Here is a 54,254-nt window from a genome sequence, read left to right on the forward strand (position 1 = left end):
AGTAGAGCGGCCCCGCCAGCGGCGGCGCCGTCTCGATGGCCGCTTTATAGGAGCACCCCCGAGCCCCTGTCAACAACCCAAATGAAAGTTTTTCGACAAAGCCGCTTTTTTTATCCGGCTCGCGATTTCCGGCCGTTCTCCCGGTCTCCCAGCCCTTCCCGATCGCGGCAAACACCGACAGATAGCGGCCGCCCGCAAACAGCCGCAATTTTTCCTCACAGCAACGGCGACCGCGCAGGGCTTCACCGGGACCAGCCCGAGATTGATTCCCACGCGTGACGCAGGCATGCTCGCTCTATATAGGGTGCGTGCTCGTTAACGGCATCGAGCCCGGCGCCCGTCGGGCGTTTCAATGGATTCGCCAGACGCCCGATGAACGCCCCTCCGGATCTCAGAGCGCCGCATGAGCCGCTGACGCCGGAAGCGACGGCGCTGCTCGTCGATCTCGGGATCGAACCGCCGATTTCTCCCGGCGGCGCCACTCCTGCCGGCATGGACCGCCGCGGCGTCTCGCTGCGCTGGCTCGCCGCCTGTCTGCTCGTTGGCTCGTGCGGGGCGGCTCTCCTTGGCGGCGCCATCCTGGTCGCGGTGCGCGGCGACACCAGCTTCGCCGAGCGCCCCGAGCCCGTTACCCCGCATCAGACCACCTCGGCCGGCGGCGGTGCCCGCAAAGGCGACAAGCTCGTCGCCGAACAGCCGATCGCTTCGGCCCGGCACAGCGTGCGCGCGCCGATGTCCCAGCGCATCGGCGACCGCGAAGTCATAAGGGTGCGGCCCTTCGTCCGGCTGTCGACCAATCTGTCGCTGACCAGCGGCGTCTATGCCGCCAACATCCCGCCCTTCAATCCGCTGCGGCTCTTCGCCGAAGGCGCTCCCAGCGGCGAGCGCTATGCCGAGCCGGTCACCGAAATGCCGGATGCGGATGTCTCGATCACCAAGCGCGACCTCGCCGACCTGCCGATCACCCCCGGCAAGGCGAGCCTGACCGACGCCGACGTGGTGAACCAGATGGAGGAGGAGCGAGCCAACCTGGCCGCCGCCGACCGCCGAGCCGCGCTGCCGATCCCGCCGCAGCTGATGCTGAGCCGTACCCTGGCCCAGGGCAACCAGGCCGCCGGCGCCGGCAATCTCCTGTCCTACGCGCCCGCCACGGACACCTCCTTCTCGAACATCGAGGTTCGCGTCGTCCCGGAGAACGTGACGAATGCGCCGAAGACCCCGATCGCGGCCACCCGCGAGCCGCAGGTCGAGGAGAAGCTGCTGATCACCCGCCGCGGCGAGAATTTCGAGACCGTGGTACGCAATGCCGGCGCCAGTCGCGACCAGATCGTCGCGATGATGAAGGCGTTCGACGGCCGCGTGAAGGTCGCCGCCCTGCCCGAGGGCCAGGTGCTGCAGGCGCTGTTCGCGCCCGGCCCGCGCCCGGGCGACCCCCGCCAGATCATGCGTGTCGCCCTGCTCGACAACGGCCGGCCTTCCGCCGCCGTCGCGGTCAACGACAAGGGCCTGTTCGTTCCGGTCGCCCTGCCGAGAAGCGAAACGGTCGGCCCGCAGCAGAGATCGCAAGTCAGCTCGCAGGAGGACGAGGAGGACGAGGACGACGAGGCGGGCACTGGCGCACGGCTCTACGAGAGTCTCTATGAGACCGGGCTGCGCCACGATCTGCCGCGCCCGCTGATCGACGAGCTCGTCCGGATCTTCTCCTATGATCTCGATTTCCAGCAGCGCGTGCGCGGCGGCGACAATCTCGAGGTCATCTTCACCGACGACGACGAGGGCGAGCGTGCGGAAATCCTCTCGGCGAGCCTCACCGTCAACGGCGAGACCCGGCAGGTCTTCCGCTACCAGGCCCCGGAGGACGGGCTGATCGACTATTTCGACAGCGATGGCCGCTCGCTAAAGAAATTCCTGCTTCGCAAACCGATCACCGATGCCGAGATGCGCTCCGGCTTCGGCATGCGCTACCACCCGATCATGCGTTATTCGAAGATGCATACCGGCATCGACTGGGCCAACAAGATCGGCACGCCGATCCTGGCCGCCGGCAACGGCACGATCATCAAGGCGGAATGGGATTCCGGCTATGGCCGACGCATCGAGATCCAGCATGCCAACGGCTATGTCACCACCTATTCGCACCAGTCGGCCTTCGCCAAGGGCATTGCGCCCGGCGTCAAGGTCCGGCAGGGCCAGGTGATCGGCTTCCTCGGCAATACCGGCCTCTCGACCGGGCCGCATCTGCACTACGAGGTCATGGTCAACGGCAACTTCGTCAACCCGATGAAGATCAAGGTGCCGCGCGGCCGCGAGCTCGACGGCCGGGCGCTCGCCGAATTCAAGCGCCAGCGTGACGAGGTCCTGGGCCTGATCGAGAAGGCCGGAGGCCAGACTGCGCAATTGCGCTGAGATTCACCCTCCTGCCCGCGGGCCAATGCTGTCCTCCCTCATCATCGTTCTTCCCGTCTTCGGCCTGATCGCCATCGGCTACGGCACGCGCTGGCTGAAGCTGTTGCGGGAAACGACGGGCGAGGGTCTCTCCGACTTCGTCTTCGTCCTCGCCATCCCCTGCCTATTGTTCAAGACGCTGGCGACGGCCACGATCCCTCCCGACCAGCCCTGGGGCTACTGGATCTCCTATTTCGCCGGCCTCGCCGTTGTCTGGCTGATCGCCCAGTTCGTCGCGCGACGCTTTTTTGCCCGTAAAGGTCCTGAGCTCGTCGTGTCCGGCTTCGCCGCAGCGCAGTCGAATACCGTGTTCGTCGGCATCCCGATGATCCTGAAGGCTTACGGCGACGCGGGCGCGGTCCCGCTCAGCCTGCTCCTCGCGGTGCATCTGCCGGTGACCATGACGGCTGCGACCCTGCTCGCCGAAGGCCGCGGCACCTCGCCTCTCCTGCTGCTCCGGCGCTTGTTCACCCATCCGATCGTCGTCGGCATCCTGCTCGGCAGCGCCGTGCGCCCCTTCGTCGGCATGATCCCGGCGCCGCTCTGGTCGATCGTCGACCTGATCGCCGGCGCCGCCGTCCCTTGCGCGCTGGTCAGCCTCGGCATCGCGCTGCGGCGCTACGGCCTCGCGTCGGGGATCGGACTGCCGGCGATCCTCAGCTTCCTCAAGCTCATCCTGCACCCTCTGATCGTCTTCCTGCTGGCGACCAAGGTGTTCGCCATGCCGGTGGCCTGGGCCGGCGTCGCCGTGCTCTTCGCCGCCTGTCCCTGCGGCATCAACGCCTATCTCTTCGCCGAGCGCTACAAGCAGGGCGTCGCCGACGCCTCCAGCGCGATCGCGCTCTCGACCGGGCTGTCGCTCTTCACCACGATCGGCTGGCTGACGTTTTTGGGTGTCGGCTGATCGGGATCGAACGATTTTACGTGAAACCGAGCTGCTGCCGGATCGCCTCGGGCGTCACCCCCTCCGCCCGCAAATCGGCTAGGGCCCGGGACAGCCGGCTTTTCGCCAGCTTCTGCCCGGTCTCGTCGCTGAGCAGCCGGTGAAAATGATAGCGCGGCACGGCCAAGCCGAGCAGGTGCTGCAGCAGGAGATGGATGTCGGTCGCCGCCTCCAGGTCCTTGCCGCGCACGACATGGCTGACATTCTGTAGAGCGTCGTCCACGACCACGGAGAGATGATAGCTCGTCGGCACGTCCTTGCGCGCCAGTACGACATCGCCCCAGCGCGCGGGATCGACGCGAATGTCGCGCTCCTCGCCCGCTTCGTCGAACAGGCGATAGGAGAGCCTTTCGCCGGCCGCTCGCGCCAAGGCCCGGTCCATGGCCAGGCGCAGCACATGCGGCTCGCCCGCCTCCCGGCGTCGGCGAAGCTCGGCTTCGCCCAGGGAGCGGCATGTCCCCGGATAGAGTGGCGCGCCATCGGGATCGCGCGGCCAGCGCTTTCCGGCCTCGGCTTCGCACCGACGCACGTCGTCTTTCACCTCCTGGCGCGAGCAGAAACAGGGATAGACCAGCCCCATCGCATCGAGCCGGTCCAACGCGCGGCGATAATCGTCGAAATGCAGGGATTGCCGCCGCACCTGCGGCTTAAAGCCGATGCCGAGCCAGGCGAGGTCGTCACGAATGCCCTGCTCGAACTCCGGCCGACAGCGGGCGAGGTCGATATCCTCGATCCGCAGCAGGAGCGTGCCGCCCAAGCGCTTCGCCAGGCGCTCGTTCATCAGCGCCGAATAGGCATGGCCGAGATGCAGGCGCCCGTTCGGGCTCGGCGCGAACCGGAAGATCGGAGAAGACGATGCCATCGACTCCTGTCTATGGTCCCGCGCCCCCCTCGCAAAGCCCGGACTCCTGACAGGACCGGAACCGACGATCGGCATAGACCGAACCAGCATGACCACGATCACCTGCAACGCCGATCTCGAAGAAGGCATGGCCGCCCTCGCCACGCTCGATCCCGTCTGGGGGCGGATCATCGCCCGCACCGGCATTCCGCCTCTGCGCCGGCGCGACAGCGGCTTCGTCAGCCTCGCCTCGATCATCGTCTCGCAGCAGCTCTCGGTGGCGAGCGCCCACGCGGTCTGGGCCCGGGTCGAGAGCGTGCTCAGTCCCTTGACGCCGGACCGTGTCCTCGTTGCCAGCGACGAGGAGATGCGGCTGTCGGGGCTGTCGCGGCCGAAGCAGAAGACCCTGCGCGCCGTCGCCGCGGCGATCACCGAGAACCGGCTTGACCTCACTTCGCTGGAGACCGCGACACCGGAGTTCGTCCACGCACATATGACCGCCGTCTCCGGCATCGGTCCGTGGACGGCGGACGTCTATCTGCTGTTCTGCCTCGGCCATCGCGACGGCTTCGCCGCCGGCGACCTTGCCGTGCAGGAGGCGGCGAAGGTCGCTTTCGATCTGCCGCTGCGGCCGAAGCCGGCCGAGCTGACCGAGCTGGCCGAAGCCTGGCGGCCCTGGCGAGGCGTTGCCGCACGCCTGCTCTGGGCCTATTACGCCGCGCTGAAATCGCGCGAGGGCATCAGCGCCTGAAGCGTCAGCCGCGCGCGATCCTCAGCGCAGCCTGCGCCGCGTGACGCAGGAAGCCCGTATCGCTCATCACGGTGACCAAACGGGCGCCGAGTGCGACACCTTCCGCGGCCCGTTCGGCGCTCGCAGCATAGAAGGCGACCGGCTTCTTCACGGCATTGGCCCGCGCCACGATGTGGCGCAGCGCATCGTCGACCTCCTTGGCCGAGGCATTGACGGACGCGCCGCCCGACAGCGCGATCGAGAGATCGGACGGACCGACGAAGAGCGCATCGATCCCGTCGATGGCAAGGATGTCGTCGACGATCGCCATCGCCTCGCGGGTCTCGATCATCGCGAAGGTCAGCGAGAAATCATTGGCCTGATTGAGATAGCCGTTCTGGTCGAGGCCGGAGGCGCCGAGCCCGCCATAGCTGCCCCAGCTGCGCTCGCCGAGCGGCGGATACTTGGCATAGGCCGCGAGCCGGCGGGCATCCTCCATGGTGTTGATCATCGGCGCGATCACGCCGGAGGCGCCGGAATCGAGCAGCTTCGAGACGTTCTGGAACTCGCCGACCGGTATGCGCGCGATCGCCGGCTTGCCGGCGGCGTTGATCAGCGGGATCGCCCGGATCACTTCGGCGAGCGTGATCGGCCCGTGCTGCATGTCGAGCGTGACCGCGTCGAAATCCTCCTGCGCCAGGATCGCGGCGATGCTCGGATCGGGCAGTCCGCACCAGGCGGAGAGCAGCGTCTCGCCCTTGGCGAGACGATCGGCGAGCGAGGACAGCACGGTCATGAGCGCATTCTTCCGGTTGCCCGCTCTTCACCAACGGCGGGTCCATGAATCCTGGACCGAACCGGCGGCGAAAGGCAAACGATGCGGCATGCGCCATGCTCAAGGGCGCAATGCGGCAAGAGCCGCATTGCGCCCGAAGCTCGTTTAGCGGCCGGCCTGGATCTCGTCGGCGGCCTTGATCAGGAGCTCGGTCATCGTGCGGCGGATCTCGTCGTCCGCGACCGTGACGCCGCCGGCGGCGAAATCGGCCTTGACCTTGCGCAACACGTCGTCGTCGCCCGCCTCTTCGAAATCGGCGAGCACGACCGACTTGGCATAGGCATCGGCGTCGGCGCCGCCCTTGCCGAGCTTGTCGGCCGCCCACAGGCCGAGCAGCTTGTTGCGCCGGGCCGTCGCCTTGAAGCGCAACTCCTCGTCATGCGCGAACTTGTTCTCGTAGGCGTCCTTGCGCTGGTCGAAGGTGGTCATCTGGCTCTTATCCTCTTCGGAGCGGCAATCTTGCTGCGGCGCGATATCAGCTTCGCCATATAGCAATGTGATGGCGGTGCGGGCTAGAGGCCAGGCACTCCTCAACCGAAGACGCCAGGAAAGCGGCAGACCGCGCCGCTTTTCCGGCCTTTGTTGCGTTTGCGGCGCGAAAGGGCCATATAGCGCCAAGCGTGGAAGGCCCGATCGGGCTCCTCCCGCATGAACCAGCCAGACCGGCGCGCCAAGATCGAACTCGACAGAGCAACGGGATTGCGCGAGAGCGTGCTGAACAAGGCCATGATCCCGCCGCGGGCGACCGCGACCAGAGAGAGGCCGACCCTTTGGATTTCCTCAAGCCACGGTATATCCCGATGAACCGCCGCCGTCGCATTTACGAAGGCAAGGCGAAGGTCCTCTATGAGGGACCGGAGCCTGGAACGCTGATCCAGCATTTCAAGGACGACGCGACCGCCTTCAACGCCAAGAAGCACGAAGTGATCGACGGCAAGGGCGTGCTCAACAACCGCATCTCCGAGCACATCTTCAGCAATCTCAACGATATCGGCGTGCCCACGCACTTCATCCGTCGGCTGAACATGCGCGAGCAGCTGATTCGCGAGGTCGAGATCATCCCGCTCGAGGTCGTGGTCCGCAATGTCGCGGCCGGCTCGCTCTCGACCAAGCTCGGCATCGAGGAAGGCACGCAGCTGCCGCGCTCGATCATCGAGTTCTACTACAAGAACGATGCGCTCGGTGACCCGATGGTCTCCGAAGAGCACATCACCGCCTTTGGCTGGGCGACGCCGCAGGAAATCGACGACATCATGGCGCTCGCCATCCGCGTCAACGATTTCCTCTCCGGCCTGTTCCTCGGCGCCGGCATCCGCCTGGTCGACTTCAAGATGGAGTGCGGCCGGCTCTGGGAAGGCGACATGATGCGTATCGTCGTCGCCGACGAGATCAGCCCCGATTCCTGTCGTCTCTGGGACATCCGCTCCAAGGACAAGATGGACAAGGATCGCTTCCGCCGCGACCTCGGCGGTCTGATCGAGGCCTATACCGAAGTGGCGCGCCGCCTCGGCATCCTCGGCGAGAACGAAAAGCCGGGCCCGACCGGGCCGCGCCTCGTGCAGTGAGCGTGACGGCTACCGGAACTCCGACGACCGCACGGGAGCGCTTGCGCTCCCGTTTGCGTTTCGGCGCGCTCGCGCTCGGCCTGCTGCTGGTCTCCGGCTGCGCCGACCATTTCGGGCCGGGCCTGGTCCAGCTCGCTGCCGGGCGCGGCTGGGAGCCGCTGCCGATCCAGAACTGGGTCGTGAACGACGGCATCAACCCGAAAGCGATGGTCTTCTGCACGCCACAGGACTGCGCCCGTCCGGGCGTCGCCGCGTTGCTGAGCTTTGACGGCCGCGAGGCCGCCGACATGGCGAGGGTGCTCGCGCTCGACCCGACCCGGCTGGCGCGGGAGTTCTCGAAGCGCCCCAAGGCGAAGCAGGCGCAGAAGCCGAAGAGCACCACCACCGTCTCGCGCTTCAAGCAGGACGGCACAGACGGCATTCTGGTCGAGATTCGCGCCAACGATGGCGGCCGCTTGGCTGCGACCGCGATCCTCTACGCGCGCAAGGACAATGCGCTATCCATGGCGATCGCGGTCACCGACGATTCGCAGGCCGCCCAGGATTTCGCCCGCGCCACCTGGGCGAGTCGCTGAAGTGGTTGAGCCGGCATCGATTCACCGTTAAGCGAACCGACAAGCGCCCTGTTCCGGAGATCACGATGAAAGCCCGCGTCACCGTCACCCTCAAGACCGGCGTGCTCGACCCGCAGGGCAAGGCGATCGAGGGCGCGCTGAAATCCCTCGGCATCGACGGCGTCGGCTCGGTCCGCCAGGGCAAAGTCTTCGACATCGAGCTCGACGGCTCGGACAAGACCGCGGCGGAAGCCGCCCTCAAGGCCGCCTGCGAGAAGCTCCTCGCCAACACCGTGATCGAGAACTACCGCGTCGAGATCGGAGCCTGATCGATGCGCGCCGCCGTCATCACCTTCCCCGGCTCGAACCGCAACGGCGACGTCGCCAAGGCCCTGCGCCAAGCCGGCGCTCATGTCGACCACGTTTGGCATGGCGACCATGAGCTGCCCGCCGGAACCGATCTCGTCGTGCTGCCGGGCGGCTTCTCCTATGGCGATTATCTGCGCTGCGGCGCCATCGCCGGCCGCGCCCACATCATGGACGCGACGCGGGCCCATGCGGCGCGCGGCGGCCTCGTGCTCGGCATCTGCAACGGCTTCCAGATCGCTTGCGAGGCTGGTCTCCTGCCGGGTATCCTCGTCCGCAACGCCAATCTGAAATTCGTCTGCAAGCGCCAGCACCTCAAGGTCGAGCGCAACGACACCGCCTTCACCTCGGCTTATGCCAAGGGTCAGGTGATCGACGTCTGCATCGCCCATGGCGAAGGCAACTATATCTGCGATCCCGAGACCCTCGCCCGGCTCGAAGGCGAGGGCCTCGTCGCCTTCCGCTATTGCGACGCCGAAGGCCAGATCACGGCCGAGGCCAATCCGAACGGCTCGCTCAACGGCATCGCCGGCATCTACTCAGCCGGCCGCAACGTGCTCGGCCTGATGCCGCATCCGGAGAATCTGATCGACGGCCTCGTCGGCGGCACCGACGGCCGCGGCATGTTCGAAAGCCTGGTCGGCGGCAAGAAGGCAGCGTGAGCGAGGCGCCCCCGCTCGTCGAGGGCCGCCAGCCACTCGTTCCGGACTGGAGTCTGGTGCTGCCTTTCCCGATGGCCCGCCGCGTCGAGGATGGCTCACTGGTCTTCTGGCATAGTCCGCGCGGCCTGACCTTCTGGCTCAACGCTTACGATGCCGGCGAGCCGGACGACGCACTCGCCGAATGGCAGGAAATTCATGCCTCCGCCGCCTTCGATCTGATCGAGGAGCGTGAGACCGACTTCATCCGTTTCGCTTACCGCCTTGATGAGGGCGAGGAAGACGGACGCCAGCCGGCATTCTACGGTTTCGCCTGCGCCCGCGATGGCGGACAGATCCACATCGCCGCCTATTTTGATGATCCGGGCCTGCTCGATGCCGTGCTCGCGACTTGGCGCAGCCTGCGCTTCGGCCCGGCCCTGCAGTAAAGCGATCTCAGCTGCCCTTTTGCGCCCGCGCCAGCATGCGTGACGCAGCCGCACCGTCGAGCGGGCCGACATGCTTCTCCAGAATGCGCCCGTCCGGACCGATCAGGAAAGTTTCGGGCACGCCATAGACACCCCAGTCGATCGCCGCGCGCCCGGCACGATCGACACCGACGGCCGAATAGGGATTGCCGAGCGCGCCGAGGAAGCGGCGGGCATTCTCGGCCTCGTCCTTGTAGTTGAAGCCGACCAGCGCGACCTTGCCCTGCTTCACCGCGGGCGATTCGGCCATCGCGACCAGGAAGGGATGCTCGACCCGGCAGGGCGCGCACCAGCTTGCGAAGACGTTGACGATCGTCGCCCTGCCCTTGGCCAGATCGGCCATGCTGAAGCTGGGAACGGGCTGGCCGTCGCGCAGCAGGCCTTCGAGCGGGGCCAATGTCACCGCCGGGGCGGGCTTGCCGATCAGGGCCGATGGAACCTTGCTGGCGTCGCCAGAGAACAGCCCCTTGGCGAACACCGCCGCCAGCGCCGCGAAGACCAGTAATGGGATGGCGTAGAGCCAGGGCGAGCGTCGCGCCGGCGTGGCGGTGGCCTCGCTCATGACGACACCCCACCCCGACGGCCGGCGCCACGTTCCTCCAACGCCGCGAGCGCCCGCCGCTGGGCACGCCGGTCGAGCAGGATCGCAGTGGCAAGGCCAGCGAGGATCACGGCCGCCGCCAGATAGGCGGCAAGGATGAAGCCGGCATGAGGCCCGAGCCCGTCCGTCATTGCGCTGCCTGCAGCGAAAGCCGGTCGAGCCGCTCGGCCTCGAAGATCGTCAGCGTCCGCACCCGCCGGCGCAGGATTTCGGCCTGCATGGCGGCGCAGTGCAGCGCCAGCGCCAGCAACGTGAAGCCGAGGGCGGTGATCACCAGCGGCCAGAGCATCGAGGCATGGATCGTCGGTCCGCCCAAGCGCAGGACCGAGGCCGGCTGGTGCAGCGTGCTCCACCAGTCGACCGAGAACTTGATGATTGGGATGTTGACGCAGCCGACCAGCGTCAGGATCGCGACGGCGCGCCCGGCCCGCGAGGGCTCGTCGATGGCCCGGCGCAGCGCGATCAGGCCGAGATAGATCAGGAACAGCACCAGCATCGAGGTCAGGCGCGCATCCCAGACCCAATAGGTGCCCCACATCGGCTTGCCCCAGAACGAGCCGGTGAGCAGGCAGATCAGCGTGAAGCAGGCGCCGATCGGCGCCGCCGCCTGCTGGGCCACGTCGGCGAGCGGATGGCGCCAGACCAGCACGCCGAGCGCCGACAGCGCCATCATCGAATAGAACATCAGCGCCAGCCAGGCAGCCGGCACATGGATGTACATGATCTTGATGGTCTCACCCTGCTGATAGTCGGGCGGCGCGACGAACCAGACGAGATAGAAGCCGATGGCGAGCAACAGCGCCGCCGCGCCGGCAAGCCAGGGCAGCAACACGCTCGACAGGCGCATGAAGCGCGCCGGGTTGGCCAGTTCGGTAAGGCTCGCCATGAAGGGGGTGGCCGGCTCTGCTCTTCTTTCGACCAGAGAGCATGTAGCAATCGCCGGCCCGGCTCACAATCGAGGAGCAGTACCTGCGACGATGACGCCGCTGGCCGCGCTACTCCTTTTCGGGCGCGCTCACTGTCGTGCGCTCCTCGCCGTCGAGAACCCCGAAGCTGCCCGACCTGGCGCCTTCCGCTGCGACGGTAAATCCTTCCGCCAGAAGACCCCGGCGCAAAAGCTCGCGCACCGCCGCTGCACGGCTCGGCATGCGCTTGTCGAAGCGCCAGTTCTCGACGGCGCGGAGCTCTTCCGCGCTGAGCATGATCTGCAATCGTTCGCCGCGTTCCAGCTCGGACATGGCGCGCTCCCACCGCGCTAGGAATGAGTAAGTAGCGAGATAGGTGCAAGCTGCTCGTTGGCAAGGGGAAGCGTAAGCGGCGTCACCTTGGCGTCATGCAGCATATGCGCTCCCAGCGCTACTTACTAACCAATTGAAATTATTCAGTTTTTCCTTACATCGCTATGATTTCTGCGCTATTCATCGATGCAGGAGGGATTGTCATGTTCATCACGCTATCCGATCCCATGCGACAAGACATCGAAACGGCCGTGCGCCTGAGGGCCGGTGAATCGCGTGTTGTCGACGTCTTCGGCGTGGCTGAAGAAGTCCAGCGTCGCTTCGTCGACGACAATGTCGCGCTCGAGGATATCGCTGCCGTTGTCGCCCGGCTGGCAACCCAATCCGGCTGCGCACTCGAACTCGACAGCGGCGAGATGCTGTCCGAAATCTGAAAGCCTCAATCCGGCTGGCGCAGCGCCGCCGCCGCCGCGATGCAGCCGACCACAGCGGCCATCAGCGACAACGCCGCCAGGATCAGCAGCGGGCTCTGCAGCGGCATCGGCCCACGGGTCGCGCTGGAGGCCGAAACACCGAAGATCAGTACGGGCACGCAAAGCGGCGCGACCAGGACCGGCAGGATCAGGCCGCCACGGCGCAGGCTCGCCGTCAGCGCCGCCGCCGCCGCGCCGATGAAGCTCAGCGCCGGGGTGCCCAAGGCGAGACTCGCGGTCAGCGGCAGCACGCCTTGTGCCGGCAGCGCGACGAGCAGCCCGAGCATCGGCGCAGCCAATGTCAGCGGCAGGCCGGTGGTCAGCCAATGCGCCAGCGCCTTGGCGAAGACGGCGAGCTCCAATGGCAGCGGCGCGCTTCGGATCAGGTCGAGCGAGCCGTCCTCCTCATCGGCCTGGAACAGCCGGTCGAGCCCGATCAGCGTCGCCAGCAACGCCCCGAGCCAGAGGATAGCCGGGCCGATCCGCGACAGCAGGTTGAGGTCGGGCCCGAGCGCGAACGGGATCAGCACCACGACGGTCAGGAAGAAGACGAGCGCGAGCTCGCCGCCGCCGCCGGCCCGGACAGCCAAAGCAAGATCGCGCCTGAGAATGGCGAGGAAGGCGCGGCTCATCGCGATCCCTTTCGGCAGGGACGTGAACCGCGACCGTCATTCCGGGGCTTCGCGCCAGCGAAGAGCCCGGAACCCAGAACCGATGCCCAATCTCGAAATGTCCCCCGATTGCCGCGCTTCGGCGAACAGCCGCATCGGTTCTGGGTTCCGGGCTCAGGCCTGCGGCCTGCCCCGGAAAGACGGGCGTCACGAACGCTCACGGGCCGATCCTGAGTTCGCGCGCGCCGTCGAGGCCGAGCGGGCCGTGGGTCGCCGCCAGGATCGCACCGCCAGCCGCAAGATGCCCCTGCATCAATTGTGACAGCATCGCCTGCGAGCCGATGTCGAGCGCCGCCATCGGCTCGTCGAGCAACCAGATCGGCCGCGACGACACCAGCAGCCGCGCCAGCGCCACGCGACGGCGCTGGCCGGCCGAGAGATAGCCGACCGGCAGAGCTCCGGCATGCGGCAGGCCGACCATCGCGAGCGCCTCGCTTGGGCTCAGGCCGGGCGCGCCCAGCAGCTCTCGCGCGAAACGCAGGTTCTCGGCGGCGGTCAGCGTGGTTTTGAGTCCGTCGCGATGGCCGACCAGATGAGCCGCTTCGTCCAACGGCAGATCATCCAGCCCTTCAAGCCGGATCGAACCAGCCTCGGGCCGCAGGCGCCCGCACATCATGGCGATCAGGCTCGACTTGCCGGCGCCGTTGCGGCCGGTGAGCGCGATCGCCTCGCCATTTTCCAGACGAAAGCCGACGCCGTCGAAGATCGCGCGACCACCGCGGCGGCAGGCGAGCGCTTCGGCCATCAGGGCGAAGGTCTGGAATCGAATCTGCGTCACGCCGAGCCTGTCTTCCGAAGCGTCATTAGCTCTTCATCCGACGCATATCGAGCCTGTAGCGGGCTTCTTGGAATTGATCTATAGAACCCGTGGCTACGCCGCACGCCGATCCGGCGCGGGGCTCGGGCACTCCCGGGGCGGCGTGCGCGTCATGCGCAACAGGCCTTCGACCGGATTCATCCGCCAGGAGGAATTCGGCTCGTGACCGCAACCCCTTGATCAGGATGTAAGCCAAAATGGCCTCGCTCGATTCATTCAAGTGCCGCAAGACGCTGACCGTCGGCACGAAGAAATACGTCTATTACTCGCTCAAGGCGGCCGAGAAGAACGGCCTCGCCGGCATTTCCAAGCTCCCCTTCTCGATGAAGGTGCTGCTCGAGAACCTGCTGCGCTTCGAGGACGGCCGCTCGGTCACCAAGGCCGACATCGAATCTTTCGTCGGCTGGCTCAGCGACAAGGGCAAGGCCGGCAAGGAGATCGGCTTCCGTCCCGCCCGCGTGCTGATGCAGGACTTCACCGGCGTTCCGGCGGTGGTCGATCTCGCCGCGATGCGTGACGGCGTCGTCGCGCTCGGCGGCGATCCCAAGAAGATCAACCCGCTGGTGCCGGTCGACCTCGTCATCGACCACTCGGTCATCGTCGACGAGTTCGGCTCGCCCAAGGCCTTCAAGCAGAACGTCGACCTCGAATACCAGCGCAATGGCGAGCGTTATCGCTTCCTGAAATGGGGCCAGGGCGCCTTCGACAATTTCCGCGTCGTCCCGCCCGGCACCGGCATCTGCCACCAGGTCAACCTCGAATATCTCGCCCAGACCGTCTGGACGGCGAAGGAGAAGGTGAAGAAGGGCAAGAAGACCGAGACCGTCGAGGTCGCCTATCCCGACACCGTGGTCGGCACCGACTCGCACACCACCATGGTCAATGGCCTCGCCGTGCTCGGCTGGGGCGTTGGCGGCATCGAGGCCGAGGCCGCCATGCTCGGCCAGCCGCAGTCGATGCTGCTGCCCGAGGTGATCGGCTTCAAGCTCACCGGCAAGCTCAAGGAAGGCATCACCGCGACCGACCTCGTGCTGACGGTCACGCAGATGCTGCGCAAGAAGGGCGTCGTCGGCAAGTTCGTCGAGTTCTTCGGCCCCGGCCTCTACAATCTGACGCTGGCCGACCGCGCAACGATCGCCAATATGGGCCCGGAATACGGCGCCACCTGCGGCTTCTTCCCGGTCGACGCCGAGACGCTGAACTATCTGGAGACCACCAGCCGCAAGGCTGCCCGCGTCGCGCTGGTCGAGAAGTATGCGAAGGCCCAGGGGCTGTTCGCCACCCGCTCGACGCCCGACCCGGTCTTCACCGACACGCTCGAGCTCGACCTGAATACCGTCCAGGCCTCGATGGCCGGCCCGAAGCGTCCGGAAGGCCGCGCCGATCTCGGCGCGATCAAGAGCGGCTTCGCCGCAGCGATGGATACGGACTACAAGAAGGGTGGCGAGCTCTCCCGCCGCGTCAAGGTCGAGGGTGAGACCTTCGATCTCGGCCATGGCGACGTCGTCATCGCCGCCATCACCTCCTGCACCAACACCTCGAACCCGTCGGTGCTGATGGCTGCCGGCCTGCTCGCCCGCAACGCCGTGGCCAAGGGCCTCAAGGTCAAGCCCTGGGTCAAGACCTCGCTGGCCCCCGGCTCGCAGGTCGTCGCCGAGTATCTCGCCAAGGCCGGCCTGCAGAAGGACCTCGACAAGCTCGGCTTCAACCTGGTCGGCTTCGGCTGCACCACCTGCATCGGCAATTCCGGCCCGCTGCCGGCCCCGATCTCGAAGGCGATCAACGATCAGGGCCTGATCGCCGGCGCCGTGATCTCGGGCAACCGCAACTTCGAGGGCCGCGTCTCGCCGGACGTGCAGGCGAACTACCTGGCATCGCCGCCGCTGGTCGTCGCCTATGCGCTGGCAGGGTCCGTGCAGATCGACCTCACGACCGAACCGCTCGGCACGGGCAAGGACGGCAAGCCGGTCTATCTCAAGGACATCTGGCCTTCCAACAAGGAGATCCAAGCCTTCATCGCCAAGAACGTCACCAAGGCGATCTTCAAGGCGAAGTATGCCGACGTCTTCAAGGGCGACGCCAACTGGCAGAAGGTCAAGGCTCCGACTGGCCAGACCTATGCCTGGGACGACAAGTCGACCTATGTCCAGAACCCGCCCTATTTCCGCGGCATGGGCAAGCAGCCGGCTCCGGTCACCGAAATCGTCGGCGCCCGCATCCTCGGCCTGTTCGGCGACAAGATCACCACCGACCACATCTCGCCGGCCGGTTCGATCAACGCCGCCTCGCCGGCCGGTGCCTATCTCACCGAGCATGGCGTCGCCGTCGCGGACTTCAACCAGTACGGCACGCGCCGCGGCAATCATGAGGTGATGATGCGCGGTACCTTCGCCAATATCCGCATTCGCAACCACATGATGGGCCCGAACGGGCGCGAGGGCGGCTACACCATCCACTATCCCAGCAAGGAAGAGCTGCCGATCTACGACGCGGCGATGCGCTACCAGGCCGAGAAGGTGCCGCTGGTGATCTTCGCCGGCGTCGAATACGGCAACGGTTCCTCGCGTGACTGGGCCGCCAAGGGCACCAACCTGCTCGGCGTCAAGGCCGTGATCGCCCAGAGCTTCGAGCGCATCCACCGCTCGAACCTGGTCGGCATGGGCGTCGTGCCGTTCACCCTGCAGGAGGGCACCAGCTGGGCCTCGCTCGGCCTCAAGGGCGACGAGACCGTGACGATCAAGGGCCTCGCCACCGTCAAGCCGCGCCAGATGCTCGAAGCCGAGATCACCTATGCCGACGGCAAGGTGAAGAAGGTTCCGATCCTCTGCCGCATCGATACGCTGGACGAGCTCGACTACTTCAAGAACGCCGGCATCTTGCACTACGTGCTACGCGGCATCGCGGCGTAACTCCAGGACGCCGATACTATAGGCGCCCGGCCGCAAGCCGGGCGTCTCTCTTTTGCCGTGACGGTTGTCCAATCTTGCACTCAGGTGTAAGGGGGCGGTCACAGTATCCTCGGCGGGGGGCTTGGGGCAGGCGCGGGGCGAACGCGCCCGGACGCCATCCGCCATCATCATTCACGACGGAGCATCCGCATGTCCGCCACGTTCGAGACGGTCGCCGGCATCATTTCGGAAACTTGCGACATTCCTCGCGAGAAGATCACGCCCCAGAGCCACGCGATCGACGATCTCGGCATCGACTCCCTCGCCTTCCTCGACATCGCCTTCGCGATCGATAAGGCCTTCGGCATCAAGCTGCCGCTCGAGCAGTGGACCCAGGAGGTTAACGAAGGCAAGGCGCCGGCCGAGCAGTATTTCGTGCTCGAGAACCTGTGCAAGCGCATCGACGACCTCGTCGCCGCCAAGGCCGCCTGAGCCTACCCCGGCCCGCCAGGGCCGCCGTTAAAGGTTGAAACGCCGCAAGCGGGGCTAGACCCCGATCGCGGCGAGACGGGTTGGAGCCGCATGCGCCTCGAATATTTCGACATGATCGACAAGGTCGAGCGCTTCGATCCGGCGGCCAAGCGGATCCTGACCCGCTCGACCGTTCCGGCGACAAGCCCGGTCTTCGAGGGCCATTTTCCCGGCCATCCGCTCGTTCCCGGCGTCCTGCTGACCGAGACCATGGCGCAGGCCTCCGGTTATCTTCTGCTCGGGCTCAACGGCCTGACGCAGATGCCGTTCCTGATGATGGTCGACAAGGCGCGCTTCCGCACCTTCGTCGAACCCGAGGCCGTGCTCGACGTCAGCGCCGAGCTCGTCCACGAGGGTTCCGGCTACGCCGCGACCAAGGCGAAGATCGCCATCGCCGGCAAGCCGATCTGCGATGCCGAGCTGCGTTTCCGCCTGATGCCGTTCCCCGCCGATATGCGCACCTTGATGCAGAGCCGCATCGCCGCCATCGGCCTCTCCCCGGAGGCAGCCTGACATGGCCCGCGACGTCGTCATCACCGGCATCGGCCTCGCCTCCAGCCTCGGCGAGGGCATCGAACCGCATGCGCAGGCGCTCGCCGACAATGCCACTCCCGTCGTCGATACTCAGAGCTTTGCGCCCTACCCGCTGCACCCGCTGAAGCCGCTCGAGCTCGACAAGCAGATCCCGAAGAAGTCCGACCAGCGCCAGATGGAGCCCTGGCAGCGCCTCGGCGTCTATGCCGCCGGCCTTGCCCTCGACGATGCCGGGCTGAAGGAGGATGCCGAGGCCAAGAGCCAGCTCCAGGTCATCGTCGCCGCCGGTGGCGGCGAGCGCGACCATGCCGTCGACGCCGCCATCCTGTCCGGCCTGCGCAACGCCAACCGGCCGGGCGCCTTCCTCAACGAACGGCTGATGGGCGATCTCAGGCCGACATTGTTCCTGGCCCAACTCTCCAACCTGCTCGCCGGCAATATCGGTATCGTCCACGGCATCACCGGCGCCTCGCGCACGCTGATGGGCGAGGAGCAGGCCGGCGTCGACGCGATCCGCACCGCCCGGGCCCGGATCGCGGCCGGCCAGGCCGACATCATCCTCGTCGGCGGCGCCTACAACGCCGAGCGCCGTGACATGCTGCTGCTTTTCGAGCTCGGTGGCTTCCTGCGCGCCGGCAATTTTGCTCCCGTCTTCACCCGCAGCGACGCGCCCGGCATGATCACCGGCAGTGCCGGCGCCTTCCTCGTGCTCGAATCCGCCGAACGTGCCGCGGCGCGCGGCGCCCGGGCGCATGCCTGCCTCAGCCACGCAGGCGCCCATCGCAGCCGCCGCCAGCCCGGCTCGGTCGCCAAGACGCTCGACGAATTGCTCTCCGGCTTCGGCCCGATCGGCGCCGACGCGCTGGCGATCTCGGCCGCGACCGGCTGCGCCGGGATCACCGAGGAAGAGGCCGCGGCGATCGCCAAGGCCGCCCCCAAGGCGCGCCGCGTCGCCACCGGCGACCTCGTCGGTCATGCCATCGAAGCCGCTTTTCCGATCTCGGTCGCGCTCGCCGCGTCCGCGCTCTCGACCGGTGCGGCGAATGAGGCGATCGTCACCGGCGCTGCCCATTGGCGCGGCGAAGGCGTCGCCCGTCTGGTCAAGGCTTAAGGAGAGGCGTCATGGGTGCAAGCCATCGCGACAGCCAGGGCCGGCCGATCGTCGCCGTCACCGGCCTCGGTATCGTCACCTCGCTCGGCCAGGGCAAGGACGCAAACTGGGAGGCCCTGACCGCGGGCCGCTCCGGCATCCACCGCATCGAGCGCTTCCCGACCGAGGGCTTGCGCACCACCATCGCCGCGACCGTCGACTTCCTGTTCGACGGCTCTTTTGCGGCCCCGGAGCTCTCCGAGAAGCTCGCCACGCTCGCCGCTGAGGAAGCGGTCGCGCAGAGCGGTCTCGGCGAAACCGGCGATTTCCCGGGTGAGCTCTTCATGGCGGTTCCGCCGGTCGAGATGGAATGGCCGCAAAAGCAGGAACTGGCGCAGGCGGTGGATGGCGATACCGACTACGACGCGCTGCTGCGCGTCGCCGCCCGCCACAAGCACAAGGCGATGCACGAGCTCTTCCTGTTCGGCGGCGTCGCCGAGCACATCGCGGAGAAGTTCGGCACCAAGGGCTCGCCGATCTCGCTCTCGACCGCCTGCTCCTCGGGCGCGACAGCAATCCAGATGGGCGTCGAGGCGATCCGCCGCGGCGAGACAGAGGCCGCGCTCTGCATCGGCACCGACGGCTCGGTCCATGCCGAGGCGCTGATCCGCTTCTCCTTGCTCTCGGCGCTGTCGACTCAGAACGATCCACCCGAAGCTGCCGCCAAGCCGTTCTCGAAGAACCGCGACGGCTTCGTCATGGGCGAAGGGGCCGGCGCGCTGGTGCTGGAGGACTACGACCACGCCTTGGCGCGCGGCGCCACCATCCTCGGCATCGTCGCCGGCTGCGGCGAACGTGGCGACGGCTTCCACCGTACCCGCTCGAGCCCGGACGGCAAGCCGGCGATCCTCGCCATGCAGGACGCCCTCGCCGACGCCGGCCTCACCGCGGATGATGTCGACTACATCAACGCGCACGGCACCTCGACGCCTGAGAACGACAAGATGGAGGCGATGAGCTGCTCCGCCGTCTTCGGCGAGCGCATGGCAAAACTGCCGATCTCCTCGAACAAGTCGATGCTCGGCCACACGCTGACGGCGGCCGGCGCGGTCGAGGCGGTGATCTCGCTCATGACCATCGCCAATGGCCGCATCCCGCCGACAATAAACTACCACACGCCCGATCCCGCGATCGCGCTTGACGTGATCCCGAACCAGGCCCGCGACGCTAAGGTGCGTACCGTGCTGTCGAACTCCTTCGGCTTCGGCGGCCAGAACACCTGCCTCGTCCTGACCGCCGGACCATCGGCGGCATGACCCGGGTCCTCGTCACCGGCGGCGCCAAGGGCGTCGGCGCCGCGATCGTACGGGCTCTCGTGGCCGCTGGCCACGATGTCGACTTCACCTACCGCTCCTCGGGCGAACAGGCGCAGGCCCTCGCCGCCGAGATCACAGACGCCGCGGCCGGCCGAGTTGTGCGCGCCCTGCCGCTCGACCTGTCCGACAAGCCGGCGCTCGACTCCTTCTGCGAGACGGTCGAGGGGGAGAGCTATTTCGGCTTCATCCACAATGCCGGCCAGCCCTATGACACGCTTGCCGCCATGCTGGTGCAGGACAAGGCGGAAGCCGCGATGCAGGTCAATTTCTGGGCCTTCACCCGCCTCGCCAAGAGCCTGATGCGCGGCATGATCCGCACCAAGGCCGGCCGCATCGTCGCGATCGGCTCGGTCGCGGCCCTGCGCGGCAACCCCGGCAACGCCGCCTATGCGGCCTCCAAGGGCGCGCTGATCTCCTATGCCAAGACGCTGGCGGTCGAGACCGGCAAGCGCGGCGTCACCGTCAACGTGATCGCGCCGGGCTTCGTCGACACCGACATGATGGCGCCCTACGCCGCCTATCGCAACAAGATGGAAGGCCAGATCCCGGCCGGCCGCTTCGCCAAGCCGGAAGAGGTCGCAGGCCTCGTTGCCTTCCTGATGAGCCCGCCTGCCGCCTATATCACCGGCACGGTCCTGCCGATCGATGGCGGCCTGACCGCCCATCTCGGCGTGCATCGCTGAGAGCGCTCCAACGCTTCACGTGAAACATGGTAAACGCGCAGTGCTTGGCGGGGCGCGCTGAACCGCCTATGTTCACTGCGAACCGGAGTGAACCATCATGACGGCAGCCTTCACCATCCGCCTCGATGACGAGACCCTTGCCAAGCTCGACGCGCTGGCGGCAGACACCGACCGCTCGCGCAACTGGCTCGTGGCGAAGGCGATCCAGGACTATGTCGAGCTGAATGCCTGGCAGATCCAGCGGATCAAGGAGGGCATCGCCGAAGCCGACCGAGGCGAATTCGCGACTGAAGAAGAGCTCGACGCAATCGAAGCCAAGCTGCAAGCCATGATCGACGCTGGCCGATGAAAGTCATCTGGACGGCCCGCGCCCGGGTCGAGCTTGATGAAATCGCGGACTACGTCGCACCGATCAGCGCCTCAGCCGGTTTGGCTCTTGTGCGCCGCCTCAGGCAGGCGGGAAAACAGCTCGGCGAGCATCCCCATATGGGAAGGCCGGGGCGTGTCGATGGGAGCCGCGAGCTCGTCGTGAACGGAACGCCCTATGTCCTGCCCTATCGCGTCAGCGAGGGCCGCGTCGAAATCCTCGCCGTCATTCACACCTCCCGGCAATGGCCGGACCAGCTCTGATAAGGTTCGAACCTCCCATGCTCTCGCTCCAGCTCCATGGCGACCGCGACCTCCGCCTCGAACAGATCGAGCCTCCGGCCCCGCCCGCGCCAGGCGAGGTCCAGATCCGCGTCCGTGCCGTCGGGCTGAACTATCTCGACCTCTGGGGCTTCCGCGGCATGGCCTTCGCCAAGCGCAAGATGCCGCAGGCGGCCGGCGTCGAGGCGGCCGGCGAGGTCGTCGCGGTCGGCGAGGGCGTCTCGCGCTTCCGCGAGGGCGATACCGTGACGATGTACGGCGCCGAGACCTGCGGCCATTGCAAGGCCTGCCGCGAAGGTCGCGACAATCTCTGCGAGAACGTCGCCGGCATCATGGGCTTCCATATCGACGGCTTTGCCCGCGAGCTGATCAACCGCCCCGAGCGGCTGGTGATCAAGGCGCCGGCGGGCGTCAGCTTCGAGGAGGCCGCCTGCGCGCCGATCGGCTTCGGCACGGTCCAGCACATGCTGTTCGACAATGCCAGGCTCGAGCCTGGCGAATCGGTGCTTGTTCACGCCGGCGGCTCCGGCATCGGCACGGCAGCGATTCTGATGGCCAAGGCGATCGGCTGCACCGTCTACACCACCGTCGGCGACGACGAGAAGGGCGAAAAGGCCAAGGCGCTCGGCGCCGATTTCGTCGTCAACTACAAGACCGAGCGCTTCGAGGGCGAGGTCCGGCGCCTGACCAAGCGCAAGGGCGTCGACGTCGTCTTCGAGCATGTCGGCGCCGACACCTGGAACGGCTCGCTGCTCTGCCTGAAGCGCGGCGGCCGGCTCGTCACCTGCGGTGCCACTTCGGGTGCCTCGACGACGATGAATCTGATGCAGCTCTTCCAGCAGCAATACCGCATCACCGGCTCCTTCGGCTGCCGGATCGAGAACATCGCGCAATCGCTCGAGAAGATGGCTGCCGGGATGAAGCCGGTGATCGATTCGGTCTTCCCCCTTGCCGAGTTCGAGCAGGGCCTCGCCCGGATCGAAGGCCGCAAGGTCTTCGGCAAGGTCATCGTCACGCTCTGAACGACCCTATGAGCCGGCGCGACTTGACGCGCCGGCCGCAATCCCGCAAGTCGCGCCGCGATGGCGGGGTCCTTCCTGGACGCTGCGCCGGCGGACCGGGCTGGGATTTTGAGGCAACTGAAGCAATTCGCGACGCGCATCGGCGCAGCGCTGATGATCGGGCTGATCCGCGCGGTCTTCGCCTTTCTGCGCGCGCTCGGGCCGGAGCGGGCCTCCGATCTCGGCGGCTGGCTCTTACGCAGTGCGAGCCCGCTGATCCCGGTCAACCGCGTCGCCTATGCCAATGTCCGCGCCGCCTTCCCAGGCATCGCTGACGCGGAAGCCAGGCGCCTCGTCCGCGGCGGCTGGGAGAATCTCGGCCGCACCGTCGCCGAATACGCCCATCTCAAGACGCTGTTCGACTATGACTACCATAATCCCGATCCGAACGGCCGGATCGAGGTCGTCGGCATCGAGCACTTCATCGCGCTCAAAGACGACGACAAGCCGGGGCTGATCTTCTCCGCTCATCTCGGCAATTGGGAATTGCCGGCGATCTGCGCCGCCACCTACGATCTCGATACGACCGCCGTCTTCCGCGCCCCCAACGATCCGGCGATCGCCGCCGTCGTCCACGAGATCCGCTCCGGCGCCATGGGCGGGCTCGCCGCCGCCAAGCAGGGCGCCGCTTTCGCCATGCAGGGCGTGCTCGAGAATGGCGGCCATCTCGGCATGCTGATCGACCAGCATTTCACCCGCGGCGTGCTAGTCCCTTTCCTCGGCCGGCCAGCCCTGACCAACCCGATCCTCGGCAAGTTCGCCCGCCGCTTCGAGTGTCCGGTGCATGGCGTGCGCGTCATCCGCCTGCCGAACCGGCGCTTCCGCATCGAGCTGACGCCGCCGCTCGATCTGCCGCGCGACGCCAACGGCGAGATCGACGTCACCGGCGCGATGGCGATGATGACCGCCGTGGTCGAGGGCTGGGTCCGCGAGCATCCCGAGCAATGGCTCTGGATGCACCGGCGCTGGCGGCCGAACCTGATCGGCGCCGAGGCGCTGGCACGTTTTCGCGAGCAGGCGCCGCTGGAGCCTGTTTTCAAGGCAACGTGATTTCCAATTGAGTGGAGAGTAGCGCTTTTGGTAACCGCCTGCTTCTATACAGGCGTCGAGTTCGAATGATGGTCCGCCAGATCAGCAACATCGCTGCTGCCGCCGGTCTCCTGCTCATCGCAGGGATCCCGGCGCATGCCCAGCAGCCCCCGGCCCAGCCGAAGGCGGTGGTGGAGCTCTTCACCAGCCAGGGCTGCTCGTCCTGCCCGGCGGCGGACGCGCTCTTCACCGAGCTCGCCAAAGATCCCCGGCTGATCACGCTGACCCTGCCGGTGACCTATTGGGATTATCTCGGCTGGAAGGACACGCTCGGCCAGGAGGCCTTCAGCAAGCGCCAGAAGCTTTACGCCAAGGCGCGCGGCGACGGCCAGATCTATACCCCGCAGGCCGTGGTAAACGGTAGCACCCATATCGTCGGCTCCGACCGGGGCGGCATTGACAAGCTCGTCAAGGAGCAGGGCAAGGACGGCTTTCCGGTCAAGATTGACCTGACCGAAGCTGACGGCGCGCTGCGCATCAACTTGGGGACGGCGCCGTTCACCGGCGAAAAGCCGGGCGTGGTCCTGCTGCTGCAGGTCAGCCGCACCGCGACCGTGCCGATCGAGCGCGGCGAAAACAGCGGCAAGACCGTGACCTATGCCAATGTCGTGCGCGGCATCAGCCGGATCGGCGAGTGGAACGGCGCGGCAGCGACGCTGACCGTGCCGCTCGAGACCGTTCGCAGTGCAGCGAAGGCCGATTCCTATGTCGTGCTGGTCCAGGGCGATCCCTATGCCCGCCAGAGCGCGATCCTTGGCGCCGCCCGCGGCCCGGCCAAGTAAACGGCCGCTACAGAATCACCACCTTGTTGGGCAGCTCGTCGACATCGTCGGCGGCCGGCGGGGCATGGGCCGCGAGCACGGCGCCGACATCGCGCACGGCCGCGATCAGCCCCTCGCGCAGGGTGTCCTGCGCTGCGGCAGCGAGCAGCGGCTCGACGATCTTCTGCCAGGTTTCGCCGTCGACCTTGGCCGCGATGCCGGCATCGGCGACGACTTCGGCATAGCGTTCCTGCACCGCGATATACAGCAGCACGCCAGTGCGCCCGCGGGTCAGCGTCAGCCCCCGCGCCGTGAACTCGCGCAAGGCCGTCTCATGCGCCTGACGCCGCTTGACGAAGCCCGGCACGAAGCGCCCGCCCCGCCCATACCAGAGCAGGGTCGCCAGCAGCAGCGCCGCTGCGATCAACTGGGTTAGGAAGATGCTCGCTGCACTCAGCGTCGTCAGCAGCAGGAAGGGCCAGGGCACGAACAGGGAGAGCGCCAGCGCCAGCACCAGCGGCACCGCGACATAGCTGCCGGCGGCGCGGTCGACGACGACGACGATCTCGCTGGAGGTCTGCCGCTCGGCCTCGCGCACCGCATCGGCGATGGCGTCGCGATCGTCGGAATTCAGCATCTCACCAATCCCCCGAAGCCCCGCCGCCGCCGGACGAGCCACCGCCACCCGAAAACCCGCCGGAGCTCGAACCGCCTCCCCAGCCGGAACTCCAGCCGCCGGAGGAGGAGCCGCCGCTCCAGCCCGAGCCGCCGGAGGGCGGCAGCACGATCCAGCGCCCGTCCCGCGTCCGGTGCCGGCGTGAGCCGCCGGTGGAGCGGCCGAGCTCGCGCATGAAGCTGACAATCAGGATGAACACGATAATCATGACAAAAATCACCGCAGCGGTCTCGGTCCAGGAGGATTCGTCGCTGCGGATCTGGGCGCGCCGCTGCCATTCCTCGGCATCGCCCGCCAGGATCGAGAGGATCGCATCGACGCCGCCCTCGATTCCGCCCGCGAAATCGCCGTTCTTGAATTTGGGCGCGACCGCAGTGGTGATGATCACCTTGGAGAGCGCGTCAGTCAGCGCCCCTTCCAGCCCGTAGCCGACCTCGATGCGCACCTTGCGCTCGTTCGGCGCGACGATGAGCAGGACGCCGTTGTTCTTCGCCTTGTCGCCGAGCTTCCAGGCCCGGAACAGGCCGTTGGCGAACTCCTCGATCGGATAACCTTGCAGCGAAGGCAGGGTCGCGACCACGACCTGGTCACTAGTCTTCTCCTCATGCGCGCGGAGCTTCTGCTCGATCCGGCTGAAGGCCTCGGCATCCAAAAGGCTCGAGTTGTCGACGATACGGCCGGTCAGCGCCGGATAGTTCGGCTCGGCGGCGATGGCGATGAGGGGGGAAAGGAGGCAGAAGAGCAGGACAGCGAGCCGGATGAAGGCCGTCATGCTCGGGCTCGACCCGAGCATCTCCTGATCGAGATTCTCGGATCTACGCTTCGCTCCGTCCGAGAATGACGGCATGTCGACGGCTGCAGAGACCCGGACCACGCAGGATCACACGCTCAGAACTTCACCGCCGGCGGCCGTTCGGCTCCTGCCGTCGCCGAGAAGCTCTCCATCGGCTTGGCCCCCCAGAACAGGCGAGCCCAGATCACCCCCGGGAAGGTCCGGATCTCCGTATTGAAGGCCTGCACCGCCTGGATGTAGTCGCGCCGGGCGACCGCGACGCGGTTCTCGGTGCCTTCGAGCTGCGACTGCAAGGCCAGGAAGTTCTGGTTCGACTTCAGTTCGGGATAGCGCTCGACCGTCACCATCAGGCGCCCGAGCGCACCGCTGAGCTGGTTCTGCGCGTCCTGGTATTCCTTGAACTTGGCGGGGTCGGTGATCGTGGAGGCATCGACCTTGACCTGCGTCGCCTTGGCGCGCGCCTCGATCACCTGGGTCAGGACCTCCCGCTCCTGCTGGGCATAGCCCTTCACCGTCTCGACCAGGTTGGGGATCAGGTCGGCGCGTCGCTGATACTGGTTCTGTACCTCGCCCCAGGCCGCCTTGGCCTTTTCTTCCAGCGTCGGCACGTTGTTGTAGCCGCAGCCCGCCAGCACAAGGCCGAACAGCCCGACCAGCAGCATGACGAGGGGCCGGCGAAAGGCCGGAGACTGCACGAGCACCATGACGAACCCCTTCGGCTTGGCAGGACAAACTTGGCAGAACAAATCGGGCTTCGAGCATAGCCGCGCAGCGAGGCGGAGCAAACCGACACCACAAGCATGGCGCGCAGACCGGGAAGCGCGCTAATCTAAGCGGCAACGCAGAGGAGTGGACCATGCCGTTTACGTCGTCCGCAATCGGTACCCGCTCGATCCTCGCTCTCGGCCTCTGGCTCGCCGCAGCGGCTGCGGCCCCCGCTCAGACCAACGCTCCTGCCCCCGAAGCCGCCACCGGCCGCACCGCCAAGAGCCTCGGCACGGCACAGCGCTACATGGCCGCCGCGGCCAACCCGCTCGCCGCCGCGGCCGGCCGCGAGATCCTGCGCGCCGGCGGTAGCGCCACCGATGCCGCGATCGCGATCCAGCTCGTGCTCAACCTGGTCGAGCCGCAGAGCTCCGGGATCGGCGGCGGCGCCTTCTTCGTCTATTGGGACGAGGCCGGCCGGCAGCTTACGACACTCGACGGCCGGGAGACCGCGCCGAAGGCGGCAAAGCCCGAGCGCTTCCTCGGCGCCGACGGCAAGCCGATGAAGTTCGTCGATGCGGTGATCGGCGGCCGCTCGGTCGGCGTGCCGGGCACGGTCCGGCTGCTCGAAGACGCGCACAGGCGCTGGGGCAAGCTGCCCTGGGCCGAGGTCTTCGCCCCGGCGATCAAGCTGGCCGAGGAAGGCTTTGCGATCTCGCCGCGCCTCAACGGTCTCCTCGCTCTGGAGAAGAACCTCGGCAAGGACAGCCGCGCCGCCGCCTATTTCTACGAGGCCGACGGCAGGCCGAAAGCGGTCGGCACCATCCTGAAGAACCCGGCCTTCGCCACGACGCTGCGCGCCATCGCCGGCCGCGGCGCCGACGCCTTCTACGAGGGCAAGATCGCCGAAGACATCGTCGCGACAGTGACCGGTCACAAGGACAACCCCGGCGACATGACGCTCGACGATCTCACCGCCTACAAGGTCGAGGAGCGCGCGCCGGTCTGTGGCCGCTATCGCGTCTACACGCTCTGCGGCATGGGCCCACCGAGCTCCGGCGCTGTCGCCGTGCAGCAGATTCTCGGCATGCTGGAGACGAAGGACATCGCTCGCCTCGGCCCCGGCGCCGAGGCGGCGCACTGGTTCACTGAAGCCAACAAGCTCGCCTTCGCCGACCGGGCGCTCTATCTCGGCGACCCCGCCTTCGTCAGCGTGCCAACGCTCGGCCTGATCGATGAGGAGTATATTCGCGAGCGCGCCAGGCTGATCAGCCCGGACAAGGCGATGGGCAAGGCCAGTGCCGGCAACCCGCCGAACAAGCGCGCGCTCCTGCTCGCGCCCTCCGAGGGTGTCGAGAACGGCACCAGCCACATCTCGGTGGTCGATGGTCAGGGCAATGCCGTCTCGATGACGACGACGATCGAGGATGGCTTCGGCGCGCGCCTGATGACCAAGGGTGGCTTCCTGCTCAACAACGAACTGACCGACTTCTCCTTCGCCCCGTCGGAAGACGGCAAGCCGGTCGCCAACCGGGTCGAGCCCGGCAAGCGCCCGCGCTCCTCGATGGCCCCGACCATCGTCTTCGATGCCTTCGGCCGGCTCTACGCTGTCACCGGCTCGCCCGGCGGCAGCCAGATCATCGGCTATGTCGCCAAGACGCTGGTCGCCCTGCTCGACTGGAAGATGGACCCGCAGCGCGCCGTCGATCTCGCCAATTTCGGCAACCGCAACGGCCCGACCGAGCTGGAAAAGGGGAGCGAGGCAGAAAGCTGGAAGGCCGCACTGGAGGCCAAGGGCCATGAAGTCAGGCTGATCGACATGACCTCGGGCATCCAGGCGATCGTCAAGACGCCGGAAGGCTATCTCGGTGGCGCGGACGGACGGCGCGAGGGCGTGGCGGTCGGGGATTGACGGCCGTCATTCTCGGACGGAGCGAAGCAAAGTCCGAGAATCTCAGGACGAGAACGCGATACTTGGAACCCCACCCGGCCCGAGATGCTCGGGTCAAGCCCGAGCATGACGCGCAAGGTCAGGCCTGCCGCTGCGGCTCGCGCTTCTCCCCGCCCGCCCCGCGCCCGGCGATCAGCCAGTAGACGAAACCGGTCGCGGCGCCGACCAGGAAGAGCGCCGAGACCACCTGCAGCTCGCCTGCGCTCGGCGCTCTGGCCATGCCCAGCATGGCGAGCGGCAGCAGGGCCGCCAGAAGGCCGGTGAGACCGCTCTGGATCAACCCGCTGCGGAAACGGAACAGCTCGGAGGCGATCGCGACCAGCACCACCGGCAGCACGAGGATGGCGAAGCCGAGCCGGCCGAGCAGGGAAAACGCCGCCTCGGCGGTCGGGCCGGGATCGAAGCCGCGCTCGGCCTGATCGAACAGCGCCGCGAGCAGGCGTTCGAAGCCGCCGCCGATCAAGAGGCCGAGATCGGGCGAGGCGACGCCGGCGACCATCAGCGCGGCCAGGCCGGAGCCGATCGCGAACAACAGCGCGAAGGGAATCAGCAGCAGCCAGCGCAGCATGTCAGTGCGCGGCTGCCGCGATGTCGGCTTCGCCCTGCTCCAGCATCAGCCGGGCCCGGGCCGAGAGCTTCTCGGTCTCGCTCTTGAGCTGGCCGCAGGCGGCGAGGATATCGCGACCGCGCGGCGTGCGCACCGGCGAGGCATAGCCTGCCTTGAACACGATCTCGGAGAAGCGCTCGATCCGCTCCCAGTCCGAGCATTCATAGCGTGTGCCGGGCCAAGGATTGAACGGGATCAGATTGATCTTGGCCGGGATGCCCTTGAGCAGGCGCACCAGCTCGCGCGCCTCGGCGTCGCTGTCGTTGACGCCCTTCAGCATCACATATTCAAACGTAATGCGTTTCGCGTTCGATAGCCCCGGATAGTTCCGGCAGGCCTCGAGCAGGTCCTTGATCGGGTACTTCTTGTTGAGCGGCACCAGCTCGTTGCGCAGATCGTCGCGCACCGCATGCAGCGAAATCGCCAGCATCGTGCCCATCTCGTCGCCGAGCGGGCCGATCTGCGGCACAACGCCCGAGGTCGAGACGGTGATGCGGCGGCGGCCGAGCGACAGGCCCTGGTCGTCGGTGATCACGCCGATCGCATCGCGCACGCCGTCGAAATTGTAGAGCGGCTCACCCATGCCCATGAAGACGATGTTCGAGACGAAGCGCCCGCCATCATTGGGGACGAAGGCGCCGTCAGGCGCGCTGCGGTTCGGAAAGTCGCCGAGCCGGTCGCGGGCGACCATCAGCTGCGTGACAATCTCCTCGGTGGTGAGGTTGCGGACGAGCCGCTGCGTGCCGGTATGGCAGAAAGTGCAGGTCAGCGTGCAGCCGACTTGGCTGGAGACGCAGAGCGTGCCGCGATCGACCTCCGGGATGTAGACGCATTCGATCTCGGCGCCGCGGTCGCGCGGGCCGGTCGGGGCCATGCGCAGCAGCCATTTGCGGGTGCCATCGCTGGAGACCTGCTCGGCGGTGACCTCTGGCAGATCGAGCGTGAAATGCTCGGCGAGCTGGGCGCGCAGGCCCTTGCCGATCGTCGTCATCTCCTGGAAGTCGCGGACGCCGTAATGATAGATCCAGTTCCAGAGCTGGCCGACGCGCATGCGCCGCTCCTTCTCGGGAACGCCGATCTGGGCCAGCGCCGCATCCAGGCCGGCGCGGGTGCGCCCGGCCAGCGAGGGCCGCCGCATAACAGGTTCGGCCGCCGGAGAGGCGGCTTCAGCAACAGAGAGATTCATCGGAACTCGGCTCGCAACGGGCGCGTCCCGCCCGGAATTGGCCGCCTCATAGCATGAGCGCGGCCAATCGCGAAATCGGCCTACTGGTCAGCTTATTTGCAGGCGTCCTCGGCTCGCTTGACGATCTGCGAGATGCCGGCGAGCGAGTATTTGTCGCTGGTCGCATTGCCGCGCTTCGAGGTGCCCTTGATCTCGAGGCCCGAACCCTTGCGCAGCGCATCGAGCATGCGGCCTTCCTCGGCCGGATTCTTCAGCCAGACATTCTGGCCCTTGGCGACCAGCGCGAAGCGGTCGCTGCCGATGATCGCCTGATGCTCGACATCTTCCTTGAGGTCGAAATTCATGACGAGGCTGATCTCGTTGCGCACGCCCTCGCCCGGGCGGCTGGAGATGAACAGCAGGCCTTCGACATCCTTGAGGTTGGCGGGCGAGCGGCTCTCGGCCTTGGACAGGGCGTAGCAAATCTTGGAGCGGCCCTGTTGCGAGGAGAAGGCCTGCCATTTGCCGGCGCTTTCAAGCAGCAGCGCTTGGCCTTGGCCGCCGGTCTTGGCCGGCGCTGGCTTGCCGGCCGGAGCACGCTGCGCCTGCGCCGGCGCGCTCGCAAAGGTCAGGGCCGCCAGGCCGAGCAGGGCGGCGGCCAGGAACGGGCGGCGGGCGGAAGAGGGGGCCGAAATGCGAATCATGGATCGCCAGTAACCAACAAAAACGTTAACGCCGAATGGAGAATGCGTGGGATCGGCGATCCGGATTGACGCAGTGCGCCGGATAGAATGTCACGATCCTGGCGAAAATGCGAACGCCCGCTGCCACCGTACCAATCGCACGACGCCTTCTCCGTCAATAGTTTAGGGAGAGCTCATGCCCGGTTCCGTTCGGCATCCGGCTGTGCCAGCCTTGCGCAGCTGCGAAGGGACCAGCCGGATGAGGATCAAGCATCGATGAAGGCGCTGCTGTGCGAAGCCCTTGGCCCGGCCGAGAATCTCGTGATCCGCGACCTGCCCGAACCGACGCCCGGACCGGGCGAGATCGCGATCCGGGTCAGCGCCGCGGCGCTCAACTTCTTTGACACTCTGGTGATCCAGGGCCGCTATCAGGTGAAGCCGCCGCTGCCCTTCTCGCCCTCTGCCGAATGCGCCGGCATGGTCAGCGCTGTCGGCGAAGGTGTCGCGGATTGGCATATCGGCGAGCGTGTCGCCGCCTGGCTCGGCCACGGCGCCGCCCGCGAGATCGTCGTGGTTCCGGCCGACGCGGCGATCCGGATTCCCGACAAGCTGAGCGACCATCAGGCCGCCGGCCTCTTCGTCACCTATGGCACGGCCCTGCATGGGCTGATCCAGCGTGGCGGCATCCAGCCGGGCGAGACGCTCGCCATCCTCGGCGCCGCCGGCGGCGCCGGCCTCGCTGCCGTCGAGATCGGCGCCCTGCTCGGCGCGCGCGTGATCGCCTGCGCCTCCTCACCGGACAAGCTCGCGCTCGCGCGCGAGCATGGTGCGCAGGAGGGGCTGGACTACGCCGCCGATGATCTCCGCGCCGGCCTGCGGCGCCTCGCTCCCGATGGCCTCGACGCGCTCTACGACACGGTCGGCGGCGAGCTCGCCGAGCCGGCATTGCGCTCGATGGGCTGGGGCGGGCGCTATCTCGTCGTCGGCTTCGCCGGCGGCGAGATCCCAAAGATCCCGCTCAACCTGCTCCTGCTGAAGGGCTGCGACCTGCGCGGCGTGTTCTGGGGCGATTTCGTCCGACGCGATCCCGCCGGCCACCGCGCCAATATGGAGCGGCTCTTGGCCTGGGCCGCTGCGGGACAGATCCGCGCCCATGTCCATGGCGCCTACCCGCTAGAGCGGGCGCCAGAAGCGCTGGCGCTGATCGCCGAGCGCAAGGTCCAGGGCAAAGTGGTATTAGTTCCCTGAACTCCCGGGTCGTCCCGGGCGGAGCGAAGCGGAGACCCGGGACCCATTCCGGAACCTTTATCGGAAAGTCTCAGGAATGGGTCCCGGATCAGCGCGGCTTCGCCGCTTGTCCGGGATGACCGCAGAGTTGGAAGACGCTCACAGATCCGTCAGCATCTCCTTGGCCTTGTCGCGATGCTGCGGCGTGATCGAGCCGGCGACGGCAGCGAGCGCGGCTGCGATCACCGCGGCATCGTCGGTGAAGCCGAGCAGCGGCATCACGTCGGGCAAAGCGTCGAGCGGCAGCACGAAATAGCCGAGCGCCGCCAGCAGCGTCAGCTTGACCCGTCGCGGCGTCGACGGGTCGCGCGTGCAGACCCAGGCGGCGAGCAGGTCCTCGGCGAAGGGGATGCGCTTCGCCACCCGCTTCAGCCGGCCGATGAACTCGGAGCCGAAGCGGGCCTCGTCGCGCAAGCTCTTGCGGATCGCCGCCATCTCCTCCGCAGTGAAACGCTGTCCGAAGCCGAAGCTGTCAGTCATCCATCTCTCCCTGGGCGCGCTGGTTTCTTAGCCCGCCGTCGACGCAAAAATGTGGCCCCGCATGAAGGGCTGCACAAGGGATCGACTCAGAATCGCACGCCGAACCCTCTTGGATGGCGAGCATCGCGCCTCTAAAGCCGATGCAGCAATGTCAAAAGACGCGAGGAACGCCATGAAGCTCGACTCCTCCATTTCCGCCATCGTCACCGGCGGCGCCTCCGGCCTCGGCGAGGGCACGGCCCGCATGCTCGCCGGCCATGGCGTCAAGGTCGCCCTGTTCGATCTCAACGCCGAGCGCGGCGAAGCCATCGCCCGGGAGATCGGCGGCCTGTTCTGCGCCTGCGACGTCACTGACGAGGCCTCGGTCGATGCAGCCCTGCAGAAGTCCCGCGCCGCCCATGGCGTCGCCCGTGTCGTCGTCAACTGCGCCGGCGTCGCCCCCGGCCGCCGCGTCGTCTCGAAGAAGCGCGACACCGGTGAGCTGATCGCCCATGACCTCGCCACCTTCGAGAAGGCCGTCGCGATCAACCTGACCGGCACCTTCCGCCTGATCGCCAAATCGGCGGTCGCGCTTGCCGCGCTCGACCCGGTCACCGAGGATGGCGGCCGTGGCGTCTTCATCTGCACCGCATCTGTCGCCGCCGAGGACGGCCAGATCGGCCAGGCCGCCTATGCCGCTTCCAAGGCCGGCGTCGTCGGCCTGACCCTGCCCGTCGCGCGCGATCTTGCCGGCGTCGGCATCCGCATCGTCACGATCATGCCCGGCCTGTTCGAGACGCCCATGTTCGCGGGCCTGCCCGACGACGCTCGTGCCTCGCTCGCCGTCTCGGTGCCGCACCCCTCGCGCCTCGGCCGGGCCTCGGAATATGCCGCGCTGGTGAAAAGCATCGTCGAGAACGACATGCTGAACGGCACCGCGATCCGTCTCGACGGCGCCATCCGCCTCGCGCCGAAATAGGGCTGCGCCACACCTGTCATTCTGGGGCGCCGCGCCGCGGCGAACCCCGAACCCACGACCGGGCTAGGCCATCATCGCGAGATCGACAGCGCGCAAGCCAGTCTTGGATTCCGGGTTCCTCGCTGTGCGAGGCCCCGGAATGGCAGCGCGGAAGGACTTCACTCCGCCCCCTCGCGCTTGATCTCGTGCTTGAGGATCAATGGCGTCTGGGCGAGGGCGAAGATCATGGTCAGCGGCATCACGCCCCAGACCTTGAAGGCGACCCAGAAATCCTGCGTCTGCGTGCGCCAGACCACCTCGTTCAGCGCCGCCAGCACGAAGAAGAACAGGCCCCAGCGCAGGGTCAGCCTGCGCCAGCCCTCCTCGTCGAGCTGCAGCACGCTGTCGAGCACCAGCGCCAGCAGCGAGCGGCCGAAGAACAGACCGCCGAGCAGGATGCAGCCGAACAGCGTGTTCACGATGGTCGGCTTGACCTTGATGAAGAAAGCGTCGTCGAGGGCGAGAGTCAGCCCGCCGAACACGGTCACCACCACGGCGTTGACGATCGCCATCCGCGGCAGATGGTTCATCACGATCTTCGACAGCACCAGCGCGATCAGCGAGGCCGCGATGAAGACGCCGGTGGCGACGAAGATGCGCCTGTCCTCGGCGACGCCGAACCAGCGATCGCCATAGGAATTGACGAAGAAGAAGATCGCCAGCGGCCCGAATTCGAGCGCCAGCTTGACGAGCGGATTGACCGGTTTCACCCCGTTCGGGCTCGCCGCCGTCTCGCTCATGCCGCTTCTCCCAGTCCTGCCACGGCGCGGGCGAAATCGCGCGCCGAGAATGGTTCGAGGTCGTCGACGCTCTCGCCGACGCCGATGAAATGCACGGGCAGGCCGAACTGCGCCGCCAGCGCGACGAGGATGCCGCCGCGCGCCGTGCCGTCGAGCTTGGTCATCACCAGCCCGGTGACGCCGGCAGTGTGGCGGAACGCCTCGACCTGACTGACCGCGTTCTGGCCGACCGTGGCGTCGAGCACCAGCAGCGCCGCATGCGGCGTCTCAGAATCGAGCTTGCGGATAACCCGCACCACCTTGGCCAATTCGTCCATCAGCCCCGTCTTGTTCTGCAGGCGCCCGGCCGTGTCGATCAGCAGCACATCGACGCCCCCGGCCCTGGCCTTCTGCAGTGCTTCGAAGGCAAGCCCGGCCGCATCGGCGCCCTGCTGACCAGCGACGACATGCGCGCCGGTCCGTTCGCCCCAGACCTTGAGCTGCTCGATCGCCGCAGCACGGAAGGTGTCGCCCGCCGCCAGCATCACCGACTTGCCTTCGGCCCGGAACTTGGCCGCGAGCTTGCCGATCGTCGTCGTCTTGCCCGAACCGTTGACCCCGACCATCAGGATCACGAACGGCTTTTTGGTGGCGTCGATCACAAGCGGGATCGCGACGGGAGTCAGGATCGCCTCGACCTCGCGGGCCAGGATCGCCTTCACCTCCTCCGGCTCGATCTGCTTGTCATAGCGGCCCTCGCCGACCGCCTTGGCGATGCGGGCGGAGGTCGCGAGGCCGAGATCGGCCTGGATCAGGATGTCTTCCAGGTCCTCCAGCGTCGCCGCATCGAGCTTACGCTTGGTGAAGAGGTCGCTGATCCCGGTCGTCAGCGCCGAGGATGTCCGCGACAGCCCGTCGCGCAGCCGGCGCCACCAGCTGCGCTTGGGTTGGACCGGCTCGGGCGCGGGCTCCGGCGGCGCAATCGGCAGCGGCGGGCTCTCGTCAGGCGGGATCTCCAGCGCGACCTGTGCCTCCGGCCCAGCCTCGGGCACGATTTCGGCGACAGGCTCGGCTGGTGGCTCGGGCAGGGGAGCGGGCGCCGGTTCCGGGGGCCTTGGCGGCTCCGGCTGGTCCAGTCCGAACAGCTTCGAGAAGAAGCCACGTTTCTTCGGTTCGGTCTCGCTCATCGCGCGTCCTGCCGCTGCGAGCGGCGAGCTTCGGGTTGCATGGCGGTGAAGTCTTGGTTTAGCGCAATGCCATGACCAGCCCCGAGCGACCAGCCCTTTCGCAGGACGATCTGCCCTTCGCTGTCCTGCACCGCGACGCGATGATGCTCGTCATCGACAAGCCGGCCGGGCTTCCCGTCCATCGCGGGCCGGCGGCGAAAGGCCGCATCATCCCGGTGCTGACCGATCATCTCGACGCCCTGCGCTTCGGGCTGCCGCGCCGGCCCGAGGCTGCCCATCGGCTCGACAAGGACACCTCGGGCTGTCTGGTGCTCGGCCGGCATCCGCGCGCCATGGCGCAGCTCAATCAGCTCTTTCGCGATGGCCGGATCGAGAAGACCTATTGGGCGATCGTCGAAGGCGGCCCAGCCGAGGACGCTGGACTGATCGACTTGGCCTTGGCGAAGCGCTCGCCCGAGCGCGGCTGGTGGATGAAGCCGGACCCGAAAGGTCTGCCTTCACAGACAGGCTATCGCGTACTCGGCCGCGGTAGCCTGGACGGGATTCAGCTCGCCTGGCTGGCGCTCGACCCGCTGACCGGCCGCACACATCAATTGCGCGTACACTGCGCCGCCAGTTTCGGGGCGATCTTTGGCGACGAGATCTACGGCAACGCGCCGCGATCCGGTGGGCCGGGACTCCATCTGCATGCACAAAGCATCGCGATTCCGCTCAATCCCAAGCGCGAGCCGATACGGGCGGAAGCGGTGCCGCCGCCGCATATGCGCGCGGCGCTTGCGGCGTGCGGCTGGGCCGCCGACGATAAGCTTTCCTAAACCCTAACGCCGCCCCTATCTGCGACAAGACCTCGTCAACCATTCCCTAAGGCGTGTCTGCTATCCCCGGTTGCAGTGGCCCACGGGGTTTCTCATGCTGGACAAGGTGGCGAGAACGGCGGAAGCGCGCGATGCGCTACTGACCTTCGCGCAGGCGCGTGCTGATATCGACTCCGACCCGGAAGCGAATGTGCCTCTCGCCACATTGCTCGGCTGGGTCGAGACCTACCTGATGCGCGAGCATCCCGATCTCGGCCGCACCGGCGCCGTCTGCCCCTTCACGCGCCAGGCCGCACGGATCGACACCGCGCGACTTGCTATCTGCGGCGCCGGGCCCGACGACGAGGAGCGTGCCTTCGCCCTGATCCGCGGCAGTTTTGGCGCGCTCGACGCCATTCCCTGCAAACCGGCCATGGCGCACTTCCGGACCGTCATCGTCGGCTTTCCGAATTGCACCGGCGAGCGCGGCGTCGCCATGCTGCAAGGCATCCAGAAGCGCCACAAATTCTATTCGCTCTCACGCGGCCGGATGATCGGGCTGATGTACGAAGCCTCCGACGCGCCGGGCTTGTGGAACCGCGATTTCAGGCCCCTGCGCGCGCCGCTGCCGGTCCTCGCCATCCGTCATATGGTCGAACATGACGCCCCCTTTGCCGCCCGGCATCCGCTGCTGCTCGCGCCCTATCTCGCGAAGTTCCGCCTGGCCGGGGCCAAGCGCCTGATCGACCACCTCCGCGGTCAGGGCTGAGCATGCCCGCCAAGCCGATGCGCCGGGATACGGAAGGATCGCCCTCGCTTGGCGGCGAGGTAGCGGCAAGCTTCTCCGTCGAGATTCTGAGCGGCCGCGACGCCTTCCTCGCCCTGAAGCCTGAATGGGACGCACTTTTCGCCCGTGCCGGCCTGCCGCATCAGCTTTTCCAGCGCCATGCCTTCCTGAGCCATTGGTGCGACCATTATTTGGCCGCCGATGATCGCCTCTGCCTCGTCATAGGGCGCGAGGCGGGGCGCCTGGTCATGGTCTGGCCGCTGGAGCGCCGGCGTCGCCTCGGTCTCGAGCTGGTCCGACTGATGGGCGCGCCGGTGGCCCAGTTCGGCGACGTGCTGATCGAGCCCGGCCCGAAATGCGAGCATTGGCTGGAACGTGGCTGGGAGGCCTTGCGTCGCCATGGCATCGACCTGGTCGAACTGCGCCTGGTACGCGCCGATGCGGCGCTTGGCCATTGCAGTCGGCTCGGGGTCGCGACTCCTGTGGTCTGTCAGGAGGCGCCCTTCGCCGACCTCGCCTTGCGGGTCGCACCTGACGGGCCCAGCCTCGCCTATCCGGCGCGCGACCGCTCCAATTATCGCCGCCGCCTGCGCCGACTGTCCGAGCGCGGCCAGGTCACCTTTGCCCAAGTCGGGCCCGGGCGAGAAGCCGGCATGCTGGCTGAGCAGGCCGTCGCGATGAAGCGGGACTCGCTCGTCCAGCACGGCATCGTCGCCCCTGCGGTCTCGAACCCTCGCTTCGGGCACTTCTTCGCCGCACTCGCCGCCGACGAGCGGAACGATACCGGCCTGCGCCTCTCGGTTGTGACCTGCGATCACCGGCCGGTGGGGATCGACCTGTCCTTCGACTGCAAGGGCCGCAGTTTCGGCCATGTCATCGCCAGCGACCCTGCCTTCGAGCGAGAAGGCCTCGGCCGGGTGCTTGTCCACCACGCCTTCGCCAGCGCCAGGGCGCGTGGCAACGCGATCTTCGATCTCCTGGCGCCGGCCGATCCCTACAAACAGGAGCATGCCGACGGCGCCGTGCCGGTGCGCGATTTCACCGTGCCGTTGAGCTGGCGCGGCCAGCTTGCCTGCGACTTCGCCCTACCGCATCTGCGCCCGACGCTGAAGGCGATCGCCAAGCGCCTGCCGGCGGCCTGGGTCCGGCGTCTGACAGGACCGGCTTAGCTCGCCATCGCATCCATGGCACGCGCCAGCCTGACGTCGAGTTCGGTCAGGCCGCCGGCGTCATGCGTCGTCAGCGTCACCTCGACCGTCTTGTAGACGTTCGACCATTCCGGATGATGGTCGAGCTTCTCCGCCAGCAGCGCGACCCGGCTCATCCAGCCGAAGGCCTCGTTGAAATCGCGAAAGACGAAGCGCTTGCTCATCGCCTCGCGGCCCTCGGCCAGCGTCCAGCCGGTCAGGATCGAGAGGGCCTCCTTGCGGGCCTCGGGGCTCAGGCGCTTCGGACGATCATGTCCCATCATCACCTCCGCTGCGACACCGCGCCGCTCGGCCGATTGGGATAGGACAGGCCGAGCGGATAGGCCGCCTCCAGCACATAGGGCCCCCCGCCGATCGAATCGCGCGACGACATCAGCGCGAAACGCCGCGCCGTGAAGCTGATCGGCCGCACGATCGGATGCAGAGCAAGATAATGCGCGACCTCGACCGGCGAGACGTCGCGCAAACGCGCCAGCGTCACATGCGGCGTGAACTTGCGCGACTCGGCCGGCAGACCCAGCCGCCGCATCAATCGCTCCAGCTCGGCCTGCAACTCGTTCAGCTTCGGAGAAGGCTGGACGCGCGCGAACACTGCGCGTGGCCGGTCGCCGCCGAAGCTGCCGAGCTGGTCGAGCGTGATCGTCAGCGGCTCGCCGCCGACATCGTTGAGGAAGCTGTCGACGTCATGGGCCATCCGCCGGTCGACATCGCCGAGGAAGCGCAAGGTGACGTGATAGTCGGCAGGCTCGATCCAGCGGGCGCCGACCAATCCGCCGCGATGCAGCGTCAGGGCCGAGGCGACTTCGGCGGGAACTTCTAGCGCGGTGAACAGCCTAGGCATGACGAATCAGTGCCAAGCATTTGTGACTCTGGCGAGACGGCAGCCTCGCAGCGTCCGCTATTGTTCACAAGCCGGCGCGACCGCCGTCATGCTCGGGCGCAGACCCGAGCATCTCTCTCAGGCAATTCTCGGCTCTCCGCTTCGCTTCGGCGGAGAATGACGGAGAGGCTACGGACAAGGGTTGCCGACGCGCTGATGGATCGCGTCGATCTTCGCCTCGAGCTCAGGCGAGATCGCGACCTTGGCTGAGCCGATCGCCGTCCTGAGATGGTCCATGCTGGTCGCCCCGATGATGTTCGAGGTGACGAAGCAGCGCGAGGTCACAAAGGCCTGCGCCATCTGGACGGGATCGAGCCCGGCCTCATGGGCGAGCGCGATATAGGCCTTGATCGCGTCTTCGGCGCCATCGGTCTGGTAGCGCTGGCCGCGGTCGAACAGCGTCGTGCGCGCGCCCGCCGGCCGGGCTCCGTCGAGATATTTGCCGGAGAGATAGCCCTGGGCCAGCGGCGAATAGGCGAGAAGCCCGACCTGCTCGCGCATGGCGATCTCGGCCAACGCCGTCTCGAAGGTCCGGTTCAAGAGGTTGTAGGCGTTCTGGATCGACTGCACGCGCGGGCGATCGGTTCCCCTCGCCTCGGCGAGGAAGTTCATCGTGCCCCAGGCGCTCTCATTGGAGAGGCCGAGATGGCGGATCTTGCCGGCCTTGATCATGGCCGCGAAGGCGTCGAGCTGCTCGGCGAACGGCGTCTCGTCCTCGGCCCGCGAGAATGCCGCCTGGTTGAAGCGCGTCGGGTTCGAGCCCCAGGCCATCGGGCGGTCCGGGAAATGGATCTGGTAGAGGTCGATATAGTCGGTCTGCAGCCGCTTCAGGCTCTTGTCGACCGCTTCCTCGATCTGCCGGCGGTTGACTCGGGTCGGGCCCTTGTCGTCGCGGAACCAGTCATTGGCGGTGCGCCCGACGATCTTGGAGGCAAGGATCACCTTGTCGCGCTTGCCCCGCGCCTTGAACCAGCTGCCGATGATCGTCTCGGTCGCTCCTTGCGTCTCTGGTTTCGGCGGAATCGAGTAGAGCTCAGCCGTGTCGAAGAAGTTCACGCCCTGGTCGAGCGCATAGTCCATCTGCTCATGGCCTTCGGCCTCGGTGTTCTGCTGGCCCCAGGTCATGGTGCCCAGGCAGATCGCGGATACCTTGAGGTCTGTGCGGCCGAGACGGCGGTAGTCCATGGCTATAGGCTCCGATGGCGGACGCACCGGAAACGCGCCGCGCATGACTAAGGTGATGGCAGGATGCGCCCTTGCTCAGGAGCGCGGGCGCAGCGAGGCGAGGAACCGCTCCACCGTCGGCAGAATGCGTTGCGCGATGACGCGCACGCCCTCAGCTTTTGGATGCAGCATGTCGGGCTGGTTCAATACCCGGTCCCCGGCGATCCCGTCCAGAAAGAACGGGTAGAGGACCAGCCCATGCTTTTCGGCGAGTTTCGGATAGATCGCGTCGAAACGGGCGACATAATCGGGGCCGTTGCTGCGCGGCGCGTACATGCCGGCGAGCAGCACCGGGATGCCGCGCGCCTTCAGCCTGGTCACGATCGCGTCAAGCGACGTCTCGGTCAGCGCCGGATCGACGCCGCGCAGGGCATCATTGGCGCCGAGCTCGAGGATGACGCCGTCGGTCCCATCCGGCACCGACCAGTCGAGCCGCTCCAGCCCGCCCTGCGAGGTGTCGCCGGAGACGCCGGCATTGGCGATCTCGACCGAAATCCCCTTGTCGCGCAGCATCTTCTCCAGCACCGTCGGGAAAGCGGCGCTAGCAGGCAGGTTGTAGCCGGCGGTCAGGCTGTCGCCGAGCGCGACCAGCTTGAGGGGCTTGCTCTGGGCGAAGGCAGGGCTGTTCATTGAAATGGGACCCAGGCTGGCGAAGACGAGCAGCATGACCGCCCAAATGCGCGGCAGTGGCTGGATTCGAGACGGCAAGCGCCCATATCGGTTGGCGGCGCGACGCATGGCGGTTCTGATCCCTTCGGCTCGGAAAGATGGTCGAAGCGGCGGCATCGGACGGGATGAAAGCGGAAACATGGCGGCGAGCGAAGGAACCCCGGCGGTCATCGAACTGAGTGACGTCGAGCTTAGTCTGGGGCGCGGCGCCGCCCGCGTCCATATCCTCAAAGGGGTTTCGCTGGCGATCCCGCAGGGTCAGGCCACCGGCCTGGTCGGTCCCTCCGGTTCCGGCAAGTCGACCCTCCTGATGACCATGGCCGGGCTGGAACGGCCCGATTCCGGGATCGTGAAGGTCGCTGGCCAGGATCTCGGCACGCTGGGCGAGGATGCCCTCGCCATTTTTCGCGGCCGCCATATCGGCATCGTCTTCCAGTCCTTCCACCTCGTGCCGACCATGACGGCCCGCGAGAATGTTGCGCTGCCGCTGGAATTGGCTGGCGCCGACAACGCCTTCGAGCGCGCCGCGGCCGAATTGCGCAATGTCGGCCTCGGCGAGCGCATGGATCACTACCCCGCCCAGCTTTCCGGCGGCGAGCAGCAGCGCGTCGCCATTGCCCGCGCGGTCGCGCCCGACCCGGCGATCCTCGTCGCCGACGAACCGACCGGCAATCTCGACGAGAGCACCGGCCGCTCGATCGTCGACCTGATCTTCGCGCTCCGGCGCGAGCGCGGCGCCACCCTCGTCCTGGTCACCCACGATCTCTCGCTCGCCGCGAGCTGCGACCGCACCGTGCGCCTGCGCGCAGGCCGGATCGAGACCGAGGCCGGCACCGAGGCGCTGGCGATCTGAGATGCACGCCCCCGTCAAACCGTCCGCTTCGCCCTCGACGCCCGCTCGACGCCCGGTCGGCCTGAAGCTCGCCTTGCGCCTCGCCTGGCGTGACCTGCGCGGCGGCCTGCGCGGCTTTGGCGTCTTCATCGCCTGCCTCGCGCTCGGCGTCATGGCGATCGCCGCCGTCTCCTCCTCCTCGCGCGGTCTCAGCGAGGGCCTCGGCCGCGAGGGGCGACGCATCCTCGGCGGCGACGCCGCCTTCAGCCTGATCCATCGCGAGCCGACCGCCGAGGAACACGCTTTCCTCGCCCGCCATGGCAGGGTCTCGACCATCGCGACCCTGCGCAGCATGGCCAATGCTGGCGAAAAGGGCGCGGGGCTCGTCGAAGTCAAGGCCGTCGACGGCTCCTATCCCAGCATCGGCGAATTGCGCACCGATCCGGCCCAGCCGGCCGCCGACCTGCTCGCTTTGCGCGACGGCGCCTATGGCGGCATCGCCGATCCCGTCCTGTTAGGCCGGCTCGACCTGAAGCCCGGCGATACCGTGCTGATCGGCTCGGCCCGGGTGCAATTGCGCGCCAATCTCGTCTCCGAGCCCGACAAGATCGCCGCCGGCGTCGGCTTCGGCCCGCGCCTGATCCTCTCGCAGGAGGCGCTGCGGGCCTCCGGCCTGCTCCAGCCCGGCAGCCTGGTGCGCTGGACGGCGCGCGTCATCCTGCCCGATGGCGCCAATACCGATGCCGCCCTCGAGGCCCTCCTCGCCAGCGCCACGCGCGAACAGCCAAATGCCGGCTGGGAAGTCCGCTCGCGCGCCAACGCCGCGCCGAACTTCCAGCGCAATATCGAGCGCTTCACCCAGTTCCTCACCCTGGTCGGCCTGACCGCGCTCTTGGTCGGCGGCGTCGGCGTCGCCAATGCGGTGCGCCGCTTCGTCGAGGCCAAGCGGCTCGATTTCGCCACGCTGAAGGCGCTCGGCGCCACCGGCGGCCGCGTCGTCGCGATCCATCTGACCGAGGTCATGCTGGTCGCCGGCTTCGGCATCACGATCGGGCTGGCCCTTGGCGCTGCAGCGCCCTTCGCGCTTGGCTATATGCTCGCCGACATCCTGCCTCTGCCGTTCGAGCCGACGCTCGCCCCGGCCGAGCTCGCTGTCGCTGCGCTCTACGGGCTGCTGACCGCGCTGGTCTTCGCCATCATCCCGCTCGGCCGCGCCCATGACGTCCCGGTCTCGGCCCTGTTCCGCGACCAGATCGAACCGGACCGACGCCGGCCGCGCTGGATCTACCTCGCGCTCTTCTTCGCGGCGCTCGCCGGCCTCGTCGGCGTCGCGCTCGTCTTCGCCTATGACCGGCGCATCGCCCTGATCTATATCGGCGCCGCCGGCGGCGTCTTCCTGCTGCTGCGCCTGATCGCCTGGGGGCTGATGGCGCTGGCCCGCCGCGCTGGACGACCACGCCAGCCGGCGCTGCGCATGGCGCTCGCCAACACCTATCGCCCGGGCGCGCTGACGCCCTCGCTGGTGCTGTCGCTCGGCCTCGGGGTCGCCCTGCTATCGACGCTCGCCTTCATCGACGTCAGCCTACGCCGGCAGTTGACCCAGTCCCTGCCGCAGAAGGCGCCGAGCTTCTTCTTCCTCGACATCCCCAATGCCCAGGCGGCCGAGTTCGACCGTTTCCTCGCCGAGCAACGCCCCGGCGCCCATGTCGAGCGCGTGCCGATGATGCGCGGGCGCATCGTCAGCGTGAACGACGTTCCGGCCGAACAGATCAAGGCCAGCGAGCAGATGGCCTGGGTGCTCGAGGGCGATCGCGGCATCACCTATTCCGCCGGCATGCCCGAGGCCTCCAGGCTCGCTTCGGGCGAGTGGTGGCCGGAGAACTATCGCGGCGAGCCGTTGGTCTCCTTCGACGCCCGCGCCGTCGAGGGGCTCGGCCTCAAGCTCGGCGACAAGCTCACCGTCAACGTCCTCGGCCGCAACATCACCGCGCGCATCGCCAATTTCCGCGACATCGAGTGGCGTTCGCTCGGCATCAATTTCGTCATGGTGTTCTCGCCGAACACCTTCGCCGGCGCACCCCATACCAACCTCGCCACCGTGACCGACAATGGCGCGACGCCCGCGACCGGTGACCCTGCCCTGATGCGCCAGCTCGCCATCGCGTTCCCGGCGGTGACGGCGGTCCGGGTCAAGGACGCGCTCGAAGCGGTCAACGGCATCGTCGGCCAGCTCGCCGGGGCGATTCGCGGCGCCTCCGGCCTCGCCATCGGCGCGAGCCTGCTGGTCCTGGCCGGCGCCCTGGCGGCCGGGCAGAGGGCGCGGCTCTATGACGCGATGATCCTGAAGACCCTAGGCGCCACCCGCCGCTTCATACTTTCGTCGTACGTCCTCGAATACGCAGGCATCGGCGTCGTTTCCGCCTTGTTCGGGCTCCTGGCAGGTGCCGCGGCCGGCTGGGGCGTCGTCACGCAAGTGATGAAGATAGATTTCGTCCCCGATCCGACAGGCGCTATTATCGCCGCGACTGCAGCGGTTGTGGTCACCGTCGTGTTCGGATTGATCGGAACGCTACAAATACTGTCGAAAGCGCCCGCTTCTCATCTGCGGAATTTATGAGGTCTGACTCAAGGCGATCAGGCATAAACATGGACAGACGGTAATGTTGCATCGACTGGCCGACGAATTTCTATGCCGGCAGCGACGCTAACCATGCCGCCCTCTTGTAAGCCTGCGCGATCCCCCTCATATTTCGTGGTGTCGCGACATTGGTGCGCGGCGGTGGGCGTCGCAAGGGCGATTGCCCGCCAGGCAAAGTTTCAAGGGGAACTCTCTCCATGAGCGATTTCGACCGCAACGCTCAGGTCTGGGGCGCCGGCCGCGCCCAGCAGACCAGCGCCGTCGAGGTGGACCAGGGCCTGCGCTCGTTCATGCTCGGCGTCTACAACAATATGAGCATCGGCCTGGCCATCACCGGCCTGATGGCGATCGGCATCTCCATGCTGGCGATCGCCGGCTACTCGCCCTCGGGCAAGGTCACCGCGCTGACGCCGCTCGGCCAGGCGCTCTACCTGTCCCCGCTGAAGTGGGTGGTGATGCTGGCTCCGCTGGCCTTCATCTTCTTCTTCTCGTTCAAGGCCGAGAGCATGAGCTCGTCGACCGCCCGTGCCATGTTCTTCGCCTTCGCGGCGGTGATGGGCATCTCGCTGTCGTCGATCTTCGTGGTCTTCACCGGTGAATCGATCGCCAAGGTGTTCTTCATCACCGCGGCCTCCTTCGCTGGCCTCAGCCTGTTCGGCTACACCACGAAGAAGTCGCTGTCGGGCATGGGCTCGTTCCTGATCATGGGCCTGATCGGCCTGGTGATCGCCTCGGTGGTCAACATCTTCCTGGCGTCGAGCGCGCTCTCCTTCGCCATCTCGGTGATCGGCGTGCTGGTCTTCGCCGGCCTGACCGCCTGGGACACGCAGCGCCTGAAGGAAATGTACCTGTACTCGGACCTCGATTCCGAGTCGGCCGCGAAGCTCTCGGTGAACGGCGCCCTGTCGCTCTACCTGAACTTCGTCAACATGTTCCAGATGCTGCTCTCGCTCTTCGGCTCCAAGCAGGAGTGAGCCGGGCGACAGCCTAGGAAATACGAAGCCCCGGCCTCACGGCCGGGGCTTTTTGTTTGGGCAGCGCCCTTCGCGCGGGGTCAGTTCACCACGCTCAGACGCTTGTCGAGCACCTTGAGGACTCGTCCAAGCTCCGCACCGCGCTTCAGGATCAGCCCGGTCGCGGTCACCACCGAATAGGCGCCCTGGCGCCGGGCCAGCGATGGATCCTTGACGATTCGGTAGAGCGGCACCTCGGCGGTGCGCCGAAAGACCGAGAACTGTGCCTTGTCGCGCAGGAAGTCGATGGCGTAGTCGCGCCATTCGCCGGCCGCGACCATGCGACCATAGAGATTGAACAGTTCGTTCAGCTCGCGCCGATCGAAGGTGACCGAGGAGGGCGCGGCAGCCGGAAAGGCGACGACCGCGCCCGCTCGCTGACCTGGCGGAGTTTCGCTTTCGCTCATCGCGCCTCCTGTTCGTTACCGGCGATTATCCGGCAAGGGATGATGCGCCCGCCCTCCGGCGCTGGCAAGGGCGCTGCAAGACAGATTGATGACGACCCCACCGCGATCATCAGTCTTGCCGCGATTGCCATGATTTCGCCGCGCTTGCGCCAAGTGAGCGCCCCGTTACGGCGTTCAACTCCGAATCGTTGCCTCGGCGGCCCGGCCTGTCCGGTTCCGGACACGTCAGCCCCCCAGCCCCTCCGGCGCTGTGGCGGGCCGGGCCAGCGAGTCGAGGCCAACTCACGGCTGGCGGTTTCCGCCGGCCGTTTTTCTTTGGCAACTCAGCGTGACGCGCCGTGATATTCGGGATTCGGCCGCATATCGACGGCCGAGGCCATCCGATTCGACATATTGTAAAAGGCGGCGACGGCCGCGATGTCCCAGATGTCGCGCTCGCCGAAGCCGGCCTTGCGCAGGCTCTGCCGGTCCCCCTCCTCGACCTCGTGCGGCCTTTCCGTCAGCTTCACCGAGAAATCGAGCATGGCGCGGTGACGGGCTGAGAGCTGCGCGGCGCGGTAATTCATCACCATCATCTCGCCGAGGACGGGGTCGCCGGAGAGCTGGCGCACTGCCTGGCCATGCGCCGTCAGGCAGTAATAGCAGCGGTTCACGCTGGAAACCGCGACCGCGATCATCTCGCGCTCCAGCTTCGACAGGCCCGACGGCGCCAGCATCAGGTCGTTGTAGAAGGCGGCGAAGGCCTGGAGCTTGGCGTCGTCATGCGCATAGGCGGTGAGGACGTTCGGGACATAGCCCAGCTTCTCCTCGCATTTGGCGAAATAGGCCTGCATCGCCTCGGAAAGCTCGGCTTGCGGCAGAGAGAGCGCCATCACGGCGGGCGGCGCGTCCTGCTTCGCAGGCTGCTCGCCCACCATCGCTTTGTCATGCTTCTTCGTCATCTCTGCACTCCTTGCGTCGATATCCGCGCGGATCGGGCACGACTTGCTGCGTCCGCGCCATATTGGTGCAATCTGGCTGCTGGCATCCGACGAAAGTTGCAGCAGCCGGTGAGCTATGTCATCGCTTCGGCAAAATAGCAGGGGGAAGAAGACTATGGCCAAGCGCGAAGCGAATGCCACGGCTGCAGCCGTCACCGCGATCGAGGCTGCTGCCCGCGAGCTCGGTTCGGCGATGCCCGCAGACTTCCCCAAGCTGCTCTATGGCCGCACCGTCGCCGAGGATCTCGTTGCGCTGCCACCGGAACTACTCGTTCGCGCCGCCGATGCCGCCTATGCCCATCTGAGCGGCAAGCGCAAACCCGGCGAGCCCAATCTGCGCTTCCGCGACGAGGCGGTGAAGCAGGACGGGCGCGAGCGCCAGATCACGATCCTCGAGGTCGTCAACGACAACAAGCCGTTCCTGCTCGATTCGACCCTGGCCGAGCTGACCGAGCAGGGCTACGAGCCGCGCCTCGTCGCCCACCCGATCCTCGCCGTGGTGCGCAAGGACGACGGTAGCTTCCAGTCGCTCGCCGGCGAGGCCTCCGGCCGCGCCGTCGAAGGCACCCGTCGCGAGAGCCTGATCCATATCCATCTCGACCGGATCGACACCGCCGAGGCGCGCGAGCGGCTCGCCGCCGGCCTCGCCCGCGTCTATGTCGATGTCGGCCTCGCCGTCGACGACTGGGCCGCGATGCGCGGGCGTATCACCGAGGTGATCCAGTCCTACCGCGCCAATCCACCGCCGCTGCCGGAGGACGAGGTCACCGAGGCCCTGAATTTCCTCGAATGGATCGCCAGCGACAATTTCACTTTGCTCGGCGTGCGGGCCTATCGCTTCGCCGGCGGCGACACGGCTGCCGATCCGGTCGATTCCTCCGGTCTCGGCATCCTGCGCGACCCGGATGTCCGGGTGCTGCGCAAGAATCGCGAGCTCGTGGTGATGACGCCGGAGATCCGCGCCTTCCTGGCCAAGCCGCAGGCGCTGATCATCACCAAGGCCAACGTCAAGAGCCGTGTCCACCGCCGCGTCCATCTCGACTATGTCGGCGTCAAGCTCTTCACCCCCGACGGCCGCCTCGACGGCGAATTACGCATCGTCGGCCTGCTCACCTCGAACGCCTATACCGGCAGCGCCCGCGGCATCCCCTATCTGCGCCTCAAGGTCGCGCGCGTACTGAAGAGCACCGGCTTCGACCCGTCGAGCTATTCCGGCCGCGCCCTCTACAACGTGCTCGACGCCTTCCCGCGCGACGAGCTGTTCCAGATCGATGTCGAGACGCTGGAGCGCTTCGCCCTGGACATCATGCAGTTGACCGAGCGGCCGCGCATCCGGGCGCTCGCCCGCGCCGACGAGTTCGACCGCTTCGTCTCGGCGCTCGTCTTCATTCCGAAGGACCGCTACGACACCACGGTGCGCCGCCGCGTCGGCGAGTTCCTCGCCCGCATCTACCAGGGCCGCCTCTCCGCCGCCTATCCGGCCTATCCTGAGGGGCCGCTCTCCCGCACCCACTACATCATCGGGCGCGACGAGGGCCGCACGCCCAAGGTCGACCGCAGCACGCTGGAAGCAGGCATCGCCGCGATCGTCCGCACCTGGAGCGACGGCCTCAAGGACGCACTCGACGCCGGCAAGGCCGGCCCGGCCGCTCGCTCCCTCGCCGAGCGCTATGCCGAGGCCTTCGGCGCCGCCTATCGCGAGCGCTATTCCGCCGAGGACGCCCTGGTCGACGTCGACATGCTGCAGAAGCTGTCGGACGAGCGTCCGCGTGCGGTGAACCTCTACCGCCGCGAGGGCGACGGGCCGACGCGGGCCAATCTCAAGCTGTTCTCGCGCGGCGCCGCGATCTCGCTCTCCGAGCGCGTGCCGATGCTGGAGAACATGGGCTTCCGCGTCGTCAACGAGCGCACCTTCAACATTACCCCGCAACAGAATGGCGGGGCGGGCAGCGACACCCGCGTCTGGCTGCACGACATGACGCTGGAGCGTGCCAGCGGCGGCGAGATCGATATCGAGAACCTCGATCCGACGATCGAGGCGGCGCTGATGGCGCAGTTCCGCGGCCTCACCGAATCCGACCGCTTCGACCAGCTCGTTCTCGCCGCCGGCCTCGCCTGGCGGGAAGCTGCGCTGCTGCGGGCGCTCGGCCGCTATCTGCGCCAGGTCGGCGCGCCCTACGCGCAGGACTACATCGCCGACGCGCTGACCCGCCATTCTGGCATCGCCACCGGATTGGTGAAGCTCTTCGTCGCCAAGTTCGACCCGCACCTCTCTGACGAGAAGCGCGCCGAGCAGATGAAGGCCGAGCGCGAGCGCATCGAAGCCGCGCTCGCCGACGTCACCAGCCTCGACGAGGACCGCATCCTGCGCCGCTTCGTCAACCTGATCGACGCGACGCTGCGCACCAATTTCTTCCAGATCGGGCCTGACGGGCATCCGCGCGGCACGATCTCGTTCAAGCTCGCCTCCGGCCAGGTCGACGGCATGCCGCTGCCGCGCCCGCTCTACGAGATCTTCGTCTATTCGCCGCGCGTCGAAGGCATTCATATGCGCTTCGGCAAGGTCGCACGCGGTGGCCTGCGCTGGTCGGACCGGCCGCAGGATTTCCGCACCGAGGTGCTCGGGCTGGTCAAGGCCCAGCAGGTCAAGAACGCCGTCATCGTCCCGGTCGGCGCCAAGGGCGGTTTCGTGCCCAAGCGGTTGCCGCCGGCGAGCGACCGTCAGGCCTGGCTGGCCGAAGGCACCGAGAGCTACCGCATCTTCATCCGCACCTTGCTCGAGCTCACCGACAATCTCGACGGCGAGAAGATCCTGCCGCCGCCGGACACGGTCCGCCATGACGGCGACGATCCCTATCTCGTCGTCGCCGCCGACAAGGGCACCGCGACCTTCTCCGACACCGCCAACGCCCTCTCCGCCGAGAAGCACCATTGGCTCGGCGACGCCTTCGCCTCGGGCGGATCGCAAGGCTACGACCACAAGGGCATGGGCATCACCGCCCGCGGCGCCTGGGAGGCGGTGAAGCGCCATTTCCGGGAGATGGATGTCGACATCCAGGCGACGCCCTTCACCGTCGCCGGCGTTGGCGACATGTCCGGCGACGTCTTCGGCAACGGCATGCTGCTCTCGCCGGCGATCAAGCTGATCGCCGCCTTCGACCATCGCGACATCTTCCTCGACCCCGATCCGGATCCAGCCAAGAGCCTCGCCGAGCGCCAGCGCATCTTCGCCCTGCCGCGCTCGTCCTGGCAGGACTACGACAAAGCGCTGATCTCGAAGGGCGGCGGCATCTTCTCGCGCCAGGCCAAGAGCATCGCGCTATCACCCGAGGCCCGGCAGGCCATCGGCTTCGATAAGGCGCAGGTCACGCCGGCCGAACTGATGACCGCGATCCTGAAGGCGCCGGTCGACCTGCTCTGGTTCGGCGGCATCGGCACCTATATCCGCGCCAGCGACGAGAGCGACGCCCAGGTCGGCGACCGTGCCAATGACGCGATCCGCGTCACCGGCTCCGATCTGCGCGCCAAGGTGATCGGCGAGGGCGCCAATCTCGGCGCGACCCAGCGCGGCCGTATCGAGGCGGCTCGCAACGGCGTGCGGCTCAATACCGACGCGATCGACAACTCGGCCGGCGTCAACACCTCCGACGTCGAGGTCAACATCAAGATCGCGCTCGCCGACCCAGTCCGCGACGGTCGCCTGCCTGAAAAGAAGCGCAACGCTTTGCTGGCTGAGATGACCGACGAGGTCGGCCTGCTCGTCCTGCGCAACAACTACCTGCAGACGCTGGCGCTATCGCTGACCGAGGCGCAGGGCATCCAGGCGACGCCGCATCTGCGCCGGCTGATGGTGCAGCTCGAAGAGGATGGCCGGCTCGACCGCGGCGTCGAGTATCTGCCGTCGGACGCCGTGCTGATCGAGCGCGAAAAGCGCGGCGAAGGCCTGACCCGGCCGGAGCTCGCTGTGCTCCTGGCCTATGCCAAGCTCGCGCTGCACGACGCGCTGCTCGAATCGGCGATCCCCGACGACCCCTATCTCAAGAGCGAGCTCATCCGCTATTTCCCGCAGCCGCTGCGCGAGGGCTATGGCAAGGAGATCGCCGGCCACAGGCTGCGCCGCGAGATCGTCGCGACGCAGCTCGCCAACGCCATCATCAATCGCGGCGGCCCGGCCATTGTCTCGATGCTGGCCGACCAGACCCGCGCCGAGGCGCCGGCGATCGCGGCGGCCTATGCCGTCGCGCGTGATGCCTTCGACCTGATCACGCTGAACGGCGCCATCGACGCGCTCGACGCCAAGCTGCCGGGCAAGACCCAGACCGGGCTCTATGCCGCCGCGCAGGAGCTGGTCGTCGACCGGATGCGCTGGTTCCTGCGTCGCGGCGTCGCCAAGCCCGGCGCAATCGAGCAGACCGTGGCGCACTACGCCAAGGGCGTCGCGGCGCTGGAGGGCGCACTCACCGAATTGCTACCGGAAGCGGCGGCACAGGCGCGCAATGCCCGCATCGCTGCGCTCACGGCCGAGGGCGTGCCCGAGGCACTCGCGGTGCGCGTCGCCAGCCTGCCCTGGCTCGCCGAGGCCACGGATATCGTCGACATCGCCAGCCGGACCAAGCGCGACATCGTCGAGGTCGCCTGGATTCATTTCGGCACCGATTCGGTCTTCGGCTTCTCTACCCTGAGGTCGGCTGCCGCGGCCGTTCCCGCGACCGACGATTACGAGCGCCTCGCCCGCCAGCGCGCGGTCGAGACCCTCACCGATGCCCATGCCGGGCTGACCCAGGAGATCGCTACCGGCAAGTCGGGTCCGGACGCGCTGAAGGACTGGCTGGCGGAGCGCGGCGCCGATGCCGAGCGCACCCGTGCGACCGTCTCGGCCATTGCCATGTCGGGTCTCTCCCTGCCAAAGCTGATGGTGGCGGCCGGCATGCTGGCCGATCTGCCGCGCCGGTAACACCGGCTATCAGGAATTGGTCGCCGCTCAGCGGGTGGCGACCGCTGGAGATGATGTGATGATGAACCCAGACGAGGACAGCGCGGCCGTGACCCGGATCGACCCGAAGCTGCTGGAGATCCTCGTCTGTCCGGTGACGAAGGCGACGCTGGAATACGACGCCGCGCGCCAGGAGCTGATCAGCCGCGCCGCCAAGCTGGCCTACCCGATCCGCGACGGCATCCCGATCATGCTGCCGGAAGAGGCACGGCAGTTGGAAGGGTAGTGCCGGTAGTGCTCGCGTCATTCTCGGGGCGAAGCGAAGTGCAGCCCCGAGAATCTCATGACGAGGTAGTGCCGACCGGAGCTCCTTCCGGCCTGAGATGCTCGGGTCAAGCCCGAGCATGACTGGTAGTGGCTACAGCATCTCGCCCTTGAGCAGCCGCGGCGTCGGCCCGGCGAGCCCGGCCGCCTCGCGGATGAAGAAGCGCTTCAGCCCCGGCATGCGCTCGACCAGGCCGAGGCCGAGATCGCGCGCCAATCGCAACGGCGTCGAATCGTTCGAGAACAGCCGGTTGAGCCCGTCGGTGACGACCCCCATGGCGACGGTGTCGAAGCGCCGCCCCTTCTCATAGGCTTCCAGCACCTCCGAACTGCCGACATCCAGACCCAGCCGCGCCGCATCGACGATCGCCTCCGCCAGTGCCGCGACATCCTTTAGCCCAAGATTGAGCCCCTGGCCGGCGATCGGGTGGATCACATGGGCAGCATCGCCGAGCAGCGCCAGCCGCTCGCCGATGAACCGGCGCGCCACCCCGAAGGAGAGGGGATAGGCGCCCGGCCGGCTCTCCAGGGCGATCTCGCCGAGCTCCAGGCCGAAACGGCGCTCCACCTCCAGAAGAAGATCGCTCTCGTCCAGCGCCAGCAATGCCGGGACGCTCTCGCTCCGCTCGGTCCAGACGATCGAGGAGCGATGGCCGAGCTTGCCGCCATCGGCCAGCGGCAGGATCGCGAACGGACCCGACGGCAGGAAGTGCTCGACCGCCCGCCCCTCATGCGGCCGCTCATGGCCGATGGTCGCGACGATCCCCGATTGCGGATAGGACCAGCCGACCCAGCCGATGCCGGCCTGCTCCCGCAGCTTCGAGCGAGCGCCGTCGGCGGCGACCAGCAGCGCCGCATCGAGCGTTTCGCCACCGGTGAAGACGACCGCGAGCGCACCATCCCCCTCCGTGCCCGAGCGGACCCCCTCGGGCCGTAATTCGACGCCGTTGGCACGCGCAACCTGGAGCAGTGCCGCCATCAGTGCCCCGTTCTCGACCATATGGGCGAAGGGCTGGCCGGGTTCGATCTCGCCGTCGAAGGTCAGGAACACAGGCCGCACCAGATCCGGCGTGCGGCTGTCGGTGATGACCATCTCGGTCATCGCCGTCGAGGCCGCCTCCGCCAGACGCCAGATGCCGAGCGCCTCCAGCATGTTGCGCGCCGCCGCCGCGACCGCATAGGCGCGGTCGTCGGCACGTGCCGGCCCTGCCAGCGCAGGATCGGCCACAATCACGCGAAAACTCTCGCCCAGCGCCTGCTTCAGCGCGACCGCCAGCGTCAGCCCGGCGACGCCGCCGCCGGCGATGACGATGTGCTGGCTCGCGCCCTCGGAACTTTGCGCCATGATTGTCCTCGCATCGCGCCGCTTGACGTGGCCGGATCGCTCGTTGCTGATGCAACCTTACCGTCTTGCCCAGAGCCGGCCCGGGCCGCAAGCCCGCGCCGCGCCGGTTTCTCGCCGATGACCTCAGCCGCGAACACCTTGCTCCCGATCTTCGATCTCGAACCACTCGGACACAACCGGTTCCAGGGTCGCAGCCCCGACAATGGCTGGACCCGCGTCTTCGGCGGCCAGGTGATCGGCCAGGCGCTTTATGCCGCCTGCAAGACAGTCGAGGCTCGCCAGCCCCATTCGCTCCACGCCTATTTCATGCTGCCTGGCGATCCGACGATCCCGATCGTCTACGAGGTTGAGCGGCTGCGCGACGGCGGCTCGTTCTCGACGCGGCGCGTGCTGGCGCTGCAGAAGGATGCGGCGATCTTCGCCATGTCGGCCTCCTTCCAGATCGCCGAGCCCGGCTACGACCACCAGATGCCGATGCCACCGGTGCCGACGCCCGATGAACTGCCGGATCGCGACGGCATGGAGCGCGACGTTCTCCCGCACATGCCCGAGGCGGTGCGTGCCTATTACCGGCGCGAGCGGCCGATCGACATCCGCCCCGTCGAGTTGAGCCGCTACGCTGCGGGTGCGCCGCGCGAGCCAAAATTCAACGTTTGGGTCAGGGCGGCGCAGAAGCTGCCGGACGAGCCGGCGCTGCATCAGAGCGCGCTCGCCTACGCCTCCGACCTGCTGCTGCTCGATTCCAGCCTGATCGCCCATGGCACCAGCGTCTTCGATCGGCGGGTCCAAAGTGCTAGCCTCGACCATGCGATGTGGTTCCACCGCTCCTTCCGCGCCGATGACTGGCTGCTCTATGCCCAGGACAGCCCTTCCGCCTCGGGCGCGCGCGGCTTCTCGCGCGGGCTGATCTTCGACCAGGAGGGACACCTTGTCGCCTCGGTCGCGCAGGAAGGCCTGATCCGGCCGCGGCCCGACCGCGGTTGAGCGGACGAGCGCCTGCTTTTTCGGCATCTGCTTAATTTGTGATCATTCTAAGCCGCTGATCCCGCCCGATCATGGCGGAATCGCGGCATTGCCCGCTCACGCGCCACATCCACCGGTTGG

General features: G+C 67.3%; 58 protein-coding genes. 32 read left to right on the plus strand and 26 right to left on the minus strand.

Annotated features, from left to right (window positions below; all coding sequences use genetic code 11):
* Positions 1–208: hypothetical protein (locus tag ACFPOB_RS21160; RefSeq protein WP_377800375.1), on the minus strand; the 208-nt coding region annotated here is incomplete at its 3' end.
* A gap of 164 nt (positions 209–372) precedes the next feature.
* On the opposite strand from ACFPOB_RS21160, the gene ACFPOB_RS21165 reads away from it, so the two are divergent.
* Both ACFPOB_RS21165 and ACFPOB_RS21170 read left to right on the plus strand, forming a co-directional pair.
* Positions 373–2,406, plus strand: a complete 2,034-nt coding sequence (locus tag ACFPOB_RS21165; RefSeq protein WP_377800376.1) for a M23 family metallopeptidase — start codon at positions 373–375, stop codon at positions 2,404–2,406.
* A 25-nt stretch (positions 2,407–2,431) separates the two neighbouring features.
* Positions 2,432–3,349 (plus strand): AEC family transporter, encoded by a 918-nt coding sequence (locus ACFPOB_RS21170; protein ID WP_377800377.1) that lies wholly within the window; start codon positions 2,432–2,434, stop codon positions 3,347–3,349.
* A 16-nt stretch (positions 3,350–3,365) separates the two neighbouring features.
* Here ACFPOB_RS21170 and gluQRS read toward each other — a convergent pair whose 3' ends face one another.
* A complete protein-coding gene (gene gluQRS / locus ACFPOB_RS21175) occupies positions 3,366–4,250 on the minus strand; it encodes a tRNA glutamyl-Q(34) synthetase GluQRS (protein ID WP_377800378.1) in 885 nt (294 codons plus the stop codon).
* 88 nt (positions 4,251–4,338) lie between these two features.
* Between gluQRS and ACFPOB_RS21180 the strand changes: the two genes are divergently transcribed.
* Entirely contained in the window at positions 4,339–4,980 is a 642-nt protein-coding gene (locus ACFPOB_RS21180) for a DNA-3-methyladenine glycosylase family protein (protein WP_377800379.1), read from the plus strand.
* 4 nt (positions 4,981–4,984) lie between these two features.
* On the opposite strand, the gene ACFPOB_RS21185 is transcribed toward ACFPOB_RS21180, so the two are convergent.
* Together ACFPOB_RS21185 and ACFPOB_RS21190 are read right to left on the minus strand one after the other, a co-directional pair.
* Entirely contained in the window at positions 4,985–5,755 is a 771-nt protein-coding gene (locus ACFPOB_RS21185; RefSeq protein ID WP_377800380.1) for an HpcH/HpaI aldolase family protein, read from the minus strand.
* Positions 5,756–5,899: 144 nt separating this feature from the next.
* Positions 5,900–6,223, minus strand: coding sequence for a DUF1476 domain-containing protein (locus ACFPOB_RS21190; RefSeq protein WP_377800381.1), 324 nt, complete (start codon positions 6,221–6,223; stop codon positions 5,900–5,902).
* A gap of 341 nt (positions 6,224–6,564) precedes the next feature.
* Here ACFPOB_RS21190 and purC point away from each other — a divergent pair, with 341 nt between their 5' ends.
* The 5 genes from purC (at position 6,565) to ACFPOB_RS21215 (ending at position 9,366) form a co-directional block, all read left to right on the plus strand.
* On the plus strand, positions 6,565–7,359 hold the full coding sequence (gene purC, locus ACFPOB_RS21195) for a phosphoribosylaminoimidazolesuccinocarboxamide synthase (RefSeq protein ID WP_092163022.1): 795 nt from the start codon (positions 6,565–6,567) through the stop codon (positions 7,357–7,359).
* A gap of 41 nt (positions 7,360–7,400) precedes the next feature.
* A complete protein-coding gene (locus ACFPOB_RS21200) occupies positions 7,401–7,934 on the plus strand; it encodes a hypothetical protein (RefSeq protein ID WP_377800382.1) in 534 nt (177 codons plus the stop codon).
* A 65-nt stretch (positions 7,935–7,999) separates the two neighbouring features.
* The gene (purS, locus tag ACFPOB_RS21205; protein ID WP_377800383.1) at positions 8,000–8,242 is read left to right on the plus strand and encodes a phosphoribosylformylglycinamidine synthase subunit PurS; all 243 of its coding nucleotides are present in this window, start codon (positions 8,000–8,002) and stop codon (positions 8,240–8,242) included.
* 3 nt (positions 8,243–8,245) lie between these two features.
* Positions 8,246–8,941, plus strand: a complete 696-nt coding sequence (gene purQ, locus ACFPOB_RS21210) for a phosphoribosylformylglycinamidine synthase subunit PurQ (RefSeq protein WP_377800384.1) — start codon at positions 8,246–8,248, stop codon at positions 8,939–8,941.
* A complete protein-coding gene (locus tag ACFPOB_RS21215; protein WP_377800385.1) occupies positions 8,938–9,366 on the plus strand; it encodes a hypothetical protein in 429 nt (142 codons plus the stop codon). The genes purQ and ACFPOB_RS21215 overlap by 4 nt, the downstream gene beginning before the upstream one ends.
* A 7-nt stretch (positions 9,367–9,373) precedes the next feature.
* Here ACFPOB_RS21215 and ACFPOB_RS21220 read toward each other — a convergent pair whose 3' ends face one another.
* From ACFPOB_RS21220 to ACFPOB_RS21235, 4 genes are all read right to left on the minus strand, one after another.
* Positions 9,374–9,967 (minus strand): DsbE family thiol:disulfide interchange protein, encoded by a 594-nt coding sequence (locus ACFPOB_RS21220; RefSeq protein WP_092163038.1) that lies wholly within the window; start codon positions 9,965–9,967, stop codon positions 9,374–9,376.
* Positions 9,964–10,137 carry a heme exporter protein CcmD gene (gene ccmD / locus ACFPOB_RS21225; protein ID WP_377800386.1) on the minus strand — a complete coding sequence of 58 codons (174 nt, stop codon included), beginning with the start codon at positions 10,135–10,137 and terminating at the stop codon, positions 9,964–9,966. The genes ACFPOB_RS21220 and ccmD overlap by 4 nt, the downstream gene beginning before the upstream one ends.
* Positions 10,134–10,892, minus strand: coding sequence for a heme ABC transporter permease (locus ACFPOB_RS21230; protein ID WP_377800387.1), 759 nt, complete (start codon positions 10,890–10,892; stop codon positions 10,134–10,136). The genes ccmD and ACFPOB_RS21230 overlap by 4 nt, the downstream gene beginning before the upstream one ends.
* Before the next feature lie 109 nt (positions 10,893–11,001).
* Entirely contained in the window at positions 11,002–11,244 is a 243-nt protein-coding gene (locus tag ACFPOB_RS21235; RefSeq protein WP_377800388.1) for a hypothetical protein, read from the minus strand.
* A gap of 203 nt (positions 11,245–11,447) precedes the next feature.
* Between ACFPOB_RS21235 and ACFPOB_RS21240 the strand changes: the two genes are divergently transcribed.
* Positions 11,448–11,678 (plus strand): hypothetical protein, encoded by a 231-nt coding sequence (locus tag ACFPOB_RS21240; RefSeq protein WP_377800389.1) that lies wholly within the window; start codon positions 11,448–11,450, stop codon positions 11,676–11,678.
* A gap of 5 nt (positions 11,679–11,683) precedes the next feature.
* Here ACFPOB_RS21240 and ccmB read toward each other — a convergent pair whose 3' ends face one another.
* Both ccmB and ccmA read right to left on the minus strand, forming a co-directional pair.
* Positions 11,684–12,349: a heme exporter protein CcmB gene (gene ccmB / locus ACFPOB_RS21245; protein WP_377800390.1), complete on the minus strand. Its 666-nt coding sequence runs from the start codon at positions 12,347–12,349 to the stop codon at positions 11,684–11,686.
* 196 nt (positions 12,350–12,545) lie between these two features.
* Positions 12,546–13,133, minus strand: a complete 588-nt coding sequence (ccmA, locus tag ACFPOB_RS21250) for a heme ABC exporter ATP-binding protein CcmA (RefSeq protein WP_377800459.1) — start codon at positions 13,131–13,133, stop codon at positions 12,546–12,548.
* Positions 13,134–13,402: 269 nt separating this feature from the next.
* On the opposite strand from ccmA, the gene acnA reads away from it, so the two are divergent.
* The 11 genes from acnA (at position 13,403) to ACFPOB_RS21305 (ending at position 23,887) form a co-directional block, all read left to right on the plus strand.
* Positions 13,403–16,114, plus strand: coding sequence for an aconitate hydratase AcnA (gene acnA, locus ACFPOB_RS21255; protein WP_377800391.1), 2,712 nt, complete (start codon positions 13,403–13,405; stop codon positions 16,112–16,114).
* Positions 16,115–16,303: 189 nt separating this feature from the next.
* Entirely contained in the window at positions 16,304–16,585 is a 282-nt protein-coding gene (locus ACFPOB_RS21260; RefSeq protein WP_066473700.1) for an acyl carrier protein, read from the plus strand.
* A 90-nt stretch (positions 16,586–16,675) separates the two neighbouring features.
* Entirely contained in the window at positions 16,676–17,137 is a 462-nt protein-coding gene (locus tag ACFPOB_RS21265; protein WP_377800392.1) for a 3-hydroxyacyl-ACP dehydratase FabZ family protein, read from the plus strand.
* Position 17,138: 1 nt separating this feature from the next.
* Positions 17,139–18,269 (plus strand): beta-ketoacyl-ACP synthase, encoded by a 1,131-nt coding sequence (locus tag ACFPOB_RS21270; RefSeq protein ID WP_377800393.1) that lies wholly within the window; start codon positions 17,139–17,141, stop codon positions 18,267–18,269.
* An 11-nt stretch (positions 18,270–18,280) separates the two neighbouring features.
* Positions 18,281–19,564: a beta-ketoacyl-ACP synthase gene (locus ACFPOB_RS21275; RefSeq protein WP_377800394.1), complete on the plus strand. Its 1,284-nt coding sequence runs from the start codon at positions 18,281–18,283 to the stop codon at positions 19,562–19,564.
* Positions 19,561–20,307: an SDR family NAD(P)-dependent oxidoreductase gene (locus ACFPOB_RS21280; protein WP_377800395.1), complete on the plus strand. Its 747-nt coding sequence runs from the start codon at positions 19,561–19,563 to the stop codon at positions 20,305–20,307. Before ACFPOB_RS21275 ends, ACFPOB_RS21280 begins: the two co-directional genes overlap by 4 nt.
* Before the next feature lie 97 nt (positions 20,308–20,404).
* On the plus strand, positions 20,405–20,656 hold the full coding sequence (locus tag ACFPOB_RS21285) for a CopG family ribbon-helix-helix protein (protein ID WP_377800396.1): 252 nt from the start codon (positions 20,405–20,407) through the stop codon (positions 20,654–20,656).
* Entirely contained in the window at positions 20,653–20,937 is a 285-nt protein-coding gene (locus ACFPOB_RS21290) for a type II toxin-antitoxin system RelE/ParE family toxin (protein ID WP_377800397.1), read from the plus strand. The genes ACFPOB_RS21285 and ACFPOB_RS21290 overlap by 4 nt, the downstream gene beginning before the upstream one ends.
* A 17-nt stretch (positions 20,938–20,954) precedes the next feature.
* A complete protein-coding gene (locus ACFPOB_RS21295) occupies positions 20,955–21,977 on the plus strand; it encodes a zinc-binding dehydrogenase (RefSeq protein WP_377800398.1) in 1,023 nt (340 codons plus the stop codon).
* Between the two features lie 108 nt (positions 21,978–22,085).
* On the plus strand, positions 22,086–23,066 hold the full coding sequence (locus ACFPOB_RS21300) for a lipid A biosynthesis lauroyl acyltransferase (RefSeq protein WP_377800399.1): 981 nt from the start codon (positions 22,086–22,088) through the stop codon (positions 23,064–23,066).
* A gap of 68 nt (positions 23,067–23,134) precedes the next feature.
* On the plus strand, positions 23,135–23,887 hold the full coding sequence (locus ACFPOB_RS21305) for a DUF1223 domain-containing protein (RefSeq protein ID WP_377800400.1): 753 nt from the start codon (positions 23,135–23,137) through the stop codon (positions 23,885–23,887).
* Between the two features lie 7 nt (positions 23,888–23,894).
* Here the strand turns inward: ACFPOB_RS21305 and ACFPOB_RS21310 are convergent, their stop codons facing one another.
* From ACFPOB_RS21310 to ACFPOB_RS21320, 3 genes are all read right to left on the minus strand, one after another.
* Complete coding sequence (locus ACFPOB_RS21310) at positions 23,895–24,503, minus strand: TPM domain-containing protein (RefSeq protein ID WP_377800401.1); 609 nt, start codon at positions 24,501–24,503, stop codon at positions 23,895–23,897.
* 1 nt (position 24,504) lies between these two features.
* Positions 24,505–25,314, minus strand: coding sequence for a TPM domain-containing protein (locus ACFPOB_RS21315; protein WP_377800402.1), 810 nt, complete (start codon positions 25,312–25,314; stop codon positions 24,505–24,507).
* Positions 25,315–25,430: 116 nt separating this feature from the next.
* Positions 25,431–25,997 (minus strand): LemA family protein, encoded by a 567-nt coding sequence (locus ACFPOB_RS21320; RefSeq protein WP_326872190.1) that lies wholly within the window; start codon positions 25,995–25,997, stop codon positions 25,431–25,433.
* 194 nt (positions 25,998–26,191) lie between these two features.
* Between ACFPOB_RS21320 and ggt the strand changes: the two genes are divergently transcribed.
* A complete protein-coding gene (gene ggt / locus ACFPOB_RS21325) occupies positions 26,192–27,952 on the plus strand; it encodes a gamma-glutamyltransferase (protein WP_377800403.1) in 1,761 nt (586 codons plus the stop codon).
* Positions 27,953–28,070: 118 nt separating this feature from the next.
* Here ggt and ACFPOB_RS21330 read toward each other — a convergent pair whose 3' ends face one another.
* The 3 genes from ACFPOB_RS21330 to ACFPOB_RS21340 all read right to left on the minus strand — a co-directional run bounded on the left by ACFPOB_RS21330 (position 28,071) and on the right by ACFPOB_RS21340 (position 30,467).
* Complete coding sequence (locus ACFPOB_RS21330; RefSeq protein WP_377800404.1) at positions 28,071–28,559, minus strand: hypothetical protein; 489 nt, start codon at positions 28,557–28,559, stop codon at positions 28,071–28,073.
* Position 28,560: 1 nt separating this feature from the next.
* Positions 28,561–29,784, minus strand: coding sequence for a dual-specificity RNA methyltransferase RlmN (rlmN, locus tag ACFPOB_RS21335; RefSeq protein WP_377800405.1), 1,224 nt, complete (start codon positions 29,782–29,784; stop codon positions 28,561–28,563).
* Positions 29,785–29,876: 92 nt separating this feature from the next.
* Positions 29,877–30,467 carry a hypothetical protein gene (locus ACFPOB_RS21340; RefSeq protein ID WP_377800406.1) on the minus strand — a complete coding sequence of 197 codons (591 nt, stop codon included), beginning with the start codon at positions 30,465–30,467 and terminating at the stop codon, positions 29,877–29,879.
* Positions 30,468–30,722: 255 nt separating this feature from the next.
* Between ACFPOB_RS21340 and ACFPOB_RS21345 the strand changes: the two genes are divergently transcribed.
* Positions 30,723–31,694, plus strand: a complete 972-nt coding sequence (locus ACFPOB_RS21345; RefSeq protein WP_377800407.1) for an NADPH:quinone oxidoreductase family protein — start codon at positions 30,723–30,725, stop codon at positions 31,692–31,694.
* A gap of 138 nt (positions 31,695–31,832) precedes the next feature.
* Here ACFPOB_RS21345 and ACFPOB_RS21350 read toward each other — a convergent pair whose 3' ends face one another.
* Positions 31,833–32,213, minus strand: a complete 381-nt coding sequence (locus tag ACFPOB_RS21350) for a YkvA family protein (RefSeq protein WP_377800408.1) — start codon at positions 32,211–32,213, stop codon at positions 31,833–31,835.
* Between the two features lie 172 nt (positions 32,214–32,385).
* Here ACFPOB_RS21350 and ACFPOB_RS21355 point away from each other — a divergent pair, with 172 nt between their 5' ends.
* Complete coding sequence (locus ACFPOB_RS21355; protein WP_377800409.1) at positions 32,386–33,171, plus strand: SDR family NAD(P)-dependent oxidoreductase; 786 nt, start codon at positions 32,386–32,388, stop codon at positions 33,169–33,171.
* Positions 33,172–33,329: 158 nt separating this feature from the next.
* Here the strand turns inward: ACFPOB_RS21355 and ACFPOB_RS21360 are convergent, their stop codons facing one another.
* Together ACFPOB_RS21360 and ftsY are read right to left on the minus strand one after the other, a co-directional pair.
* Positions 33,330–33,950 carry a septation protein A gene (locus tag ACFPOB_RS21360; protein ID WP_377800410.1) on the minus strand — a complete coding sequence of 207 codons (621 nt, stop codon included), beginning with the start codon at positions 33,948–33,950 and terminating at the stop codon, positions 33,330–33,332.
* Positions 33,947–35,116, minus strand: coding sequence for a signal recognition particle-docking protein FtsY (gene ftsY / locus ACFPOB_RS21365; protein WP_377800411.1), 1,170 nt, complete (start codon positions 35,114–35,116; stop codon positions 33,947–33,949). The genes ACFPOB_RS21360 and ftsY overlap by 4 nt, the downstream gene beginning before the upstream one ends.
* Before the next feature lie 71 nt (positions 35,117–35,187).
* On the opposite strand from ftsY, the gene ACFPOB_RS21370 reads away from it, so the two are divergent.
* The 3 genes from ACFPOB_RS21370 to ACFPOB_RS21380 all read left to right on the plus strand — a co-directional run bounded on the left by ACFPOB_RS21370 (position 35,188) and on the right by ACFPOB_RS21380 (position 37,866).
* Complete coding sequence (locus ACFPOB_RS21370; RefSeq protein WP_377800412.1) at positions 35,188–35,931, plus strand: RluA family pseudouridine synthase; 744 nt, start codon at positions 35,188–35,190, stop codon at positions 35,929–35,931.
* A gap of 94 nt (positions 35,932–36,025) precedes the next feature.
* Positions 36,026–36,679 carry a DUF6875 domain-containing protein gene (locus tag ACFPOB_RS21375; RefSeq protein ID WP_377800413.1) on the plus strand — a complete coding sequence of 218 codons (654 nt, stop codon included), beginning with the start codon at positions 36,026–36,028 and terminating at the stop codon, positions 36,677–36,679.
* Positions 36,680–36,681: 2 nt separating this feature from the next.
* Positions 36,682–37,866, plus strand: coding sequence for a GNAT family N-acetyltransferase (locus ACFPOB_RS21380; RefSeq protein WP_377800414.1), 1,185 nt, complete (start codon positions 36,682–36,684; stop codon positions 37,864–37,866).
* Here the strand turns inward: ACFPOB_RS21380 and ACFPOB_RS21385 are convergent.
* From ACFPOB_RS21385 to ACFPOB_RS21400, 4 genes are all read right to left on the minus strand, one after another.
* Positions 37,863–38,165 (minus strand): 4a-hydroxytetrahydrobiopterin dehydratase, encoded by a 303-nt coding sequence (locus ACFPOB_RS21385; RefSeq protein WP_092163114.1) that lies wholly within the window; start codon positions 38,163–38,165, stop codon positions 37,863–37,865. The genes ACFPOB_RS21380 and ACFPOB_RS21385 overlap by 4 nt on opposite strands.
* Positions 38,166–38,167: 2 nt before the next feature.
* Positions 38,168–38,746 (minus strand): RNA 2',3'-cyclic phosphodiesterase, encoded by a 579-nt coding sequence (thpR, locus tag ACFPOB_RS21390; protein WP_377800415.1) that lies wholly within the window; start codon positions 38,744–38,746, stop codon positions 38,168–38,170.
* Positions 38,747–38,914: 168 nt separating this feature from the next.
* Positions 38,915–39,970 carry an aldo/keto reductase gene (locus ACFPOB_RS21395; protein WP_377800416.1) on the minus strand — a complete coding sequence of 352 codons (1,056 nt, stop codon included), beginning with the start codon at positions 39,968–39,970 and terminating at the stop codon, positions 38,915–38,917.
* Between the two features lie 75 nt (positions 39,971–40,045).
* Complete coding sequence (locus tag ACFPOB_RS21400) at positions 40,046–40,639, minus strand: arylesterase (RefSeq protein WP_465248450.1); 594 nt, start codon at positions 40,637–40,639, stop codon at positions 40,046–40,048.
* 178 nt (positions 40,640–40,817) lie between these two features.
* Here ACFPOB_RS21400 and ACFPOB_RS21405 point away from each other — a divergent pair, with 178 nt between their 5' ends.
* The 3 genes from ACFPOB_RS21405 to ACFPOB_RS21415 all read left to right on the plus strand — a co-directional run bounded on the left by ACFPOB_RS21405 (position 40,818) and on the right by ACFPOB_RS21415 (position 45,122).
* A complete protein-coding gene (locus ACFPOB_RS21405) occupies positions 40,818–41,531 on the plus strand; it encodes an ABC transporter ATP-binding protein (RefSeq protein WP_377800417.1) in 714 nt (237 codons plus the stop codon).
* A gap of 1 nt (position 41,532) precedes the next feature.
* A complete protein-coding gene (locus tag ACFPOB_RS21410; RefSeq protein WP_377800418.1) occupies positions 41,533–44,127 on the plus strand; it encodes an ABC transporter permease in 2,595 nt (864 codons plus the stop codon).
* A 218-nt stretch (positions 44,128–44,345) separates the two neighbouring features.
* A complete protein-coding gene (locus ACFPOB_RS21415; protein WP_377800419.1) occupies positions 44,346–45,122 on the plus strand; it encodes a Bax inhibitor-1/YccA family protein in 777 nt (258 codons plus the stop codon).
* Between the two features lie 80 nt (positions 45,123–45,202).
* On the opposite strand, the gene ACFPOB_RS21420 is transcribed toward ACFPOB_RS21415, so the two are convergent.
* Both ACFPOB_RS21420 and ACFPOB_RS21425 read right to left on the minus strand, forming a co-directional pair.
* Positions 45,203–45,568, minus strand: coding sequence for a DUF2794 domain-containing protein (locus ACFPOB_RS21420; protein WP_092163128.1), 366 nt, complete (start codon positions 45,566–45,568; stop codon positions 45,203–45,205).
* 323 nt (positions 45,569–45,891) lie between these two features.
* On the minus strand, positions 45,892–46,485 hold the full coding sequence (locus ACFPOB_RS21425) for a peroxidase-related enzyme (RefSeq protein WP_377800461.1): 594 nt from the start codon (positions 46,483–46,485) through the stop codon (positions 45,892–45,894).
* Between the two features lie 178 nt (positions 46,486–46,663).
* On the opposite strand from ACFPOB_RS21425, the gene ACFPOB_RS21430 reads away from it, so the two are divergent.
* On the plus strand, positions 46,664–51,502 hold the full coding sequence (locus tag ACFPOB_RS21430) for an NAD-glutamate dehydrogenase (protein ID WP_377800420.1): 4,839 nt from the start codon (positions 46,664–46,666) through the stop codon (positions 51,500–51,502).
* 61 nt (positions 51,503–51,563) lie between these two features.
* Positions 51,564–51,767, plus strand: a complete 204-nt coding sequence (locus ACFPOB_RS21435; RefSeq protein WP_377800462.1) for a Trm112 family protein — start codon at positions 51,564–51,566, stop codon at positions 51,765–51,767.
* 132 nt (positions 51,768–51,899) lie between these two features.
* Here ACFPOB_RS21435 and ACFPOB_RS21440 read toward each other — a convergent pair whose 3' ends face one another.
* Positions 51,900–53,150, minus strand: coding sequence for a ubiquinone biosynthesis hydroxylase (locus ACFPOB_RS21440; protein ID WP_377800421.1), 1,251 nt, complete (start codon positions 53,148–53,150; stop codon positions 51,900–51,902).
* Positions 53,151–53,267: 117 nt separating this feature from the next.
* On the opposite strand from ACFPOB_RS21440, the gene ACFPOB_RS21445 reads away from it, so the two are divergent.
* On the plus strand, positions 53,268–54,134 hold the full coding sequence (locus ACFPOB_RS21445) for an acyl-CoA thioesterase (protein WP_377800422.1): 867 nt from the start codon (positions 53,268–53,270) through the stop codon (positions 54,132–54,134).
* Positions 54,135–54,254: the final 120 nt, after the last annotated feature.

This window comes from Allobosea eneae, assembly GCF_042657265.1.
Classification (GTDB): domain Bacteria; phylum Pseudomonadota; class Alphaproteobacteria; order Rhizobiales; family Beijerinckiaceae; genus Allobosea; species Allobosea eneae.

Coding starts and splice junctions, on each gene's coding strand:
- ACFPOB_RS21270 (WP_377800393.1), top strand. CDS start 17,139: ATGGCCCGCGACGTCGTCATCACCGGCATCGGCCTCGCCTCCAGCCTC.
- ACFPOB_RS21400 (WP_465248450.1), bottom strand. CDS start 40,639: ATGAACAGCCCTGCCTTCGCCCAGAGCAAGCCCCTCAAGCTGGTCGCG.
- ACFPOB_RS21415 (WP_377800419.1), top strand. CDS start 44,346: ATGAGCGATTTCGACCGCAACGCTCAGGTCTGGGGCGCCGGCCGCGCC.
- ccmB (WP_377800390.1), bottom strand. CDS start 12,349: ATGAGCCGCGCCTTCCTCGCCATTCTCAGGCGCGATCTTGCTTTGGCT.
- ACFPOB_RS21350 (WP_377800408.1), bottom strand. CDS start 32,213: ATGACTGACAGCTTCGGCTTCGGACAGCGTTTCACTGCGGAGGAGATG.
- ACFPOB_RS21425 (WP_377800461.1), bottom strand. CDS start 46,485: ATGGTGGGCGAGCAGCCTGCGAAGCAGGACGCGCCGCCCGCCGTGATG.
- ACFPOB_RS21360 (WP_377800410.1), bottom strand. CDS start 33,950: ATGAGCGAGACGGCGGCGAGCCCGAACGGGGTGAAACCGGTCAATCCG.
- ACFPOB_RS21320 (WP_326872190.1), bottom strand. CDS start 25,997: ATGCTGCTGGTCGGGCTGTTCGGCCTTGTGCTGGCGGGCTGCGGCTAC.
- rlmN (WP_377800405.1), bottom strand. CDS start 29,784: ATGAATCTCTCTGTTGCTGAAGCCGCCTCTCCGGCGGCCGAACCTGTT.
- ACFPOB_RS21330 (WP_377800404.1), bottom strand. CDS start 28,559: ATGCTGCGCTGGCTGCTGCTGATTCCCTTCGCGCTGTTGTTCGCGATC.
- ACFPOB_RS21285 (WP_377800396.1), top strand. CDS start 20,405: ATGACGGCAGCCTTCACCATCCGCCTCGATGACGAGACCCTTGCCAAG.
- ACFPOB_RS21280 (WP_377800395.1), top strand. CDS start 19,561: ATGACCCGGGTCCTCGTCACCGGCGGCGCCAAGGGCGTCGGCGCCGCG.
- ACFPOB_RS21240 (WP_377800389.1), top strand. CDS start 11,448: ATGTTCATCACGCTATCCGATCCCATGCGACAAGACATCGAAACGGCC.
- ACFPOB_RS21405 (WP_377800417.1), top strand. CDS start 40,818: ATGGCGGCGAGCGAAGGAACCCCGGCGGTCATCGAACTGAGTGACGTC.
- ACFPOB_RS21380 (WP_377800414.1), top strand. CDS start 36,682: ATGCCCGCCAAGCCGATGCGCCGGGATACGGAAGGATCGCCCTCGCTT.
- ACFPOB_RS21310 (WP_377800401.1), bottom strand. CDS start 24,503: ATGCTGAATTCCGACGATCGCGACGCCATCGCCGATGCGGTGCGCGAG.
- ccmA (WP_377800459.1), bottom strand. CDS start 13,133: ATGGCCGAAGCGCTCGCCTGCCGCCGCGGTGGTCGCGCGATCTTCGAC.
- ACFPOB_RS21385 (WP_092163114.1), bottom strand. CDS start 38,165: ATGGGACATGATCGTCCGAAGCGCCTGAGCCCCGAGGCCCGCAAGGAG.
- ACFPOB_RS21165 (WP_377800376.1), top strand. CDS start 373: ATGAACGCCCCTCCGGATCTCAGAGCGCCGCATGAGCCGCTGACGCCG.
- ACFPOB_RS21345 (WP_377800407.1), top strand. CDS start 30,723: ATGAAGGCGCTGCTGTGCGAAGCCCTTGGCCCGGCCGAGAATCTCGTG.
- ACFPOB_RS21230 (WP_377800387.1), bottom strand. CDS start 10,892: ATGGCGAGCCTTACCGAACTGGCCAACCCGGCGCGCTTCATGCGCCTG.
- ACFPOB_RS21235 (WP_377800388.1), bottom strand. CDS start 11,244: ATGTCCGAGCTGGAACGCGGCGAACGATTGCAGATCATGCTCAGCGCG.
- ACFPOB_RS21295 (WP_377800398.1), top strand. CDS start 20,955: ATGCTCTCGCTCCAGCTCCATGGCGACCGCGACCTCCGCCTCGAACAG.
- ACFPOB_RS21290 (WP_377800397.1), top strand. CDS start 20,653: ATGAAAGTCATCTGGACGGCCCGCGCCCGGGTCGAGCTTGATGAAATC.
- ggt (WP_377800403.1), top strand. CDS start 26,192: ATGCCGTTTACGTCGTCCGCAATCGGTACCCGCTCGATCCTCGCTCTC.
- ACFPOB_RS21445 (WP_377800422.1), top strand. CDS start 53,268: ATGACCTCAGCCGCGAACACCTTGCTCCCGATCTTCGATCTCGAACCA.
- ACFPOB_RS21340 (WP_377800406.1), bottom strand. CDS start 30,467: ATGATTCGCATTTCGGCCCCCTCTTCCGCCCGCCGCCCGTTCCTGGCC.
- ACFPOB_RS21395 (WP_377800416.1), bottom strand. CDS start 39,970: ATGGACTACCGCCGTCTCGGCCGCACAGACCTCAAGGTATCCGCGATC.
- purS (WP_377800383.1), top strand. CDS start 8,000: ATGAAAGCCCGCGTCACCGTCACCCTCAAGACCGGCGTGCTCGACCCG.
- thpR (WP_377800415.1), bottom strand. CDS start 38,746: ATGCCTAGGCTGTTCACCGCGCTAGAAGTTCCCGCCGAAGTCGCCTCG.
- ACFPOB_RS21190 (WP_377800381.1), bottom strand. CDS start 6,223: ATGACCACCTTCGACCAGCGCAAGGACGCCTACGAGAACAAGTTCGCG.
- ccmD (WP_377800386.1), bottom strand. CDS start 10,137: ATGACGGACGGGCTCGGGCCTCATGCCGGCTTCATCCTTGCCGCCTAT.
- ACFPOB_RS21260 (WP_066473700.1), top strand. CDS start 16,304: ATGTCCGCCACGTTCGAGACGGTCGCCGGCATCATTTCGGAAACTTGC.
- ACFPOB_RS21375 (WP_377800413.1), top strand. CDS start 36,026: ATGCTGGACAAGGTGGCGAGAACGGCGGAAGCGCGCGATGCGCTACTG.
- ACFPOB_RS21435 (WP_377800462.1), top strand. CDS start 51,564: ATGAACCCAGACGAGGACAGCGCGGCCGTGACCCGGATCGACCCGAAG.
- ACFPOB_RS21420 (WP_092163128.1), bottom strand. CDS start 45,568: ATGAGCGAAAGCGAAACTCCGCCAGGTCAGCGAGCGGGCGCGGTCGTC.
- ACFPOB_RS21180 (WP_377800379.1), top strand. CDS start 4,339: ATGACCACGATCACCTGCAACGCCGATCTCGAAGAAGGCATGGCCGCC.
- ACFPOB_RS21185 (WP_377800380.1), bottom strand. CDS start 5,755: ATGACCGTGCTGTCCTCGCTCGCCGATCGTCTCGCCAAGGGCGAGACG.
- ACFPOB_RS21440 (WP_377800421.1), bottom strand. CDS start 53,150: ATGGCGCAAAGTTCCGAGGGCGCGAGCCAGCACATCGTCATCGCCGGC.
- ACFPOB_RS21170 (WP_377800377.1), top strand. CDS start 2,432: ATGCTGTCCTCCCTCATCATCGTTCTTCCCGTCTTCGGCCTGATCGCC.
- ACFPOB_RS21265 (WP_377800392.1), top strand. CDS start 16,676: ATGCGCCTCGAATATTTCGACATGATCGACAAGGTCGAGCGCTTCGAT.
- acnA (WP_377800391.1), top strand. CDS start 13,403: ATGGCCTCGCTCGATTCATTCAAGTGCCGCAAGACGCTGACCGTCGGC.
- ftsY (WP_377800411.1), bottom strand. CDS start 35,116: ATGAGCGAGACCGAACCGAAGAAACGTGGCTTCTTCTCGAAGCTGTTC.
- ACFPOB_RS21275 (WP_377800394.1), top strand. CDS start 18,281: ATGGGTGCAAGCCATCGCGACAGCCAGGGCCGGCCGATCGTCGCCGTC.
- ACFPOB_RS21315 (WP_377800402.1), bottom strand. CDS start 25,314: ATGACGGCCTTCATCCGGCTCGCTGTCCTGCTCTTCTGCCTCCTTTCC.
- ACFPOB_RS21305 (WP_377800400.1), top strand. CDS start 23,135: ATGGTCCGCCAGATCAGCAACATCGCTGCTGCCGCCGGTCTCCTGCTC.
- gluQRS (WP_377800378.1), bottom strand. CDS start 4,250: ATGGCATCGTCTTCTCCGATCTTCCGGTTCGCGCCGAGCCCGAACGGG.
- ACFPOB_RS21355 (WP_377800409.1), top strand. CDS start 32,386: ATGAAGCTCGACTCCTCCATTTCCGCCATCGTCACCGGCGGCGCCTCC.
- ACFPOB_RS21430 (WP_377800420.1), top strand. CDS start 46,664: ATGGCCAAGCGCGAAGCGAATGCCACGGCTGCAGCCGTCACCGCGATC.
- ACFPOB_RS21410 (WP_377800418.1), top strand. CDS start 41,533: ATGCACGCCCCCGTCAAACCGTCCGCTTCGCCCTCGACGCCCGCTCGA.
- purQ (WP_377800384.1), top strand. CDS start 8,246: ATGCGCGCCGCCGTCATCACCTTCCCCGGCTCGAACCGCAACGGCGAC.
- ACFPOB_RS21220 (WP_092163038.1), bottom strand. CDS start 9,967: ATGAGCGAGGCCACCGCCACGCCGGCGCGACGCTCGCCCTGGCTCTAC.
- ACFPOB_RS21370 (WP_377800412.1), top strand. CDS start 35,188: ATGACCAGCCCCGAGCGACCAGCCCTTTCGCAGGACGATCTGCCCTTC.